Origin of the sequence: Pseudomonas sp. BN417, from assembly GCF_029871205.1 — a bacterium.
Classification (GTDB): Bacteria; Pseudomonadota; Gammaproteobacteria; order Pseudomonadales; family Pseudomonadaceae; genus Metapseudomonas.
In genome coordinates this window covers 1-41,420 of sequence record NZ_SSOJ01000015.1, presented here as the reverse complement: position 1 = coordinate 41,420, position 41,420 = coordinate 1, and the positions used below count along the sequence as shown (strand labels likewise).

General features: G+C 66.9%; 35 protein-coding genes. 29 read left to right on the top strand and 6 right to left on the bottom strand.

The annotated features are described in order from the left end of the window. The 3 genes from tssI to E8F11_RS00485 all read right to left on the bottom strand — a co-directional run. A partial coding sequence (tssI, locus tag E8F11_RS00495) for a type VI secretion system tip protein TssI/VgrG (RefSeq protein WP_280286842.1) occupies positions 1-1,850 on the bottom strand: 1,850 nt, incomplete at its 3' end. Between the two features lie 95 nt (positions 1,851-1,945). Further along, on the bottom strand, positions 1,946-2,464 hold the full coding sequence (locus E8F11_RS00490; protein ID WP_280286841.1) for an Hcp family type VI secretion system effector: 519 nt from the start codon (positions 2,462-2,464) through the stop codon (positions 1,946-1,948). Between the two features lie 366 nt (positions 2,465-2,830). Continuing rightward, a complete protein-coding gene (locus E8F11_RS00485) occupies positions 2,831-3,718 on the bottom strand; it encodes a LysR family transcriptional regulator (RefSeq protein WP_280286840.1) in 888 nt (295 codons plus the stop codon). A gap of 175 nt (positions 3,719-3,893) precedes the next feature. Here E8F11_RS00485 and E8F11_RS00480 point away from each other — a divergent pair, with 175 nt between their 5' ends. The 18 genes from E8F11_RS00480 to E8F11_RS00395 all read left to right on the top strand — a co-directional run bounded on the left by E8F11_RS00480 (position 3,894) and on the right by E8F11_RS00395 (position 24,437). Next, on the top strand, positions 3,894-5,567 hold the full coding sequence (locus E8F11_RS00480; RefSeq protein WP_280286839.1) for a GMC family oxidoreductase: 1,674 nt from the start codon (positions 3,894-3,896) through the stop codon (positions 5,565-5,567). A gap of 109 nt (positions 5,568-5,676) precedes the next feature. Next, positions 5,677-7,296: an MFS transporter gene (locus tag E8F11_RS00475; RefSeq protein ID WP_280286838.1), complete on the top strand. Its 1,620-nt coding sequence runs from the start codon at positions 5,677-5,679 to the stop codon at positions 7,294-7,296. Between the two features lie 268 nt (positions 7,297-7,564). Then, positions 7,565-8,251 (top strand): tellurite resistance TerB family protein, encoded by a 687-nt coding sequence (locus E8F11_RS00470; RefSeq protein WP_280286837.1) that lies wholly within the window; start codon positions 7,565-7,567, stop codon positions 8,249-8,251. 263 nt (positions 8,252-8,514) lie between these two features. Further along, complete coding sequence (locus E8F11_RS00465) at positions 8,515-10,155, top strand: methyl-accepting chemotaxis protein (RefSeq protein WP_280286836.1); 1,641 nt, start codon at positions 8,515-8,517, stop codon at positions 10,153-10,155. 9 nt (positions 10,156-10,164) lie between these two features. Further along, on the top strand, positions 10,165-10,671 hold the full coding sequence (locus tag E8F11_RS00460) for a chemotaxis protein CheW (RefSeq protein ID WP_280286835.1): 507 nt from the start codon (positions 10,165-10,167) through the stop codon (positions 10,669-10,671). Continuing rightward, a complete protein-coding gene (locus E8F11_RS00455) occupies positions 10,668-11,918 on the top strand; it encodes a CheR family methyltransferase (RefSeq protein WP_280286834.1) in 1,251 nt (416 codons plus the stop codon). The genes E8F11_RS00460 and E8F11_RS00455 overlap by 4 nt, the downstream gene beginning before the upstream one ends. Continuing rightward, positions 11,908-12,597: a chemotaxis protein CheW gene (locus E8F11_RS00450; protein WP_280286833.1), complete on the top strand. Its 690-nt coding sequence runs from the start codon at positions 11,908-11,910 to the stop codon at positions 12,595-12,597. Before E8F11_RS00455 ends, E8F11_RS00450 begins: the two co-directional genes overlap by 11 nt. Beyond that, positions 12,594-14,870, top strand: coding sequence for a hybrid sensor histidine kinase/response regulator (locus E8F11_RS00445; RefSeq protein ID WP_280286832.1), 2,277 nt, complete (start codon positions 12,594-12,596; stop codon positions 14,868-14,870). Before E8F11_RS00450 ends, E8F11_RS00445 begins: the two co-directional genes overlap by 4 nt. After that, on the top strand, positions 14,867-15,871 hold the full coding sequence (locus E8F11_RS00440) for a chemotaxis response regulator protein-glutamate methylesterase (RefSeq protein ID WP_280286831.1): 1,005 nt from the start codon (positions 14,867-14,869) through the stop codon (positions 15,869-15,871). The genes E8F11_RS00445 and E8F11_RS00440 overlap by 4 nt, the downstream gene beginning before the upstream one ends. A gap of 34 nt (positions 15,872-15,905) precedes the next feature. Further along, positions 15,906-16,931 carry a PleD family two-component system response regulator gene (locus E8F11_RS00435; protein WP_280286830.1) on the top strand — a complete coding sequence of 342 codons (1,026 nt, stop codon included), beginning with the start codon at positions 15,906-15,908 and terminating at the stop codon, positions 16,929-16,931. Between the two features lie 133 nt (positions 16,932-17,064). After that, positions 17,065-18,160, top strand: a protein-coding gene (gene prfB, locus E8F11_RS00430; protein WP_280286829.1) for a peptide chain release factor 2 whose coding sequence is annotated in 2 segments (ribosomal slippage) — positions 17,065-17,136 and positions 17,138-18,160 — 1,095 coding nt in all. Because the reading frame shifts where the segments join, the coding sequence is not laid out codon by codon here. A 53-nt stretch (positions 18,161-18,213) separates the two neighbouring features. Continuing rightward, positions 18,214-19,716 carry a lysine--tRNA ligase gene (gene lysS, locus E8F11_RS00425; protein WP_280286828.1) on the top strand — a complete coding sequence of 501 codons (1,503 nt, stop codon included), beginning with the start codon at positions 18,214-18,216 and terminating at the stop codon, positions 19,714-19,716. A gap of 194 nt (positions 19,717-19,910) precedes the next feature. Further along, complete coding sequence (locus E8F11_RS00420; protein WP_280286827.1) at positions 19,911-20,624, top strand: TetR family transcriptional regulator; 714 nt, start codon at positions 19,911-19,913, stop codon at positions 20,622-20,624. Positions 20,625-20,708: 84 nt separating this feature from the next. Then, positions 20,709-21,263, top strand: a complete 555-nt coding sequence (locus E8F11_RS00415; protein WP_280286826.1) for a hypothetical protein — start codon at positions 20,709-20,711, stop codon at positions 21,261-21,263. 4 nt (positions 21,264-21,267) lie between these two features. Next, the gene (locus E8F11_RS00410; protein ID WP_280286825.1) at positions 21,268-22,563 is read left to right on the top strand and encodes a flavohemoglobin expression-modulating QEGLA motif protein; all 1,296 of its coding nucleotides are present in this window, start codon (positions 21,268-21,270) and stop codon (positions 22,561-22,563) included. A gap of 121 nt (positions 22,564-22,684) precedes the next feature. Then, positions 22,685-23,578 (top strand): alpha/beta hydrolase, encoded by an 894-nt coding sequence (locus E8F11_RS00405; RefSeq protein WP_280286823.1) that lies wholly within the window; start codon positions 22,685-22,687, stop codon positions 23,576-23,578. Next, entirely contained in the window at positions 23,575-23,898 is a 324-nt protein-coding gene (locus E8F11_RS00400) for a hypothetical protein (protein ID WP_280286822.1), read from the top strand. The genes E8F11_RS00405 and E8F11_RS00400 overlap by 4 nt, the downstream gene beginning before the upstream one ends. A gap of 32 nt (positions 23,899-23,930) precedes the next feature. Beyond that, positions 23,931-24,437, top strand: coding sequence for an O-acetyl-ADP-ribose deacetylase (locus tag E8F11_RS00395; protein WP_280286821.1), 507 nt, complete (start codon positions 23,931-23,933; stop codon positions 24,435-24,437). A gap of 163 nt (positions 24,438-24,600) precedes the next feature. Here the strand turns inward: E8F11_RS00395 and E8F11_RS00390 are convergent, their stop codons facing one another. Continuing rightward, positions 24,601-26,787, bottom strand: coding sequence for a heavy metal translocating P-type ATPase (locus tag E8F11_RS00390; RefSeq protein ID WP_280286820.1), 2,187 nt, complete (start codon positions 26,785-26,787; stop codon positions 24,601-24,603). 75 nt (positions 26,788-26,862) lie between these two features. Here E8F11_RS00390 and cadR point away from each other — a divergent pair, with 75 nt between their 5' ends. Next, a complete protein-coding gene (gene cadR, locus E8F11_RS00385; protein WP_280286819.1) occupies positions 26,863-27,330 on the top strand; it encodes a Cd(II)/Pb(II)-responsive transcriptional regulator in 468 nt (155 codons plus the stop codon). A gap of 26 nt (positions 27,331-27,356) precedes the next feature. On the opposite strand, the gene E8F11_RS00380 is transcribed toward cadR, so the two are convergent. After that, positions 27,357-27,701, bottom strand: a complete 345-nt coding sequence (locus tag E8F11_RS00380; RefSeq protein ID WP_280286818.1) for a pilin assembly protein — start codon at positions 27,699-27,701, stop codon at positions 27,357-27,359. Between the two features lie 203 nt (positions 27,702-27,904). On the opposite strand from E8F11_RS00380, the gene ppc reads away from it, so the two are divergent. The 8 genes from ppc to E8F11_RS00340 all read left to right on the top strand — a co-directional run bounded on the left by ppc (position 27,905) and on the right by E8F11_RS00340 (position 35,952). Then, entirely contained in the window at positions 27,905-30,541 is a 2,637-nt protein-coding gene (gene ppc / locus E8F11_RS00375; RefSeq protein ID WP_280286817.1) for a phosphoenolpyruvate carboxylase, read from the top strand. A gap of 161 nt (positions 30,542-30,702) precedes the next feature. Further along, positions 30,703-31,350, top strand: a complete 648-nt coding sequence (gene adk, locus E8F11_RS00370; protein ID WP_280286816.1) for an adenylate kinase — start codon at positions 30,703-30,705, stop codon at positions 31,348-31,350. A gap of 85 nt (positions 31,351-31,435) precedes the next feature. Continuing rightward, positions 31,436-32,116: a tRNA (adenosine(37)-N6)-threonylcarbamoyltransferase complex dimerization subunit type 1 TsaB gene (gene tsaB, locus E8F11_RS00365; RefSeq protein WP_280286815.1), complete on the top strand. Its 681-nt coding sequence runs from the start codon at positions 31,436-31,438 to the stop codon at positions 32,114-32,116. Positions 32,117-32,219: 103 nt separating this feature from the next. Then, positions 32,220-32,561 carry a hypothetical protein gene (locus tag E8F11_RS00360; protein ID WP_280286814.1) on the top strand — a complete coding sequence of 114 codons (342 nt, stop codon included), beginning with the start codon at positions 32,220-32,222 and terminating at the stop codon, positions 32,559-32,561. Further along, on the top strand, positions 32,561-33,415 hold the full coding sequence (locus E8F11_RS00355; protein ID WP_280286812.1) for a DUF72 domain-containing protein: 855 nt from the start codon (positions 32,561-32,563) through the stop codon (positions 33,413-33,415). The genes E8F11_RS00360 and E8F11_RS00355 overlap by 1 nt, the downstream gene beginning before the upstream one ends. A gap of 48 nt (positions 33,416-33,463) precedes the next feature. Next, positions 33,464-34,291, top strand: a complete 828-nt coding sequence (locus E8F11_RS00350) for an isocitrate lyase/phosphoenolpyruvate mutase family protein (protein ID WP_280286811.1) — start codon at positions 33,464-33,466, stop codon at positions 34,289-34,291. 22 nt (positions 34,292-34,313) lie between these two features. Then, positions 34,314-34,988 carry an extensin family protein gene (locus E8F11_RS00345; protein WP_280286843.1) on the top strand — a complete coding sequence of 225 codons (675 nt, stop codon included), beginning with the start codon at positions 34,314-34,316 and terminating at the stop codon, positions 34,986-34,988. A gap of 184 nt (positions 34,989-35,172) precedes the next feature. Next, positions 35,173-35,952 carry a class I SAM-dependent methyltransferase gene (locus tag E8F11_RS00340; RefSeq protein ID WP_280286810.1) on the top strand — a complete coding sequence of 260 codons (780 nt, stop codon included), beginning with the start codon at positions 35,173-35,175 and terminating at the stop codon, positions 35,950-35,952. Positions 35,953-36,094: 142 nt separating this feature from the next. Here E8F11_RS00340 and E8F11_RS00335 read toward each other — a convergent pair whose 3' ends face one another. Beyond that, the gene (locus tag E8F11_RS00335) at positions 36,095-36,730 is read right to left on the bottom strand and encodes a TetR/AcrR family transcriptional regulator (RefSeq protein ID WP_280286809.1); all 636 of its coding nucleotides are present in this window, start codon (positions 36,728-36,730) and stop codon (positions 36,095-36,097) included. A gap of 92 nt (positions 36,731-36,822) precedes the next feature. Between E8F11_RS00335 and E8F11_RS00330 the strand changes: the two genes are divergently transcribed. Both E8F11_RS00330 and E8F11_RS00325 read left to right on the top strand, forming a co-directional pair. Further along, on the top strand, positions 36,823-37,926 hold the full coding sequence (locus E8F11_RS00330) for an efflux RND transporter periplasmic adaptor subunit (RefSeq protein WP_280286808.1): 1,104 nt from the start codon (positions 36,823-36,825) through the stop codon (positions 37,924-37,926). 6 nt (positions 37,927-37,932) lie between these two features. Continuing rightward, positions 37,933-41,049 carry an efflux RND transporter permease subunit gene (locus tag E8F11_RS00325; protein WP_280286807.1) on the top strand — a complete coding sequence of 1,039 codons (3,117 nt, stop codon included), beginning with the start codon at positions 37,933-37,935 and terminating at the stop codon, positions 41,047-41,049. Positions 41,050-41,420: the final 371 nt, after the last annotated feature.

Genomic DNA, 41,420 nt, shown 5'->3' with positions numbered 1-41,420 from the left:
TCGGACTGGCTCAGGCCCACGGAGGTGTTCATGGCTGCGCCGACGCTGGTCTGGTAGGCCGCGCCGATGCTGAGGAACTTGGCCATGCCGATGGTTTCGATCTTGGTCTTGGCGACGGTTTCGGTCTTGTGGCCGCCGATGGTGACGCGGCGGTTGCGGCCGATCTCGATGGTCTCGTTCTTGCCCACGTCTTCCTTGCGGTGCCGGCCGATGGAGATGGTTTCGTCGTTGCCGACATCCTCCTTGCGGTCGTGGCCGATGGAGACGGTCTCGTCGTTGTCCACGCGCTCGCTACGGTCATGGCCGACGAAGGTGGTCTCGTCGTTGTTGACGATGTTGTTCTGGTCCTTCTGGGCGTGGATGAAGACCTCTTCCTGCCCGGCCTCGTCCTCGTAGCGGATTTCATTGAAGCCATCGCCCTTGTGGGTCTGGCTCTTGATGCTCATGCGCGTCTTGTTGGCCGGCAGCTCGTAGGGCGGCAACTGCAGGGCGTTGTAGGTCCGGCCCGTGATGACGGGCTGGTCCGGGTCCCCATCGAAGTTGCTGACGATGACCTCCTGGCCGATGCGCGGGATGGCCATGTGGCCCCAGAGCGCGCCCGCCCAGTTCTGCGACACCCGTATCCAGCAGGAGCTGTGCTCGTCGTTCCTGCCTTCGCGGTCCCACGGGAACTGCACCTTCACCCGGCCGTACTCGTCGCAGTAGATTTCCTCGCCCGGTGGGCCGACCACGGTGGCCTGCTGCGGGCCGTCGATGCGCGGCTTGGACAGCGGCTCGGCGCGCCACTCGGCATCGTCCGGCACCAGGGTGGCGGTGCTGCTGTAGTGCGTGCCCTGGGCGGCGTCGGCGCTTTCCTCGGCCTGGCTGGTGTACTGCCTGCCATGGTGCTCGATGCGCACCGGGCGCCAGCCGCGGTTCATGTCCGCACGTGGGTGGCCGATGAGGTCGAAGGCGATGCCCGGCACCAGGCGCGCGTCGTCGCCCTCGACGGTGGCTTGGCGCACATCGCCGCGGTGGCCGCGCAGGCGGTCCTGGGTGAAGCCCTCGCCCGCCGCGCTCTTGTAGCGCCCGGGGTAGTCGTAGCGCTCATAGCCGCGCGCCTGGTGCACCAGGTAGTCGCCATCGCGCTTGGTCTGCTGGTGGTAGCGCGGGTTCTTGAAGTCGTAGTCGCGTTGGGTCTGGCGCGCGGTGCGCACGTTCTCGCTGTAGGCGAAGCTGCGCAGCGCCGGGCGTGGGCGGTCGCCGCCGGCCATGGGGTTGTACTCCACCGGCAGGCCCGCCTGCTTGCCGAATATCCACAGGCGGTCGCAGTGGATGAGGCGGTGGCCCTCGGCGCTGTGCTGGAAGCCGTAGAAGAACCCTTCCTCGCGCATGATGCGTTCGACGAAGTGGTAGTCGGTGTCGCCGGCCTGCACGCAGTACTCGCGCGGTTCGTGGGGGTTGGTGACCTTCTGCTCGTAGTCCAGGGTGATGCTGTGCTTCTTGAGCACGGCCTGGGCGATGTCGGGCACAGAGAGGGTCTGGAAGATGCGCCAGTCCGAGGCCAGCTGCAGGCGGGTCAGACGCGGCTCCACGGTGGCGCGGTAGCGGGTGCGGCGAAAGCCGGTATCACCTTGGACGAAGGCCGAGACGGTGCCGTGGACGAAGCGCACCGGCTGGCCGCCCTGCCAGATGGTGAGCAGCCCGGGGCCGTCGAGCACCTGGCCGAAGTCGACGGCCGGGTTGGCGCAGCTCAGGTCGACGTCCAGCTTGAAGGTCTCGGACAGGCCTTCGTTGAGGTGGAACTCGACCACCTCGAAGTCGTCGCTGCCGGCGAGGAAGGTGAAGCGCAAATCGGATTGAACGGCCATGGGAAATCCTTGCCGGACCGCTGCCGGCCCAGTGCTCCTTGTGCAAGAGGGAGCAACCGGCGCGCGTAGCGCCGGTTGCCGGATATGCCTGGGGGTTAGGCTTCCTGGGGCTTGCGCCAGTCGTCAGAGGCTTCGGTGCCGGCGATGGCATGGGTCCAGGTGATCTTGCGGTAGGCCATGGCGACCTTGACCAGTTGGGTATACGCAGCCTTGCTCGGGTCCTGCGCGTGCGGCAGGACGGTGTTGATGTTGACGACGGTGGCGTCTTCGAGCTTGGTGGTGAAGAAGTGCTCCTGCTTGCCCTCGGTGGAGGTGCGGTACCACTTCACTTCCACTTCCGGAAGCATTTCGCCAGAGGCCAGGGCTTGATACAGCAGCGGGGTGGCCTTGTTCAGCGGCGCGGTGAAGATAAAGGGCTTGTGCACGCGCTGGCCGGAAGGCTGGCCGCTCTGCGGGTCGGTCGGGGTGGCGATCAGGTGCTCGATTTCCTGGACCAGGATCTGGTCCTCATGGCCTTCCTGGTAGACGTTGCCCACGGAGTCGGCAGTGAAGGCGCCCTGGGTGATGTTGCCCTGGGTCTTGCCCTGGATGCTGATATAGGCGGGAGTTGGCATTGGCTGCTTCCTTGTATCGTTGAGGTGAAGGCCCTGAGGGCCGCGCGCCATCGGTGATGACAAGGGGGGTATCGCAATCGCCGTGCCAAGTGTTTCCTTTTCTGTTTTTTCTTCTTCTATAACAATGAGTTAGCTGGAGTATTTGGCTATTCGGAAGCAGGCTCCCCGAGGCCGATTCGCTGAAAAACGCTTTTTTTCAAGGGTTTTCGAGCCACTGTTGGCCAGATTAATCATAAGTGATTGATTTTTATATAGAAAAAATCGGGCCATTCATGGCTCGTCGGGCCAAAAATGGCTCGATGCATTGTCCCGGCTGCCGCGTTTCAGCCGCCCTCGTGAGCGCCCACACACTGGCTATCCGCTGAATCATCCACCCAGCAAAAGGTCCTGCTCCCGCTCACACAACCCCAGCAGAAAATCCCACACCACCCGCAGGCGCACCGAGCGGTGCAGTTCGCGGCGGGTGCTCATCCAGTATTCGCGTTCGATGTACTCCTCCGGCAGGACCGGCACCAGCAGGGGATCGCGGCTGCCCATGAAGTGCGGGAGGATCGCCAGGCCGATGCCGGCCTGGGCCGCCTGCTGCTGGGCGACCACGCTGGTGCTGCGGAACACCACATGGGGGTGGCGGCAGAAGCTGTGGTGGAACATCAGCTCCTGGCTGAACAGCAGGTCGTCGACGTAGCCGATCCACTGGTGTTTGCCCAGGTCGTCGCGCTTGTTCAGCGGCGGCGCCTGTTCCAGGTAGGCCGGGCTGGCGAACAGGCTGAGGCGGTAGCGGGTCAGCGAGCGGGTGATCACCAGGTCGGCGTTGGGCCGGTCGAGGGAGATGGCGATGTCCGCCTCGCGGTTGGTAATGCTGACGAAGCGGGGCACCGAGACCAGCTCCACTTCCAGCCCCGGATATTGGCGCATCAGCTCGGCCAGGCGCGGGGCGAGGAACACGCTGCCCAGGCCTTCGGTGACGCCGATGCGGATCTGGCCCAGGGGCGCGATGCCCTGGCTCATTTCCTCCTGGGCCAGCAACGCGGTGTTTTCCATGGCTTCGGCATGCTTGAGCAGGGCCTGGCCGGCGGGCGTCAGCTGGTAGCCGCCGGTGTGCTGGGCGAAGAGCTGGGTGCCGAGGTCGCGCTCGATGTTCTCGATGTGCCGCGCCACCGTCGCATGGGTGGTGTTAAGGCGCTTGGCGGTAGTGAGCAGGCGGCCGCTGCGGTGTAGTTCGAGGAAGAAGCGCAGGTCGTTCCAGTCGAACATGGCACCGGTCCTTGGCAGGGAAAGGGGAGGGCGTTGTTAGAAAACTAACAGCAGCTGCCCCGAAACGTTCGTTTTTTTATCGTGAATGAGCGACTAGCCTCAAGCCGTTCGTGACCTGGCGGTCAGTCGCCGCCAGCCGACGGCCTTCGACAACAACGACAACACGAGGCTCGCCATGTCCGAGGTACTGGATACCTACGACTACCTCATCGTCGGCGCCGGTCCCGCCGGCTGCCTGCTGGCCAACCGGCTTTCCGCCGACCCGGCCATCCGCGTCCTGCTGCTGGAAGCCGGTGGCGCGGACAACTATCCCTGGATTCACATCCCCGTCGGCTACCTCTATTGCATCGGCAACCCGCGTACCGACTGGTGCTTCAACACCGATGAAGTCCCCGGTCTCAATGGTCGTGCGCTGAAGTACCCGCGCGGCAAGGTGCTCGGCGGCTGCTCGTCGATCAACGGGATGATCTACATGCGCGGCCAGGCTCGCGACTACGACGGCTGGGCCGCCCAGGGCAATGCCGGCTGGAGCTGGAAAGAGCTGTGGCCGCTGTTCCTCAGGATGGAGGACCACTTCGGCGGGGCCAGCGACCTGCATGGCGCTGGTGGCGAATGGCGGGTGGAACGCCAGCGCTTGTCCTGGCAGTTGCTCGATGCCTTCCAGCAGGCGGCCGCGGAGACCGGCATCGCCAGCGTCGAGGATTTCAACGGCGGCGACAACGAAGGCTGCGGCTACTTCCAGGTGAACCAGCGCGGCGGCGTGCGCTGGAATGCGTCCAAGGGTTTCCTGCGCGGCATCCGCCAGCGCCCGAACCTGACGGTCCTGACCCAGGCTGAGGTGGCCCGGGTAATCCTCGAAGAGGGCCGCGCCAAGGCCCTGCTGGTGAACTGGCGGGGCCGCCAGCGGCGCATCGAAGCGCGCCGCGAGATCGTCCTCAGCGCCGGCGCAATCGGCACGCCCTGCTTGTTGCAGCGTTCCGGCATCGGCCCGCGCCCGCTGCTGGAAAGCCTCGGTATCGGTGTGGTGCACGAGCTGTCGGGCGTCGGCGAGAACCTCCAGGACCACCTGCAGCTGCGCATGATCTACAAGGTCGATGGCGTGCCGACCCTGAACCAGATCGCCGGCAGCCTGTGGGGCAAACTGGGAATGGGCCTGCGCTACCTGCTGGACCGCAGCGGCCCGCTGTCCATGGCGCCGAGCCAGTTGGGGGCCTTTGCCCGCTCCGACCCGCAGCAGCTGTCGGCCAACCTCGAATACCACGTGCAGCCTCTGTCGCTGGATCGCTTCGGCGAGCCGCTGCACGACTTCCCGGCCTTCACCGCCTCGGTCTGCGACCTGCGCCCCCATAGCCGTGGCACGGTGCGGATCCGCTCGGCGAAGCTGGGCGACGCCCCTTCTATCCAGCCCAACTACCTGAGCGACCCGCGTGACCTGGTGGTGGCCGCCGACGCCATCCGCCTGACCCGGCGCATCGCCGCCGCACCGGCGCTGGCAGCTTATCGCCCCGAGGAATACAGGCCCGGCCCGGACTACCGCAGCGAGGAAGACCTGCATCGCGCCGCCGCCGAGATCGGCACCACCATTTTCCACCCGGCCGGCACGTGCCGCATGGGCCAGGGCCGCGACGCGGTGGTGGACGAGCAGTTGCGCGTGCATGGGATTCCCGGCCTGCGCATCGCCGACGCCTCGATCATGCCCAGCCTGACCTCTGGAAATACCTGCTCGCCGGTGCTGGTGATCGCCGAGAAGGCGGCGCAGATGATGCTTGCCGAGCGCCAGCGCGAGTCTCTGGCAAACCTGACGGACGCCGCCACGGCGAGCCGGGAGGTGGAACGCATCGGGGCCTGATCGGCCCGTGATACCCAGCGTCGCGCGGTGCCTGCGCCGTGGTGGTCGAAGCTGACAACGGAAGTGCCGGACAACAATAAGAGCCCTCACGAGGGGCAGGAGAACCGCAATGACCGAGTACGCAACGTCCGTTTCCCAGGAACTGCCCGCGACCACCGCCCGGGATGAGCGCAAGGTGATCTTCGCTTCGTCCCTGGGCACGGTCTTCGAGTGGTACGACTTCTTTCTCTACGGCGCCCTGGCCGCCGTAATCAGCAAGCAGTTCTTCGCCGGGGTGAATGACACCACGGCCTTCATCTTCGCCCTGATGGCGTTTGCCGCCGGCTTCCTGGTGCGCCCGTTCGGCGCGCTGGTGTTCGGCCGCCTCGGCGACATGATCGGGCGCAAGTACACCTTCCTCGTCACCATCCTGCTGATGGGCCTGTCCACCTTTGCGGTAGGCCTGCTGCCCACCTATGCCTCCATCGGCGTGGCGGCGCCCATCATCCTGGTCTGCCTGCGCATGCTCCAGGGCCTGGCCCTGGGCGGCGAGTACGGCGGCGCGGCGATCTATGTCGCCGAGCATGCGCCGGCCAACAAGCGCGGCAGCTACACCAGCTGGATCCAGTCCACCGCGACGCTCGGCCTGCTGCTTTCTCTGCTGGTGATCCTGGCCTGCCGCGAGCTGACCGGCGACGAGTTCGAGACCTGGGGCTGGCGCCTGCCGTTCCTGCTGTCCATCGTGCTGCTGGGTATTTCCACCTGGATTCGCCTGGCCATGCACGAGTCGCCGGCCTTCCTGAAGATGAAGGCCGAAGGCAAGTGCAGCAAGGCGCCGCTGCGTGAGTCCTTCACCCAGTGGAGCAACCTGAAGGTGGTACTGACGGCGTTGTTCAGCATCAATGCCGGGCAGGCGGTGACCTTCTACACCGCGCAGTTCTACGTGCTGTTCTTCCTTACCCAGGTGCTCAAGGTGGATGGCGGCACGGCCAACAGCCTGCTGATCGTGGCACTGGTGCTCGGCGCGCCGTTCTTCATCATCGCCGGCAGACTGTCCGACCGCATCGGCCGCAAACCGGTGCTGCTGGCCGGCCTGCTGCTGGCCACCCTGTGCTACTTCCCGCTGTTCAAGGCGCTGACCCACTACGCCAACCCGGCCATCCACCAGGCCAGCCAGCAGGCGCCGATCAGTGTGATCGCAGACCCGGCCACCTGTACCTTCCAGTTCGATCCGGTGGGCAAGGCGAAATTCGACAGTCCGTGCGACAAGGTGAAGACCTTCCTGGTGAAGAGCGGGCTGCCCTATTCCAGCGTGGCCGCGTCAGCAGGTAGCGGGGTAATGGTGAAGGTCGGCGACACCGAAATCGCTGGTTTCGACGCAGAGGCCATGGCGGCGGCGGTGAAGGCGGCGGGATATCCCCAGCAGGCCGACAGCGGGCAGATCGACAAGCCGATGGTGATTGCCATCCTCTTCGCCCTGATCCTGATTTCCACCCTCTGCTACGGCCCGCTGGCGGCGCTGATGGTGGAGCTGTTCCCCACCCGCATCCGCTACACCTCGCTGTCCTTGCCGTACCACATCGGCAATGGCTGGTTCGGCGGCTTCCTGCCCACCGTGTCCTTCGCCCTGGTGGTGTACACCGGCGATATCTTCTACGGCCTCTGGTACCCGGTGCTGATTACCGGCGGCAGCCTGGTCTGCGCGCTGTTCTTCCTGCGCGAGACACGGCATGTGGATATCCACAGGTAGTCGGGTCTTACTGTAGGAGCGAATTCATTCGCGAAGCGGTCCGCTTCGCGAGTGAGTCGCCACATTCGTGCGAGGTCGACCGTAGGGTGCGCCGTGCGCACCAACTCCCCGCGCCGGCCCCACACCTGAGCCAGCCTTCAGCCACGACCGGTGCGCACGGCGCACCCTACCGGCAATATCTCGAAGCACTCTGCTTCCTGCCACCATGAATCCCTCCGGCTAGAGTCGGTCGATCACTTGAATCCGACTCATCGCCCTGGAGGCTGCCATGAACACCCGTGGACTGCTCGACCAACTCCTCAAATCCGGCCAGGACCTGCTGCAGCAGAAATCGGCCGGAAAATCCGCAGGCTCCTCCGGCAACGGCAACCTCGGCAGCCTGCTCACCGGCGCCGGTGGCGGCGCCCTGGCCGCCGGGGCCCTGGGCCTGCTGCTGGGCAACAAGAGCGCGCGCAAGATGGGCGGCAAGGCGCTGACCTACGGCGGCCTGGCCGCCCTCGGCGTGCTGGCCTACAAGGCCTACGGCAACTGGCAGGCCCAGCAAGCGGCGGCGCCCCAGGGCGAACCCCAGACCCTCGACCGCCTGCCGGCGCCCCAGGCCGAGCTGCACAGCCAGGCCATCCTCAAGGCCCTGGTGGCGGCGGCCAAGGCCGATGGCCATGTCGATGCCCGCGAGCGGCAGCTGATCGAGGAAGAACTGGCCAAGCTGACCCAGGACGCCGAACTGCGCCGCTGGCTGGACGCCGAACTGAACAAACCCCTCGACCCGGCCGAGGTAGCCCGCGCCGCGACCACCCGGGAAATGGCCGCCGAGATGTACCTCGCCAGCGTGCTGATGGTGGATGAAGAGCACTTCATGGAACGGGCCTATCTCGAAGAGCTGGCGCGCCAGCTGCAGCTGGACCCGGGCCTCAAGGCCGAACTGGAGCGGCAGGTGCGGCAGGAGCTGGTCTGACACCCTGTGGATACCTGCGGGTGATTCTGATCGCCAGTGATTCCACTTCCAGGACGATTCCGAATCCATTCTCGTTTCTCTGAACCCTTTCTCCTGCAAACCGCAAACTTTCTGCCAAACTCCCCAGAAGCCGGTGATCCGCCGGCTTTCTGGCGGCATAAAAGTACCGTTTGCCGAGCTTGCGGGCGCCTGGACTAGTCACTAGAGTCGCCGCCACGGCTTCGGGCCGCCATGAATCCGGGCACAGGTAACTGGGGAAGAATGTGAAGAACTGGACAGTTCGCTTGCGTATCCAGGCAAGTTTCGCGGTGATCATCGCCATCATGCTGCTGATGGCCGTCAGCTCCTACCTGCGGATGCTCGCCATCGAGAAGAGTGCCGACGAGGTGCTCAAGGACGCGGTACCGGGCATGTATGCCGTCAGCAAGTTGCGCGGTGCCTGGACCGATCACATGCTCCTGACCCACGAGCTGTTCAGCGTCCATGGGGACGATGAGGAGCACGCCGGCCAGTTGGTGTCGAAGGAAGAACTGGACGCGTTGCACAGCGGTGACGAGCGCATCGAAGCCCTGCTGGCGGCGTACAGGACCACCGTATTCCTGGACAACGACCGTGCCGTCACCGGTGAGTTCGAAGCCTTGCGCAAGGAGTACATCGATGTGCACAGCAGGGTCATGGAATTGCTGCAGCAGAAACAGGAAGAGCCGGCTGCGGAGCTGTTCCGGACGCAGGTGCTGGACCGCTGGGAGGCAGGCCGCCGTAAGCTCAACGAGCTGGTCGACCTGAACAAGGCAACCGCCGACCGGGAGGCGACCGACATCGTCTCCGAGGTGCGCTCGACGGAAGTGAGCATGCTGCTGTCCTTGCTGCTCGCCGTGGCAGCCGCGGCCGTCTGCGGCCTGCTGCTGCTGCGCGCCATTACCCGCCCGGTGGGCGGCATAGTCGACAGCCTGAAGGTCATGGGCGGCGGCGACCTGTCGACCCGGCTGGACCTCCAGCGCCGGGACGAATTCAACGCCATCGAGACCGGCTTCAACAACATGGCCGAGGAGCTCAAGACGCTGGTGGCCCAGGCCCAGCGCTCGGCGGTGCAGATGACCACCTCCGTCACCGAGATCGCCGCCACCTCCAAGCAGCAGCAGGCCACCGCCACCGAAACCGCTGCCACCACTACCGAGATAGGCGCCACTTCGCGGGAGATCGCCGCCACTTCGCGGGATCTGGTGCGGACCATGGCCGAGGTGTCCGGCACCGCCGAGCAGACTTCCGTCCTCGCCGGCTCGGGCCAGCTCGGCCTGGCACGCATGGAAGACACCATGCACCAGGTGATGGGCGCCGCCGACCTGGTGAATGCCAAGCTGGCGATCCTCAACGAGAAGGCCGGCAACATCAACCAGGTGGTCACCACCATCGTCAAGGTGGCCGACCAGACCAACCTGCTGTCCCTCAACGCCGCCATCGAGGCCGAAAAGGCCGGCGAGTACGGCCGCGGTTTCGCCGTGGTGGCCACCGAGGTACGCCGCCTGGCCGACCAGACCGCGGTGGCCACCTACGACATCGAGCAGATGGTGCGCGAGATCCAGTCGGCGGTTTCGGCCGGGGTCATGGGCATGGACAAGTTCTCCGAGGAAGTGCGCCGCGGCATCGCCGAAGTGGGGCAGGTGGGCGAACAGCTGTCGCAGATCATCCAGCAAGTGCAGGCGCTGGCGCCGCGGGTGCAGATGGTCAACGAAGGCATGCAAGCCCAGGCCACCGGCGCCGAACAGATCAACCAGGCCCTGGTGCAACTGGGCGAGGCCACCGGGCAGACGGTGGAGTCCCTGCGCCAGGCCAGCTCCGCCATCGACGAACTGAACCTGGTGGCCAACGGCCTGCGAACCGGCGTCAGCCGCTTCAAGGTCTGAGCCGGCGCCATGGGCTCGAGTCGAACCCGCGCGCCGGCGCGCACCGTCCGCGGCAGGCTGTACCTGCAGTTCCGCATGGGCGGCGACCGCTATGCGCTGGATGTCCATGAAGTCGTGGAGGTGCTGCCCCTGCAGCGCCTCAAGCAGTTGCCCGAGGCGCCGGCCTGGGTCGCCGGGGTGTTCGCCCATCGCGGCGCGCTGGTGCCGGTACTGGACCTCGGCGTGCTCGCCTACGGGCAACCGGCGCAGGCGCGTACCAGTACCCGCCTGGTGCTGGTGGACTATCCGCTGGCGGGCGAGTCGCGCTGGCTGGGGCTGATCCTGGAACAGGCCACCGACACCCTGCGTTGCCGCCCGGAGGAATTCCGCGACTACGGCCTGGAGCAGGGCGAGGCGCGCTACCTGGGGCCGGTGTACCAGAGTGCCGGCGGCCTGGTGCAGCGCATCCGCGTCGCCGACCTGTTGCCGGACGAGGTTCGCGCGCTGCTGTTCCCGGCCACGGAGGGCGCCGCATGATCGAGCGCTTCGAGGTGCTGCTGAAGACCCGCATCGGCCTGGAAGCCGAGTCCGTCGGCCGCCTGGTGATAGAGCGCGCGGTGCGCCAGCGCATGAACGCCTGCGGCAGCGGCGACGAAGACGCCTACTGGAATACCCTCAGTGCCTCGCCGGCCGAGCAGCAGGCCCTGGTCGAGGCGGTGGTGGTTCCCGAGACCTGGTTCTTCCGCTATCCCGAATCCTTCGCTGCCCTGGGCCGCCTGGCTTTCGAACGCCTGCCGGCGCTTGTCGCCGGGCGTCCGTTGCGCATCCTCAGCCTGCCCTGTTCCACCGGGGAAGAACCCTTCTCCATCGTCATGGCGCTGCTGGACGCCGGCCTGGCGCCGGGCCTGTTCCAGGTGGACGCGGTGGACATCAGCGAGCGGGTGCTGGAGCTGGCGCGCCAGGGGCACTATGGGCGCAACTCCTTCCGTGGCCAGGAGCTGGGCTTTCGCGAGCGCTATTTCATTCCCAGCGGCGACGGCTATGCCCTGGCCCAGCAGGTGGCGTCTAAGGTGCGCTTCCTGCGCGGCAACCTGCTGGACCCCGGCCTGCTGGCGGAGGAGCCGCCCTACGATTTCGTCTTCTGCCGCAACCTGCTGATCTATTTCGATCGGCCCACCCAGGCCGCTGTACTGCAGGTGCTCAAGCGCCTTATGCAGCGCGACGGCGCCATGTTCATCGGCCCGGCCGAGGCGAGCCTGCTCAGCCAGCAGGGCATGCGGCCGCTGGGTTATCCACAAGCCTTCGTCTTCCGCCACGCGCAGGCCACGCCCGCCGCCAAGGCAGCCTGGCCGCGTGAGCAGGTGCCCGCGCCGCTCATGGCCGGCCCCACACCTGCGCGCATCCCGGTACGACCGCGCCAGCCGCTGCCGAAGCCGGAGCGCCCGGCGGCGGTGGCCGACAGCTCGAACCGCGACGCAGCCCTGGCCAACATCGCCAGCCTGGCCAACAGCGGCCGCAGCGAGCAGGCGCGCGCCGCCTGCCAGGAACATCTCGCCGCACACGGCCCCTCGGCCGATGCCTTCTACTGGCTCGGCCTGCTCAGCGATGTCGCCGGCAGGGCCGACGACGCCCAGGACTACTACCGCAAGGCCCTCTATCTGCAGCCGCAGCATGCCGAGGCGCTGGCCCACCTGGCGGCGCTGCTCGGCGCCCGTGGCGACCAGGCCGGGGCGAAGCGCTTGCTCGAGCGCGCCAGCCGGGGAGTGAACAGCCATGGCCGTTAACCGCCTGCCGCTGATCGCCAGCGACCAACTGCCGGCGGTGGACGACTGCTGGAACCGCATCGGCGTACATGGCGACCAGTCCTGCGAACGCCTGGCCGCCCACGTCCATTGCCGCAACTGCGAGGTGCACGCGGCGGCCGCCACCCTCCTGCTCGACCGCTACGCCCTGAGCCGCGAGGACGAAGCGGTCGAGCTTGCCGACACCCAGGAGGAGGACAGCCGCGAGCGCCGCTCCACCCTGGTATTCCGCCTGGGCGAGGAGTGGTTGGGCCTGGCCACGCGCAGCCTGGTGGAGGTGGCCGCCATGGGCCTGATCCATTCCCTGCCGCACCAGCGTTCGCTGACCTTGCTCGGGGTGACCAACGTGCGTGGCGCGCTGGTGGCCTGCCTGTCCCTGACCGAGCTGCTGGGGCTGGAGAAGGGCGGGGCGGCGCCCACTGACCGCCGGGTAGTGCCGCGCATGCTGATTTTCGCCAGCCAGGGCGGGCCCCTGGTGGCACCGGTGGAGGAGGTCGACGGCATCCACGGCATCCCCCTGGACGCGGTGGTGGAGCCCGGCCGCGCAGCGGACCTGGCCGCGCGCCAGTTCGCCTCGGGCGTGGTGCAGTGGCGCGGACGCAGCATCACCTTGCTGGATGAAGACCTGCTGTTGCAGGCCATGGCAAGGAGCCTGGCATGACCCCTGACCAGATGCGCGACGCCTCCCTGCTGGAGCTGTTCCGCCTGGAGGCCGAGGCCCAGACCCAGGTGCTCAACACCGGCCTGCTGGTGCTGGAGCGCAACCCGGCCCAGTCCGACCAGCTGGAAGCCTGCATGCGTGCGGCCCACTCCCTGAAAGGCGCGGCGCGCATAGTCGGGCTGGATGCCGGAGTACGGGTCGCCCATGTGATGGAGGACCTGCTGGAGGGCGCCCGCCAGGGACACGCGCACCTGCAACCGGAAAACATCGATGCCCTGCTGCAGGGCTCGGACCTGCTGCTGCGTATCGGCAGCGACGCCGACTGGGCGGACGGCGCCGGGCGCGAAGCCATCGAAGCGCTGATCGCCCGGCTGCAGGGCCTGCCCGCTGAGGAAGCGCCGCCGCCAGCCCAGGAGCTGGTCGAACCGGTGCTGCCCGTTCCACTTGTGGTGGAACCGCCCATTGCCGAGCCCGCGCCCCGCGAACCGGAGCCCCCGGCCGCCGCCGACAGCACTGGCGAGGCCCGCGACCGGGTCTTGCGGGTCAGTGCCGAGCGCCTGGACCACCTGCTGGATATCTCCAGCAAATCGCTGGTGGAATTCCAGCGCATCAAGCCCCTGAACGACACCCTGCATCGCCTCAAGCGTCTCCAGGCCAGCGCCAGCCGTGCCCTGGACGTAACCCGCGAGTCGGTGCTGGACGGCGCCCTGGACGCCCAGGGCCAGACCATGCTCGGCGAGGCCCGGCAGTTGCTCGGTGAATGTCAGCAGATGCTGGCCGGCTACATGGCCGATTTCGACGAGTTCGGCTGGCAGGGCGGCCAGCGCGCCCAGCTCCTTTATGACGCCGCCCTGGCGTCTCGCATGCGGCCCTTCGCCGATGTGCTGGCCGGCCAGGCGCGGATGGTCCGCGACCTCGGCCGCTCCCTGGGCAAGCCGGTGCGGCTGGAGGTGAGCGGCGAGACCACCCAGGTCGATCGCGACGTGCTGGAGCGCCTGGAAGCCCCCCTGACCCACCTGCTGCGCAATGCGGTCGATCATGGCATCGAGAGCCCGCAGCTACGGATGCGCCTGGGCAAGCCGGAGGAGGGGGTGATCCGCCTGCATGCCCGCCACCACGCCGGGATGCTGCTGCTGGAGCTGGCCGACGACGGCGCCGGGGTGGACCTGGAACGCCTGCGCGATACGGTGGTCGCGCGCGAGTTCGCCAGCCCCGACACCGGTGCACGGATGACCGAGGAAGAGCTGCTGGCCTTCCTCTTCCTGCCCGGCTTCAGCATGCGCGACCAGGTCACCGAGGTTTCCGGGCGCGGCGTCGGCCTGGATGCGGTGCAGCACATGGTGCGCCAGCTGCGCGGTGGCGTGCGCATGGAGCAGCGCAGCGGCCAGGGCGCCAATTTCCATATCGAAGTGCCGCTGACCCTGTCGGTGGTGCGCAGCCTGGTGGTGGAGGTCGGCGGCGAGGCCTACGCCTTCCCCCTGGCGCATATCGAGCGCATGACCCGCCTGCAGCACGAGGACATCGTCCAGCTCGAAGGCCGCCAGCACTTCTGGCACGACGGCCGCCATGTCGGCCTGGTCTCGGCCAGCCAGATACTCCAGTGCGCCGAGGGCAAGCGCGACGAGACCGGCATCCCGGTGGTGCTGATCAGCGAGCGCGATACCTGCTACGGCATCGCCGTCGAGCGCTTCATCGGCGAGCGCACCCTGGTGGTGATGCCGCTCGACCCGCGCCTGGGCAAGGTCCAGGACCTGTCGGCCGGGGCCTTGCTGGATGATGGCAGGCCAGTGCTGATCCTCGACGTCGAGGACCTGTTGACGTCGGTCGGGAAGCTGCTCGGCAGCGGCCGCCTGGAGAGGGTCGACCGCAGCGGCCGGCAGGGCGCCGGCGCCCAGCGCAAACGGGTGCTGGTGGTGGACGACTCGCTCACTGTGCGCGAACTGGAGCGCAAGCTGCTGCAGGGGCGCGGTTACGACGTGGCGGTGGCGGTGGACGGCATGGACGGCTGGAACGCGCTGCGTTCGGAGCATTTCGACCTGCTGGTCACCGACATCGACATGCCGCGCATGGACGGCATCGAGCTGGTCACCCTGGTGCGCCGCGACAATCGCCTGCAGTCCCTGCCGGTGATGGTGGTGTCCTACAAGGATCGTGAAGAGGACCGTCGTCGCGGCCTGGATGCCGGCGCCGACTATTATCTGGCCAAGGCCAGCTTCCACGACGAGGCGTTGCTGGATGTGGTGGTCATGCTGATCGGGGAGGCGCAAGGGTGAGGATAGGGATAGTCAACGATATGCCCCTGGCGGTGGAGGCGCTGCGCCGGGCCCTGGCCCTGGAGCCGGCGCACCAGATCGCCTGGGTGGCCGGCAATGGCGCGGAAGCGGTCGAGCTCTGCGGCCGGGATGTGCCGGACGTGGTGCTGATGGACCTCCTGATGCCGGTGATGGACGGCGTCGAGGCGACCCGCCAGATCATGGCCCGCAGCCCCTGCGCCATCCTTATCGTCACCGTGGATATCGAGCAGAACGTGCACCGGGTCTTCGAGGCCATGGGACACGGCGCGCTGGATGCGGTGAACACCCCGGCGCTCGGCAGCGGCCAGGCCCAGGAGGCGGCGGCGCTGCTGCGCAAGATCCAGAACATCGGCTGGCTCATGGGCCAGCCCGACAGCCGAGTCCGCGGCGCCGGCGAACCGGCTCGGCCGCGCGGCGGTGGCCAGCGCCTGGTGGCCATAGGCGCCTCGGCCGGCGGGCCGGCGTCCCTGGCGCAACTGCTCAAGCAATTGCCGGAAAACTTCCCGGCATCGGTGGTGCTTGTGCAGCACGTCGACCAAGTATTCGCCGCTGGCATGGCAGACTGGCTGGCCAGCGAATCCAGACTGCCGGTGCGCCTGGCGCGCGATGGCGAGCCGCCGCAGCCGGGAACCATCCTCCTGGCCGGCACCAACAATCACCTGCGGCTGATGCGCAACGGCGAGCTGGCCTACACGGTCGAGCCCACCAGCCATGTCTACCGGCCGTCGATCGACGTGTTCTTCGACAGCCTGGTGGAGCACTGGAAGGGCGAAGCCATCGGCGCCCTGCTCACCGGCATGGGCCGGGACGGCGCCGAAGGCCTCAAGCGCATGCGCGGCCGGGGCTTCCTGACCATTGCCCAGGACCAGGCAAGCTGCGCTGTCTATGGCATGCCAAAAGCCGCCGCCGCTATTGGCGCGGCGGTGGAAATCCTCGCCCTGGAGCGGATCGCGCCCCGGTTGGTCGAGGCATTCGGATGACTTTCACCTCAGGCCCGAGGGCCCGGAGAGCGTTATGCAATACCCCTATCGCAGCCACACGGACATGACCACGGGCGAAGCCGCGGCGATGGTCCTGCTGGTCGATGACCAGGCCATGATCGGTGAGGCGGTGCGCCGCGCGCTGGTCACGGTGCCGGGCATCGACTTCCATTTCTGCGCCGACCCGCTGCAGGCCGTCGCCGTGGCGCTGCAAGTCAAGCCGACGGTCATCCTCCAGGACCTGGTGATGCCCGGCGTCGATGGCCTCAGCCTGCTGGCCGAGTACCGCGCCGTGCCCGCGTTGCGCGACGTGCCGATCATCGTCCTGTCGACCAAGGAAGAGCCCGCGGTGAAGAGCGCCGCCTTCGCCGCCGGGGCCAACGACTACCTGGTCAAGCTGCCCGATGCCATCGAACTGGTGGCGCGTATCCGCTACCACTCGCGTTCCTTCGTTGCGCTGCAGCAGCGTGACGAGGCCTATCGCGCCCTGCGCGAAAGCCAGCAGCAGCTGCTGGAAACCAACCTGGTGCTGCAGCGCCTGATGAACTCCGACGGCCTCACCGGCCTGTCCAACCGCCGCCATTTCGACGAGTACATGGACATGGAATGGCGCCGTGCCCTGCGCGAGCAGAGCGAGCTGTCTCTGCTGATGATCGACGTCGATCATTTCAAGAGCTTCAACGACAGTTTCGGCCATGTGGCGGGCGATGACGCCCTGCGCCGGGTGGCCGAGGGCATACGCGCCGCCTGCAGCCGTTCCACCGACCTGGCCGCGCGCTACGGCGGCGAGGAGTTCGCCATGGTGCTGCCGGGAACCTCGGCCGGCGGCGCGCGCCTCTTGGCCGAGAAGGTGCGACGCAGCATCGAGGCACTGGCCATTCCCCACGACATGCCGGCGCCCGGTTCGGCGCTGAGCGTCAGCATTGGCGTCGCGACACTCACGCCCAGGGCCGGCCAGGCCTCCCTGGTGCTGGTGGACATGGCGGACCAGGGGCTCTACCAGGCGAAGAACAATGGCCGCAACCAGGTGGCCATGGTGGCGCCCGATCCCGCACCTTGAGGCACCGCGCGGCGCCGGCCCGTCCGTGCGTCGCCCTGTCCGGGCAATTCTTGGCTGGCATGCTGCCGGCATCCGGTGACTCGGGTATACTCGCCGGCTTTTCCGAAAGTTTTGCCAGCGAGAGCTTCCCGCCATGGAAATCAACCCGATCCTGAACAGCATCAAGGACCTCTCCGACCGCACCCTGTCTATTCGGGGGTATCTTTGACTACGATCAAAAGCATGATCGTCTCGTCGAAGTAAACCGCGAACTCGAAGACCCGAACGTCTGGAACAACCCAGAATACGCCCAGAACCTGGGCCGCGAGCGCTCCCAGCTGGCGCAGATCGTCGAGACCCTGGACGACCTGAACGGCGGCCTCGCCGACTCCCGTGACCTGCTGGACATGGCGGTCGAGGAGAACGACGAAGGCGCGGTGAACGACGTCGCCACCGAAGTCGAGCGCCTGCGCGAGATCCTCGAGAAGCTGGAATTCCGTCGCATGTTCAGCGGCGAGATGGACATGAACAACGCCTACCTGGACATCCAGGCCGGCTCCGGCGGCACCGAGGCCCAGGATTGGGCCAACATGCTGCTGCGCATGTACCTGCGCTGGGCCGACAAGCGCGGCTTCGACGCCACCATCATCGAACTGTCCGAAGGCGAAGTCGCCGGCATCAAGGGCGCCACTGTCCATGTGAAGGGCGAGTACGCCTTCGGCTGGCTGCGCACCGAGATCGGCGTGCACCGCCTGGTGCGCAAGAGCCCCTTCGACTCCGGCAACCGTCGCCACACCTCCTTCACCGCGGTGTTCGTCTCCCCCGAGATCGACGACAACATCGAGATCGAGATCAACCCGGCGGACCTGCGCATCGACACCTACCGCTCCTCCGGCGCGGGCGGTCAGCACGTGAACACCACCGACTCCGCGGTGCGTATCACCCACGTGCCGACCAACACCGTGGTGGCGTGCCAGAACGAACGCTCTCAGCACGCCAACAAGGACACCGCCATGAAGATGCTGCGGGCCAAGTTGTACGAGCAGGAGATGCAGAAACGCACTGCCGCGTCCCAGGCCCTGGAAGACACCAAGTCCGATATCGGCTGGGGCCATCAGATTCGCTCCTACGTACTCGACCAGTCGCGGATCAAGGACCTGCGCACCGGCGTCGAGCGCAGCGACTGCGACAAGGTGCTGGACGGCGACCTGGACGAATACCTGGAAGCCAGCCTCAAGCAGGGGCTGTAAACCGCACCCGCACGTAACCCATTTGATTTAGACGCCAGGCAGATAGAAAGACCATGAGCGACCAAGAACTCGACCTTCACGAACTGCAACAGGAAGAAAACAAGCTGATCGCCCAGCGCAAGGAAAAGCTTGCCGCCGTGCGTGAGCAGGGCAATGCCTTCCCGAATGACTTCCGCCGCGAGAACTACTGCGCGGACCTGCAGAAACAGTACGTCGACAAGACCAAGGAAGAGCTGGAAGCCGCGGCCATCCCGGTCAAGGTCGCCGGTCGCATCATGCTCAACCGTGGCGCCTTCATGGTGATCCAGGACATGACCGGACGCATCCAGGTCTACGTCAACCGCAAGACCCTGCCGGCCGAGACCCTGGAAGCGGTCAAGCACTGGGACCTGGGCGACATCATCGCCGCCGAGGGCACCCTGGCCCGTTCCGGCAAGGGCGACCTGTACGTCGAGATGACCAACGTCCGCCTGCTGACCAAGTCGCTGCGCCCGCTGCCGGACAAGCACCACGGCCTGACCGACACCGAACAGCGCTACCGCCAGCGCTACGTCGACCTGATCGTCAACGAGGAAGTGCGCGACACCTTCCGCGTGCGCACCCGGATCATCAGCCACATCCGCAAGTTCCTCGCCGAGCGCGACTTCCTCGAAGTGGAAACGCCGATGCTGCAGACCATCCCCGGTGGCGCCGCGGCCAAGCCCTTCCAGACCCACCACAACGCCCTGGACATGGCCATGTTCCTGCGCATCGCGCCGGAGCTGTACCTCAAGCGCCTGGTGGTCGGTGGCTTCGAGAAGGTCTTCGAGATCAACCGCAACTTCCGTAACGAAGGCGTTTCGACCCGGCACAACCCCGAGTTCACCATGCTCGAGTTCTACCAGGCCTACGCCGACTACGAAGACAACATGGACCTGACCGAGGAGCTGTTCCGCGAACTGGCGCAGATGGTCCTGGGGACTACCGACGTGCCGTACGGCGACAAGGTGTTCCACTTCGGCGAGCCCTTCGCACGCCTCTCGGTGTTCGACTCGATCCTCAAGTTCAATCCGGACATCCTTGAGGCCGACCTCAAGGACCTCGACAAGGCCCGCGAAATCGCCAAGAAAGCCGGTGCCAAGGTGCTCGGCTTCGAAGGCCTGGGCAAGCTGCAGGTGATGATTTTCGAGGAGCTGGTGGAGCACAAGCTGGAGCAGCCGACCTTCATCACCAAGTACCCCTTCGAAGTCTCGCCGCTGGCTCGCCGCAACGACGAGGACCCGAGCGTCACCGACCGCTTCGAGCTGTTCATCGGCGGCCGCGAGATCGCCAACGCCTACTCCGAGCTGAATGACGCCGAGGACCAGGCCGAACGCTTCATGCAGCAGGTCAAGGACAAGGACGCCGGCGACGACGAGGCCATGCACTTCGACGCCGACTTCGTCCGCGCCCTGGAGTACGGCATGCCGCCGACCGCCGGCGAAGGCATCGGTATCGACCGACTTGTGATGCTGCTCACCAATTCGCCGTCTATTCGTGATGTCATCCTCTTCCCGCACATGCGGCCCGAGGCTTGACGCAGGAGTGAGAAAACCGCCTTCGGGCGGTTTTTTCTTGGGCGGCGCGCGGCGATCGAACCTTTCGCCGGCGACGATGCTCCTAGAAGGCGCTCTTCAAGGTCGATAGAGCCTTTTCCTGCCTGCTCCGGCATTGATTAGCCGGATATATGGTCAACACTTTTACCTTGAGTGAGTTCGGAGGGTTTCCTGACTTGAGCCAGACGTCCCGTAGTGACAGCGCCGCCCGCGTGGCCAGTGCGGTAGCCGAAAGCGTGAAGTACCAGGGCCGCAAGGCCAGCCGCCAGGGCAGCGAGCAGCGCCGCCAGGCGATCCTCGACGCTGCCATGCGCATCATCGTCCGCGATGGCGTGCGCGCCGTGCGCCACCGCGCGGTGGCCGCCGAGGCCCAGGTGCCGCTATCGGCCACCACCTATTACTTCAAGGACATCAACGACCTCATCACCGACACTTTCGCCCAGTTCGTCGAGCGTAGCTCGGCGGTCATGGCGGCCTTCTGGGCCAGCGTGGAGGACGACCTCCAGGCCATGGCCGTGGCCCTCAGCCGCGACGGCGACTCGCGCCGGGCGATGACCGACCAGATCGTCGAACTGGCGATCCAGTACGTGCGCAGCCAGCTGCAGGAGAACCGCGACCAGCTGATGGCCGAGCAGGCCTTCCGCCAGGAAGCGCTGCTCAACGCCGGGCTGCGTAACCTGGCTGACGCACACAGGCGGATACTCTCTCAGGGCGCGGAGCATTTCTTCCAGGTCCTGGGGTCGGCCGAGCCGGGCGAGGATGCCAAGGTGTTGACGGCTGTCATTCTGCGGATGGAATATCAGGGCCTTCTCGACGGGGTGGAAAACCTCGACATCGACGAGATGCGAGCCGTCCTGAAACGCTACCTTTACCTGGTGATGGGACTCTAGGCGCGTAGATCGAACCCCGCCGTGCCGGCGGCTGCTTCACGTGGCCGGCCAGGCGGGGTTTTTCGTTATCACAAGGAGAGCGAGATGAAAGTCTGGCGTGCGGTGGTTGCCCTGTCCTTCCTGCTGTTGGGCGGCTGCCTGGTCACCTTCAAGGATCCGATCCCGGCCAACGAGCCGGCTCCCATGCCCCTTCTCGGAGACTGGACCCGCAAGGACGAGTGGGGCGAGCGGCAGTACCTGGAGGTCAGCCGCGCAGGCTCCAACCTGTACAAGGCGCGCAGCTTCGAGGGCAGCAAGGACAACCTGGAGGACATGCAGGAGTTCGGTTTCACCGTCGCCCACCATGGCCGCCGCTGGTACCTGTCCGCCGGCGTTCCGAAGAGGCTCGGCAACAACTTCGCCATCGCCGGTTTCGAGCTGACCACCGACAACGAGCTGGTGGTCTACAACCTGGATATCGAGCGTATCGAGCAGGAGCTGGAGCAGGGCAACCTGCAGGGCGAGGTGGTGGAGATGGCCGAAGGCGACGGCGTGCTCATCACCAGTCCGCTGGACACCGTGTTCACCTGGCTCGACGATCCGGCCAACTCCGATGTCTTCGTCGAAGTGGCGCGTTACCAGCGCGCTGCCGAGGAGTGATCCTTTGACCCGCCGCAAGCTGCCCGACGATTACCAGAAGACCATCCGCGCGCTGTCCGACCGCATCGTCCAAGCGCAGACGCCGATCCGCGTGCTGGATGCGGTGAAATGGGACGACAGCGTCCGCCAGGCCTTTCTCAAGCACAAGGGCAAGGCCATGCCCGAGGTGGATCGCGCCTATTACGAAAGCCGGCCGCTGGCCTTCGATTCCGCGGAGAAGAAGCTCGAGTTCCAGAACATCGAGCGCGACATCACCCGCCACCTGGGCCAGTTCAACCCGGTGGGGCAGATCATGCGGCGCATGTGCAAGGAATACCGCATGGTGATCCGCATGCTGGAAGCGCGCGGCACCTCGGACTTCGGGCTGATTTCCCAGGAGCTCTACGGCGCGGCTTCCGACGCCTTCCACGCCGGCGACCCGACCCTGGCCGACCTCGGCCTGATGCTCTTCGACTACCTGAACAACATCGCCCACCGCGGCGACCTCAAGGACGAACCGAAGACCCTGACCGCCAAGGACGCGGTGGACATGCTGCAGAGCCGCCTGAGCGCGGTGTTCGGTGAGGGCGACGACACCATCCGGGTGTTCGAGTCCGACGGCATAGTCGCCGACGCCGCCGCCGGTGCCGATTACATCAAGATCCGCGCCGACGCCATGTTCAACGAGCGCGACGTGCGCGCCCTGGAAGTCCACGAAGGTCTGGTGCACGTGGGCACCACCCTGAACGGCCAGAACCAGCCGATCTGCACCTTCCTCTCCAAGGGGCCGCCGTCCTCCACCGTGACCCAGGAAGGCCTGGCTATCCTGATGGAGGTGATCGCCTTCGCCTCCTACCCGACCCGCCTGCGCAAGCTGACCAATCGCACCCGCGCCATCCACATGGCGGAGGAGGGCGCCGACTTCCTCGAGGTCTACCACTTCTACCGGGAGCAGGGTTACAGCATGGAAGAGAGCTACGGCAGCGCCAGCCGCGCCTTCCGTGGCTCGGTCCCAGCCGGGTTGCCCTTCACCAAGGACCTGTCCTACCTCAAGGGTTTCATCCTGATCTACAACTACATCCAGCTCGCCGTGCGCAAGGGCAAGCTGGAACAGATCCCCCTGTTGTTCTGCGGCAAGACCACCCTGGAAGACACCCGCACCCTGCGCCAGCTGGTGGACGAAGGCCTGGTGGTGCCGCCCAAGTACCTGCCTCCGCAGTTCCGCGACCTCAACGCCCTGTCGGCCTGGATGTGCTTCTCCAACTTCCTCAACCACCTGAGCCTGGAGCGCATCGAGGCGGATTACGCAAATATCCTCTGACGGCCCCCTTCGGGGCGCTTGGCGAATGAATTCGCCCCTACAAGCCAGCACGAAACCTGTAGGGGCGAATTCATTCGCCAACCAGCCCGCAGGGCTGGCCTGTGATGTTTTCAGGAAGGAAATGCACATGCCCGGTTCCCGCCTCCTGCTGTTCCTCTTTGCGCTTCTGCTGCAAGGCTGCAGCGCACTGCTCTTCTACCCCGACCGCCATGTGCCCTTCACCCCGGAACAGGTCAAGCTCGAATACCGCGACATCGACCTGACCGCCGCCGACGGCACCCGCCTGCACGCCTGGTGGCTGCCGGCCAAACCGGGCGTCGAGGTGAAGGGCACGGTGCTGCACCTGCACGGCAACGGCGGGAATGTCGCCACCCATCTGGGCGGCAGCTGGTGGCTGCCCGCCCAGGGCTATCAGGTGCTGCTGCTGGATTACCGTGGCTATGGCCGCTCCCAGGGCTCGCCCAGCCTGCCGGCGCTGTACCAGGACATCGACGCCGCCTTCGCCTGGCTCGACCAGGCGCCCGAAGTGCAGGGCAAGCCGCGGATAGTGCTTGGCCAGAGCATCGGCGGCGCCCTGGCGGTGCACTATCTGGCCGAGCACCCGGAGCGCCGCGCCCAGCTCCGGGCCCTGGTACTGGACGGCGTGCCGGCCAGCTACCGCGAGGTGGCCCAATACAGCCTGTCCAACGCCTGGGTGACCTGGCCGCTGCAAGTGCCGCTGTCCTGGCTGGTGCCCGACGGTGACAGCGCCATCCGCGCCATTGGCAAGCTGAAAGGGTTGCCCATGCTGATCTACCACAGCGTCGACGATCCGGTGGTGCCCCTTTCCAATGGCGTGCGCTTGTATCAAGCTGCGCCCCCGCCGCGGGTGTTCCAGCCGGTCCGCGGTGGCCATGTGCAGACCTTCGCTGACCCTACCTGGCGGAAAGTGATGCTGCTCTACCTCGAAGACCCGACCGGCTTCGTCGGGCTGCGTCGGCTGGCCGAAGTCCCGAATACAGAGAGTCCCCAATGAGCGAACGCAACCCCATTCCGCTGATCCTCACCGGCATCGGCAGCATCGTCGGCACCGTGATGGTGCTCTGGTACTACGGCTACCTGCACTTCGCCAAACCCGAGGACGCCCTGCTGCTGTCCGACTTCACCATGTTGAAGACCATGCCGGGCGAGGACTACAAGGTTTCCCTGGAACCCGCTGCCCAGGTCGCCCAGTGCATCGACGGTGTGCTGGTGCTGTTCGACACCCAACAGAAGGGCCTGACCGGCGTGCTGGTGGACAACAGAAAGAAGGCCGTGCGCTGCATTGGTCAGGAGACCCCGCAAGAAGTGAAATAACGGACTAGTTTCCTGGGGTGGAGGTACCTGGCATGGACATTCGAATCTGGCAGGGCGACATCACCACTCTGGAGGTGGACGCCATCGTCAATGCCGCCAACTCCTCGCTGCTCGGCGGCGGTGGAGTGGACGGCGCCATCCACCGCGCCGCCGGCCCCGAACTGCTGGCCCACTGCCGCACCCTGGGCGGCTGCCCCACGGGCGAGGCGCGCATCACTCCCGGCTTCCGCCTGCCGGTGCGCTTCGTGATCCACACCGTGGGTCCGGTCTGGCACGGCGGCAGCCACCGCGAACCCGAGCTGCTCGCCGGCTGCTATCGCAACAGCCTGGCCCTGGCCGAGGCCGAGGGGTTGGCGAGCATCGCCTTTCCCGCCATCAGCTGCGGGGTCTATGGCTATCCGCTGGAAGAGGCGGCGCGAATCGCTGTGGAAGAGCTCAGGCGGCCAAGACCGGCGGGTAGCAGCCTGCGCGAGGCGCTGTTGGTGGCCTTTGGGGAGGAGATGGTGAGGGTTTATCAGAAGGTGGTGGCGGAGGGTTGAGCGCAAGCCGACCTTCCCTCACCCCCGGCCTCTCTCCCTGAAGGGAGAGGGGTGACGCGCGTCTGGCGCAATGTGCCAAACCTGCACGGACTGCCCCCTCTCCCTCTGGGAGAGGGTTGGGGTGAGGGAAGCGTCCGCCGCTCGGTCTCTCCCCGGGGCCGGGTTATCGCAACGACTTCGGCGACAACAGCCGCATACCGTTGAACACCACCAGCAGGCTCGCCCCCATATCGGCGAACACTGCCATCCACAGGGTGCCTTCGCCCATCAGGGTCAGCGCCAGGAACACCGCCTTGATGCCCAGCGCCAGGCTGATGTTCTGCATCAGCACGGCGTGGGTGCGGCGGGACAGGCGGATGAATTGCGGCAGCTTGCGCAGGTCGTCGTCCATCAGCGCCACGCCGGCGGTTTCAATGGCGGTGTCGGTACCGGCGGCGCCCATGGCGAAGCCGATATCGGCGCGGGCCAGGGCCGGGGCGTCGTTGATGCCGTCGCCGACCATGCCCACGGCAGCGTCGCCGGCCTGGCGCCGGACGATATCCGCCAGCTTGTCCTCGGGGAGCAGGTTGCCGCGGGCCTCGTCGATGCCCACCTGGGCGGCGATGGCCTGCACCGTGTGGGGATTGTCGCCGCTCAGCATCAGGGTCTTCACCCCCAGGTCGTGGAGCTGGAGGACTGCTTCACGGCTGCTGTCGCGCACCGTATCGGCTACGGCGAACAGGGCCAGCACCGCGCTTTCCCCGCACAGGGCCACCACTGTCTTGCCCTGGGCTTCCAGGGTGTCCAGGCGGGCTTCCAGCGCCGGTGAGCAGAGTCCCAGCTCCTCGATCAGCCGGTGATTGCCCAGGTGGTAATTACGGCCCTCGATCAGGCCGGTGACACCTCGGCCGGGCAGGGCGGCCAGGCGATCCACGGCGTAGAGGGCGATGCCGTCGGCTTCGGCGGCGCGGGCCACGGCCTGGGACACCGGATGGTCCGAGCGGGCCGCCAGGCTGGCGGCCAGGGCACGGGCATCGCGCTCATCCACCTGCAGCAGCTCGACGTCGGTCTGCTGCGGGCGGCCCTCGGTCAGTGTGCCGGTCTTGTCCAGCGCCACCCAGGCCAGCTTGCGGCCGAGTTCGAGGAAGACCCCGCCCTTGATCAGGATGCCGCCGCGGGCCGCCGCCGCCAGGCCGCTGACGATGGTCACCGGGGTGGAGATCACCAGGGCGCAGGGGCAGGCGATCACCAGCAGCACCAGGGCACGGTACAGCCAGTCCAGCCAGGCGCCATCGAACAGCAGGGGCGGCAGCAGGGCGGTGAACACGGCGATCAGGATCACCACCGGCGTGTAGATGCGCGAGAACTGGTCGACGAAGCGCTGTGTAGGCGCCCGCGAGCCCTGGGCCGCCTCCACCGCGTGGATGATGCGCGCCAGGGTGCTGTCGCCGGCCGCGCGGGTGGCGCGGTATTCCAGCTCGCCCTCGCCATTGATGGTGCCGGCGAAGAGCGGGTCGCCCAGGTCCTTCTCCACCGGCAGGCTTTCGCCGGTGATGGGCGCCTGGTTGACGCTGGAGCTGCCGTTCAGTACCTCGCCATCCAGTGCGATGCGCTCGCCGGGGCGCACCCGTACGCGGGTGCCGGGTTGCACCTGGCGGGCCGGACGCTCGCGCCACTGGCCGTCCTCGAATACCGTCGCCTGTTCGGGGGCGAGCTGCAGCAGGCCGCGTATGGCGTCCCGCGCCCGTTCCAGGGAGCGCGCCTCGATCAGCTCGGCAATGGCGAAAAGCACGCTGACCATGGCCGCTTCCGGCCACTGGCCGATCAGCAGGGCGCCGGTAACGGCGATGCTCATCAGCGCGTTGATGTTCAGGTTGCGGTTCTTCAGGGCGATCCAGCCCTTGCGATAGGTGGGCAGTCCGGCGCCGAGGATGGCCAGTATCGCCAGGCCGGCGACCATCCACTCGGGCACGAGCCCGAACCATTCGCAGGCTTCCGCCGCCAGGGCGGCGAGGCCGGCCAGGGCCAGCGGCCACCAGGGTTTCTTCACGTCGGCCGGCGCGCTCGCCGGGGCGCCTTCGGCCAGGGGCACGGCCTGCATGCCCAGGCCCTCGATCAGGCGTTGCAGCGGCTCCAGGTCGTCGAAACGGTGGCGCACCCGCAGCAGGCGCTGCATGAGGTTGAACTCCAGCGCCTCGATGGCCGGGACCTTGCCCAGCGCATCGCGGATCAGGCGCTCCTCGGTAGGGCAGTCCATGGCGTCGATGCGCAGGCTGCTCCAGCGGGGCTCGGCGGTGGCGGCGACACCCGCAAGGTCCGGCGTGGCGGACCGGGGCGCGTGGTCATGGTCGTGGCAGCAATGGTTGCTCATGGGTCAATTCCTGTTTGACGCTTCGAGCTGCATTGCACACCCTGTAGCAACTACAGAGTCAAGGGGAGTCTGGCAATGAAGATCGGCGAACTGGCCACACTCACCGGTTGCCCGGTGGAAACCATCCGCTACTACGAACGCGAAGGCCTGCTGCCCGAGCCCTCGCGCAGCGCGGGCAACTACCGGCAATACGATGAGGCCCATGTGGAGCGGCTGTCCTTCATCCGCCACTGCCGCTCGCTGGACATGACCCAGGAAGAAATCCGCGCCCTGCTGGCCCTGCGCGATCGGCCCGAGGCCGATTGCGGCTCCGCCAACCGGTTGATCGAGGAGCACCTGCACCACGTGGAGGTGCGCATCGCCGAGCTGCAGTCCCTGCGCAGCCAGCTCCAGGACCTGCGCGCGCAGTGCAGCGGCGAGGGCGCCAGCGAGGCCTGCGGTATCCTCCGCGAGCTGCAGCAGCCGGGGTCGCCGCCGGTGGCCAGCGAAGCGTGCGCGCACGCAGGCCACCTTCACGTACCGGGTGTGCATCGGCGGGGGTGAGCTGGCAAGCGCTCGCAGAACCCGTTTCAGTGGTTGGTGTTGTCGCGCTGATCGCTCAGTTGCTGCAGGTAACGGCGCGAAAGGGCGAGGAAACGCGGCGTCGGGCCTATGTCCTCATAGAGCGGGTCTCCCTGCTCATCGGTGGCGACCACCTGGCTGCCCTTTACGTAGGGGAAGCTGGCTTCCAGCTCTTCCAGGGCGGAGCCCACCAGTTCGCCGATCAGTTCCTCGACGCTGCGCTTGGGATACATCTCGGCAAGCGCGGCGAGGCGGGCGGCGGACTCCAGGTCCAGGTGAATGCTGTATTGGCTGCGGGTCAGGCGACCCTTGGCGTTCTGCTCCCAATGGCGAACCAGATCTCGGATCTTCATAGACACCTCATCCTCTTCCCACGTGGTGGTGGGTGACTGCGAAGCACCGGGCGGTCTCTGCCGCCCGGGAGTCGTCATTCGTGATGGCGGCTAATCTTCAGACTAGCTTGCGGCTGGGCATGGATACGCCGTTCGTCGCGCCCTTGTAACTGGATGGCGCTCTCGGCAATCTGGAAGCCGCATACAGCTATGGAGGCACGGAAATGGCTGAAATCGACGCGCGCCTGCGCGAGGATGTCCACCTGCTCGGCGAGTTGCTCGGCGACACCATCCGCACCCAGCTGGGCGAGGCCTTCCTCGACAAGATCGAGCGCATCCGCAAGGGCGCCAAGGCCGCGCGCCAGGGTTCGGCCCAGGGCGAGCGCCAGCTCAACGAGACCCTCGACGGCCTCAGCGATGACGAACTGCTGCCGGTGGCCCGCGCCTTCAACCAGTTCCTCAACCTGGCCAATATCGCCGAGCAGTACCACCGCATCCGCCGGCGCGGCGCCGAGGAGCCCAAGCCCTTCGAAGACCGCGTACTCGGTGACTTGCTGCAGCGCCTGCTGGCCGCCGGCCACGGCCCGGAGCAATTGGCCCGGCAGTTGGGACGCCTGGATATCGAACTGGTGCTGACCGCCCACCCCACCGAAGTGGCGCGCCGCACCCTGATCCAGAAATACGATGCCATCGCCGCGCAGTTGGCCGCCCAGGATCACAGCGACCTGAGTGATGCCGAACGCGAGCGGGTACGCCAGTGCCTGCTGCGGCTGATCGCCGAGGCCTGGCACACCGAGGAGATCCGCCGCAGCCGGCCAAGCCCGGTGGACGAAGCCAAATGGGGCTTCGCGGTGATCGAGCACTCCCTCTGGCAGGCCCTGCCCAATGTGCTGCGCCACGTCGACCAGGTCCTGCACGCGGCTACCGGCCTGCGCCTGCCCTTGACCGCAGCGCCCCTACGCTTCGCCTCCTGGATGGGCGGCGACCGCGACGGCAACCCCAATGTCACCGCAACCGTCAGCCGCCAGGTGCTGCTACTGGCGCGCTGGATGGCCGCCGATCTTTATCTGCGCGATGTCGACCACCTGGCCGCCGAGCTGTCCATGCAACAGGCCAGCAGCGAGCTGCGGGTGCGCGTGGGCGTCCATCCTGAGCCCTATCGCGCCGTGCTCAAGCAACTGCGCGAGCGCCTGCGCGCCACCCGTGCCTGGGCCGAGGCGGCGCTGGACGGCGAAGTGGTTCCGGGCCCCGAGGTGCTTCACGACAATGCCCAGCTGCTGGAACCCCTGGAGCTCTGCTTCCACTCGCTGCACGCCTGCGGCATGGGCGTGATCGCCGACGGCGCGCTGCTCGACTGCCTGCGCCGTGCGGCCTGCTTCGGCCTGTTTCTGGTGCGCCTGGACATCCGTCAGGATGCCGGTCGTCACGCCGCCGCCCTGGACGAGATCACCGACTACCTGGGCCTGGGCCATTACTCCGAGTGGGACGAGGACGACCGCCTGGCCTTTCTCCAGCGCGAACTGGACAACCGCCGGCCGTTGCTGCCACCGCATCACCGGCCCTCGGCCGATACCGCCGAAGTGCTCGCCACCTGCCGGGTGGTGGCCAACGCCCCGGCGGCCTCCCTCGGCTCCTATGTGATTTCCATGGCCGGTGCGCCTTCGGATGTGCTGGCGGTGCAACTGCTGCTCAAGGAGGCCGGGTTGCAACGGCCGATCCGCGTGGTGCCACTTTTTGAAACCCTGGCTGACCTGGACAACGCCGCGCCGGCTATCGACCGCCTGCTCGGCCTGCCCGGCTACCGCGCGCGTTTGCATGGTCCGCAGGAAGTGATGATCGGCTATTCCGACTCGGCCAAGGACGCCGGAACCGTGGCCGCCGCCTGGGCCCAGTACCGCGCCCAGGAGCGGCTGGTGGAGGTGTGTCGCCAGCACCAGGTGGAGTTGCTGCTGTTCCACGGCCGCGGTGGCACCGTCGGTCGCGGCGGCGGTCCGGCCCATGCGGCGATCCTGTCGCAACCGCCGGGATCGGTGGCAGGACGTTTCCGCACCACCGAGCAGGGCGAGATGATCCGTTTCAAGTTCGGTCTGCCCGGCATCGCCGAACAGAACCTCAACACCTACCTGTCCGCCGTGCTCGAAGCCACCCTGCAGCCGCCGCCTGAACCGGAACCGGCCTGGCGCGCGGCCATGGACCGGCTCGCCGCCGATGGCGTGACCGCCTATCGCGCCGTGGTGCGCGAACACCCGCAGTTCGTCGACTATTTCCGCCAGGCCACCCCCGAGCAGGAACTGGGCCGCCTGCCCCTGGGCAGCCGTCCGGCCAAGCGCCGCGCGGGCGGGGTGGAAAGCCTGCGGGCGATCCCCTGGATCTTCGCCTGGACCCAGACCCGGCTGATGCTGCCGGCCTGGCTGGGCTGGGAAGCGGCCCTGGCCAACGCCCAGCAGCGTGGCGAAGGCCAACTGCTGGCGCGGATGCGCGAGCGCTGGCCGTTCTTCGCCACCCGCATCGACATGCTGGAGATGGTGCTGGCAAAGGCCGACGTCGCCATTGCCGAGCTGTACGACGAAAGACTGGTGGCCGCGGAGCTGAAATCACTGGGTGCGCAGTTGCGCGACCTATTGTCGCAGGCCTGTACTTCCGTGCTGGCTTTGACCGGCCAGTCGGAGCTGCTGGCACAGAGCCCGGAGACCCGTGAAGCCATCAGCGTGCGCAACACCTACCTGGACCCGCTGCACCTGCTCCAGGCCGAGCTCCTGGCGCGTTCCAGACGCTGCGAACAGCATGTCGAAGGCCCTCTGGAACAGGCGCTTCTGGTCAGCGTCGCAGGCATCGCGGCGGGCCTGCGGAACACCGGTTGAGGCCCGTTTTCCTCCGACTTCCGGCGTCTTGTGCGCTATAGGGGCGCTGTGTATCTTGAACGTCCTTTTGGCCCGACAGCGACGCCGAAACCCTATTCTGAGATTGGCCCCATGAGGCGAATCCGATCGAATCGAAAACAAAATCTTTGAGGAGCACATCGATGCGCGTGATTCTGCTGGGGGCCCCTGGTGCCGGCAAAGGTACCCAAGCCGGTTTCATCACCAAGAAATTCGGCATTCCGCAAATTTCCACCGGCGACATGCTGCGCGCAGCGGTCAAGGCCGGCACCGAGCTGGGCCTGAAGGCCAAGAGCGTGATGGACGCCGGTGGCCTGGTCTCCGATGACCTGATCATCAACCTGGTCAAGGAGCGCATCGCCCAGCCCGATTGCGCCAATGGCTTCCTCTTCGACGGTTTCCCGCGCACCATCCCCCAGGCTGAAGCCCTGAAGGACGCTGGCGTGACCATCGATCACGTGGTCGAAATCGCCGTGGACGACGAGGAAATCGTCAGCCGCATCGCCGGCCGTCGCGTGCACCCGGCTTCCGGCCGTGTCTACCACACCGAGCACAACCCGCCGAAGGTCGCCGGCAAGGACGACGAAACCGGCGAAGACCTGATTCAGCGCGACGACGACAAAGAAGAGACCGTGCGTCATCGCCTGTCCGTGTACCACTCGCAGACCAAGCCGCTGGTGGACTTCTACCAGAAGCTCTCGGCCGCCGAGGGCACCCCGAAGTACAGCGCCATCGCCGGCGTTGGCTCGGTGGACGAGATCACCGGCAAGGTACTGGCCGCCCTCAGCTGAGTCGCAGCCCGAACCTGACCAACGGCCCGCTTGCGGGCCGTTGGCGTTTATAATGCCCGCCTTTTTTCCGCGCCTGGACTTCTCGATGACCACTCTGCTGGCCCTGGATACCGCCACCGAAGCCTGCTCCGTTGCCCTGCTGCATGACGGCAAGGTGCTCAGCCACTACGAGGTGATCCCGCGGCTGCACGCCCAGCGGCTGCTGCCGATGATCCAGGCGTTGCTGGCCGAGGCCGGGGTGCCGCTGGCGGCGGTCGACGCCATCGCCTTCGGCCGTGGCCCGGGCGCCTTCACCGGGGTGCGCATCGCCATTGGCGTGGTCCAGGGCCTGGCCTTCGCCCTGGATTGCCCGGTTCTGCCGGTCTCGGACCTGGCCGTGCTGGCCCAGCGCGCCCACCGCGAGCAGGGCGTCAGCCAGGTGGCCGCGGCCATCGACGCGCGCATGGACGAGGTCTACTGGGGCTGTTATCGCCTGGAAGCCGGCGAAATGCGTCTGGCCGGGGCGGAAGCCGTGCTGCCGCCGGAACGGGCAGCGCTGCCGCGCGATGCCAGCGGTGACTGGTACGGCGCCGGCACCGGTTGGGGTACCTTCGCGGCGCGGATTCCGGTCGAGCCCAGTGGCCAGTCGCCGGCCTTGCTGCCCCACGCCGAAGACCTGCTGACCCTGGCCCGGTTCGCTTGGGAGCGGGGAGAAGGCGTGCCCGCCGATCAGGCGCAGCCGGTCTACCTGCGCGACAACGTCGCCACCCCGAAGGCGCTGAAGTAGAATGGCCCGAGCGGCCCCGTGCCCCGGATTGCCAAGGCGGGGCACGGCGGCTAGAGTCCATCTGCACTAGTTTCGAAACGCCAGCATTGCCGAGCAGTAACTGATGCGCATCGATGGTTTCACCTCTTCCTCTCCGCTTGAGCGCAGCCCCCGCCAGGGTAGTGCGGTCACGCCTTTCCGCGAGGTGCAGCGCGAAGAGGAGGCACGCCGCGAGCCACCGGCTACGCCCGCCTCGAGCCAGGGTTACGAACAGGCCGCCCAGCCGCGCCGCGTACAGGCCGGCAATGCACCAGCAGAGAGCCTGCCGGCACGTCCCCAAGACCTGATCCAGCAGCACAACATCAGCAATCGTGCGGCCCAGGCCATCGCCAGCTACACCAGCACCGCCCGCTTCGCCGTCGAACCCGACGCCCCCGAAGTTCTCGGCCTCGACCTCTACGCCTGATGCTGCCTTACCACCTGGGCTGCCCGTCCTGGAACGAGCCGGCCTGGCGCGGGACTTTCTACCCCGCCGACGTTCGTCCCGCCGATACCCTGGGGCACTACTGCCAGGTGTTCAACGCCGTGAAAGGCAACACCACCTTCTATGCGCGGCCCTCCACCGAGACCCTGCAGCGCTGGGCCCAGACCATGCCGGAGCGCTTCCGCTTCTGCGCCAAGCTGCCCCGGGATATCAGCCATGAAGGCGACCTGCGCGACCAGTTCGCCGCCACCGAAGAATTCCTCCGTTTGCTGGCGCCCCTGGGGCAACGCCTGGCGCCGCTCTGGCTGCAGCTGCCGGCGGCCTTCGGGCCTGCCCGGCTAGTCGAACTGGCGGCCTGGCTGGACGAGTTCAGCCAGCAGAGCGTGGCGGTGGAAGTGCGCAACCCGGCCTTTTTCGACAAGGGCGATGCCGAGCGGCTGCTGAACCGGCTGCTGCATGAGCGCGGCGTGGAACGTATCTGCCTGGACTCGCGGGCGCTGTTCAGTTGCCGCTCCCGGGACCCGGCCGTGCTCCACGCGCAGTCGAAGAAACCGCGGGTGCCGGTGCGGCCCACCGCGTTCAGCGCCAGTCCGCAGCTGCGCTTCATCGGCGGGCCGGACCTGGACGCGAACCAGCACTTCCTCGAACCCTGGCTGGGCAAGGTGGCCGGCTGGATCGAGGCAGGCCTCAGGCCGAACATCTTCCTGCACACGCCGGACAACCACCTGGCCGCCGCCCAGGCCCTGCGCTTCCACGCCTGCCTGCGCGAGCGCCTGCCGGGGCTGCCGGAACTGGCTGTACCGCAGCCGCCAGTCGAGCAGCTCGGCCTGCTCTGAGCCTTGGGCTAGGCTATTCGTTCTGTCCTGATTCTCCGGAGCTTGCCCATGACCACCCAAGCGCAACGTGGCGAAGCTTTCGCCGCCCTGCACCGCGCCCCCGGCCTGTTCGTCCTGCCCAACCCCTGGGATGCCGGTTCGGCGAAGATGCTCGCCCACCTGGGCTTCCATGCGCTGGCCACCACCAGCGCCGGCCTGGCGTTCGCCCTTGGCCGCCGCGATGCCGAAGGCAATGTCAGCCGTGAGGAGGCCCTGGCCAATGCCCGCGCCATTGTCGAGGCGACACCCCTGCCGGTGGTGGCGGACCTGGAGAACGGCTATGGCGATCGCCCCGAGGACTGCGCGGCGACCATCCTGGCGGCGGCCGAGGCCGGGCTGGTGGGTGGTTCGATCGAAGACGCCAGCGGCCGGGAGCAGGAGCCCATCTACCCGCTGGAATTGGCGGTGGAGCGCATCCGCGCGGCGGTGGAGGCTGCTCGCGGCCTCGGCTTCCCTTTCACCCTGGCGGCGCGGGCGGAGAACTTCCTCCATGGTCGTCCCGATCTGGACGACACCCTGCGCCGCCTGGTCGCCTACGCCGAGGCGGGGGCGAATGTGCTCTACGCGCCGGGCCTTACCACTCGCGCACAGATCAGCGAAGTGGTGCGAGCCGTGGCCCCGCGGCCGGTGAACGTGCTGGTCGGCTCGCCGAGCCTGAAGCTTGGCCTGGAGGAACTGGCCGAACTCGGGGTCAAGCGCGTCAGCGTCGGCTCCAACCTGGCGCGGGTGGCCTTTGGCGCCTTCTTCCGAGCAGCGGAGGAGCTGCGCCAGGGCAATCTGGCAGCCATGGGACAGGCGATGCCCTTCGACCGCATCAACGATCTGTTCAAGCCCTGAGCCGACAGTGCGCCGCCTGTCGATGTCCATCGCGGCGCTATCGGTACTGGTGGCACCGCCCCTGGAGCAGGGCTGGTCACTGACGCCACCGCCACGCTGGAATCCCTGGGCGCCCCTGGACGTACGGGAGACGCCTAACCTGGTCACCTCCATCAAACTGTGGCGTCTGCAGGACGACCCCGAACTCTGTCGCCTGGCCCTGTCCAGCTCTCCATTGAAGTACACGAGAGTGCCGGACAGTGCGTCGGCCGCCGGCTGCCCCCTGGAGAACCCGGTGCGTATCAGCGCCTCCGATCTCGCCTTCAGCAGCAGCTTCATCGCCAGCTGCGAACTGGCGGTGGCCTTCGCACTGTTCGAGCAGCATGGCCTGCAGCCCGCCGCACACCAGGTGTTCGGCCAGCGGGTGGTGCACATCGAGCACCTGGGCAGCTTCGCCTGCCGCAATATCGGCGGCAGCCAGCGCCGCAGCCAGCACGCCTCGGCCAACGCCCTGGACATCGCCGGCTTCCGCCTGGCCGATGGCCGGCGCATCACGCTGGCGCGGGACTGGAAGGGCGACGGCGAGGAGGCGCGCTTCCTGCGGCAGGTGCGGGATGCCGCCTGCGAGCATTTCAATGCCACCCTCGGGCCCGACTACAACGTGGCCCACCGCGACCATTTCCACCTGGACATGGGGTTGTTCCGCATGTGCCGCTGATTTACCTATGGCACTGTCCGTAGGTTGGTGCAGAGCCGAAGGCGAAGCCCAACAACGAATCCGTGCCGGGAATCGTTGGGCTTCGCTGCGCTCAGCACCAACCTACCAGTCGGGGCGACGGCGGGACGCTGGACGCCGGCTCTGGCAGAATGCGCGGGTTTTTTCCGGTCAGGCGTGTGTGTCCATGAGTGAAGAATCTGTCAGGGTGAGGGCCGAGGCCCTGGAGCCGGCCTTTGCCGAGGCGCTGGGGGACTGGGCCGCGCGCCTGGGGCTGGCGCGCGAAGGCGAGGCGGATTTCGCCCTGCAGTTGGGCAGCGAAGGCCTGCAGCTGTTGCAACTGGGCCCCGACTCCCCTGGGCCCGTGCGGGTGGATTTCGTCGAGGGCGCAGCCGCGCACCGGCGCAAATTCGGCGGCGGCAGCGGGCAGATGATCGCCAAGGCGGTGGGCGTGCAGCCCGGCATTCGCCCCCGGGTTCTGGACGCCACCGCGGGTCTGGGGCGTGACGCTTACGTGTTGGCCACCCTGGGTTGCGAGATGACCCTGATCGAGCGCCAGCCCCTGATCGCCGCGCTGCTGGAGGATGGCCTGGCCCGTGCCGCCCGGGACCTGGAAACCGCCGCCATCGCCGCGCGCATGCACCTGCTGCAGGGCAATGCCATCGAGCTGATGCGCAGTTGGCAGGGCGACGCGCCCCAGGTGATCTACCTCGACCCGATGTTCCCGCACCGCGACAAGAGCGCCCTGGTGAAGAAGGAAATGCGCCTGTTCCGTCCCTTGGTGGGCGACGACCAGGACGCTCCGGCACTGCTGGAGGCCGCCCTGGCCCTGGCCAGCCACCGGGTTGTGGTCAAGCGCCCGCGCAAGGCGCCGATCATCGAAGGCGCCAAGCCGGGTTATGCGCTGGAAGGCAAGTCAAGCCGCTATGACATCTATCCGAAGAAGAAGCTGGAAGCTGGAAGCTAGAAGCTGGAAGAGCTGGCGATTGCTGCGACTTCCGGCTTCCGGCTTCCGGCGCCGTAGGATGGGTTGAGGCACGAAACCCATGCGGACCGCGGTTGATGGGTTTCGCAAGCTCTACCTTCAGGCTTCAGGCTTCCAGCTGCTTTCAAGGCGCATAGGCCCTGACGAACAGCTCCACCACCTCCCGCACATGCCGCTCGGCTTCCTCACCATCCAGGGGTGGGGTGTAGCCGATCAGCAGGCGGAAGTTGTGTCCACCCTTGATCAGGCAGAAGAAGTGCTCGGCGGCATTCACCGGCTCCTCGATGCGTAGCTTGCCGGCCTGTTTGGCCTGGGTCAGCAGCCCGGTCATTTCCCGTAGCACCTGCAGGGGACCCGCCTCGTAGAACATCCGCGCCAGCTTCGGATTCTGGCTGGCCGCCGCCACCATCACGCGGTGGAGCTCCACCGACTCGCGGCTGTTGATCAACTCATGGAAGCTGCGGCCGATGTTCAGCAGCACGCTCTCGATGCTGGCATCCGCCGGCAGTTCGAACAGCAGTTCCGGGAGCTGCTCCTCGCACTTGGCCTTCACCGCGGCGGAGAAGAGCGTCTCCTTGTCGGTGAAGTGGCTGTACACCGTGAGTTTGGACACTCCGGCTTCGGCGGCGATGGCGTCCATGCTGCTGCCGTCGTAGCCGTTTCTCAGGAAGAGATTCTTGGCGGCTTCGAGAATCGCCTTTCGCTTCGCTGGGTCTTTTGGGCGGCCTGGGCCGCTGGTCGGAAATGAATTGTCAGACATTTGTTTTTAAATACTGGACTGGTGAGTTTGCTATTTTTACTATACCCAGCAGTATAAATATTCCAACCGCTCTTCGCGAAAGGTCATTCATCATGTTTCGCCATGCCTTGCCCCTCGCTCTGCCTCTGTCCCTCTCCCTGCTGATCACGGCCTGCGGCAATGGCGAATCCGTGCAACAGGCGGTGCGGCCGGCGATGGTAGTGCAGCCGCAGCCGGCCGCCGACGCGGTGGATACCTTCCCGGGCGAGGTGCGGGCGCGCTACGAGCCGGAACTGGCATTCCGCATCGGCGGCAAGGTGACCAGGCGTCTGGTGGAAATAGGTGCGCGGGTGAAGAAGGACCAGCCCCTGGCTGAGCTGGACCCGCAGGACGTGCGCCTGCAGCTTGAGGCCAGCCGCGCCCAGGTGGCGGCGGCCGAGGCCAATCTCAAGCTGGTGCGCGCCGAGCGTGATCGCTACCGCACGCTGCTGGATCGCCAGATGATCAGCCGCTCCCAGTACGACAACGTGGAAAACCAGTACCGCGCCGGGGAGGCGCGGGTGAAACAGATCCAGGCCGAATTCAACGTCGCCAGTAACCAGGCCGCCTATTCGGTGGTGCGCGCGCCCCAGGACGGCGTGGTCGCCAGCCGCCGTGTCGAGGTGGGGCAGGTGGTGGCCGCCGGCCAGACTGTCTTCACCCTGGCTGCCGACGGCGAGCGCGAGGTGCTGATCAGCCTGCCCGAGCACGGTTTCGATCGCATCAAGGTTGGGCAGGAGGTGGCGGTGGAGCTCTGGTCGCTGCCGGGACGGCGCTTCCCCGCGCGCATCCGCGAACTGGCGCCGGCCGCCGATGCGCAATCGCGTACCTTCGCCGCGCGGGTTGCCTTCGCCGCCGGCAAGGTGCCGGCGGAACTGGGCCAGAGCGCCCGCGTATTCATCCGCAGCAACGGCGCGGTGCCGCTGTCGGTGCCGCTCTCGGCGCTGACCGCCGAGGCCGGCCAGCCCTATGTCTGGGTGGTGGATCCCAAGGACTCCACACTCAAGCGCCGCCCCGTGCGGGTCGGCCCCTACGGCGAGGACCGGGTGCCGGTGCTCGAAGGCCTGAAACCCGAGGACTGGGTGGTGGCCGCCGGCGTGCAGGTGCTGCGCGAGGGCCAGCAGGTACGGCCCGTGGACCGCGCCAACCGCTCGGTGAAGCTGGTGGCCAAGGAGTAAGCTGCCGTGAACTTCAACCTCTCCGCCTGGGCGCTGCAGAACCGCCAGATCGTCCTCTACATCATGCTGCTGCTGGGCATTGTCGGGGCCATTTCCTATACCAAGCTGGGGCAGAGCGAAGATCCGCCCTTCACCTTCAAGGCCATGGTGGTGCGCACCAACTGGCCGGGGGCGAGCGCCGAGGAAGTGGCCCGCCAGGTCACCGAACGCATCGAGAAGAAGCTGATGGAGACCGGCGAGTACGACCGGATCGTCTCCTTCTCGCGTCCCGGCGAGTCCCAGGTGACCTTCATCGCCCGCGATTCCATGCACTCCAATGAGATTCCCGAGCTCTGGTACCAGGTGCGCAAGAAGATCGGCGACATCCGCCATACCTTGCCGCCAGGCATCCAGGGCCCGTTCTTCAACGACGAGTTCGGCACCACCTTCGGCAACATCTACGCGCTGACCGGCGAAGGCTTCGACTACGCCGTGCTCAAGGACTACGCCGACCGCATCCAGCTGCAGCTGCAGCGGGTCAAGGACGTGGGCAAGGTGGAACTGCTCGGCCTTCAGGACGAGAAGATCTGGATCGAGCTGTCCAACGTCAAGCTGGCCACCCTGGGCCTGCCCCTGGCCGCCGTGCAGCAGGCCCTGGAAGAGCAGAACGCGGTGGCGGCCGCGGGTTTCTTCGAGACCACCAGTGACCGCGTGCAGCTGCGGGTGTCCGGCCGTTTCGACTCGGTGAAGGAGATCCGCGACTTTCCCATTCGCGTGGGTGACCGCACCTTCCGTATCGGCGACGTGGCCGAGGTGCGCCGTGGCTTCAACGACCCGCCGGCGCCGCGCATGCGATTCATGGGCGAGGACGCCATCGGCCTGGCGGTATCCATGAAGGCTGGTGGTGACATCCTCATCCTCGGCCAGGCACTGGAGACCGAGTTCGCCCGCCTGCAGCAGAACCTGCCGGCCGGCATGCAGCTGCGCAAGGTGTCCGACCAGCCGGCGGCGGTGAAGACCGGGGTAGGGGAGTTCGTTCGCGTGCTCACCGAGGCCCTGGTCATCGTGCTGCTGGTGAGCTTCTTCTCCCTGGGCCTGCGCACCGGCCTGGTGGTGGCGCTGTCCATCCCGCTGGTGCTGGCCATGACTTTCGCGGTGATGTACTACCTCGGCATCGGCCTGCACAAGATTTCCCTCGGCGCCCTGGTGCTGGCGCTAGGTCTCCTGGTGGACGACGCGATCATTGCGGTGGAGATGATGGCGATCAAGATGGAGCAGGGCTACGACCGCCTCAAGGCGGCCAGTTACGCCTGGAGCAGCACGGCCTTTCCCATGCTTACCGGTACCCTGATCACCGCTGCCGGCTTCCTGCCCATCGCCACCGCGCAATCGGGTACCGGCGAATACACCCGCTCGATCTTCCAGGTGGTCACCATCGCCCTGGTGGTGTCCTGGATCGCCGCCGTGGTGTTCGTCCCCTACCTGGGCGACCGCCTGCTACCGGACCTGGCCAAACTGCACGCGAAAAAGCACGGCGGCAGCGACAAGGGCCACGACCCCTACTCGACGCCTTTCTACCAGCGCGTCCGGCGCGTGGTGGAGTGGTGCGTGCGGCGGCGCAAGACGGTGATCCTGCTGACCCTGGTGGCCTTCGTCGGCTCCATCGCCCTGTTCCGCTTCGTGCCCCAGCAGTTCTTCCCGGCCTCCGGGCGCCTGGAGCTGATGGTGGACCTCAAGCTCAACGAGGGCGCTTCCCTCAGCAACACCGAGGCCGAGGTCAAGCGCCTGGAGGCGATGCTGCGCGACCATCCGGCTGTGGATAACTACGTGGCCTATGTCGGCACCGGTTCGCCGCGCTTCTACCTGCCGCTGGACCAGCAGTTGCCGGCGGCCAGCTTTGCCCAATTCGTGGTGCTGGCTAGATCCATCGAGGCCCGCGAGGAAATCCGCAGCTGGCTGATCCAGACGCTGAACGACGATTTCCCGACCCTGCGCAGCCGCATCTCGCGCCTGGAGAACGGCCCGCCGGTCGGCTACCCGGTGCAGTTCCGGGTCTCTGGCGAGCATATCGACGAAGTCCGCGCCCTGGCCCGCCAAGTGGCCGACAAGGTCCGCGAGAACCCCCATGTGGTGAACGTGCACCTGGACTGGGAAGAGCCGAGCAAGGTGGTGCGGCTGAACGTCGACCAGGACCGCGCCCGCGCCATGGGTGTGAGCACCGCCGACCTGTCGCGTTTCCTGCAGAGCTCGCTGACCGGTGCGCCGGTGAGCCAGTACCGCGAGGACAACGAACTGATCGAGATCCTCCTGCGCGGCACCGTGCGCGAGCGCCAGGAACTGGCCCTGCTGCCGAGCCTGGCGGTGCCCACCGACAATGGTCGCAGCGTGCCGCTGTCGCAGATCGCCACCCTGGAGTACGGCTTCGAGGAAGGCGTCATCTGGCATCGCAACCGCCTGCCGACGGTCACCGTGCGCGCCGATATCTACGACAAATCGCTGCCGGCCAGCCTGGTCAAGGACATCTCGCCGACCCTGGACCCGATCCGCGCCGAGCTGCCCGATGGCTACCTGCTGGAAGTGGGTGGCACGGTGGAGGATTCGGCCCGCGGGCAGAAGTCGGTGAACGCTGGCATGCCGCTGTTCATCGTCGTCGTGCTGACCCTGCTGATGCTGCAGCTGAAGAGCTTCTCGCGTTCGGCCATGGTGTTCATCACCGCGCCCCTGGGGCTGATCGGCGTGACCCTGTTCCTCCTGGTGTTCCGCCAGCCGTTCGGTTTCGTCGCCATGCTCGGCACCATCGCCCTGGCGGGCATGATCATGCGCAACTCGGTGATCCTGGTCGACCAGATCGAGCAGGACATCGCCGCCGGCCTGGACCGCTGGCACGCCATCATCGAAGCCACGGTGCGGCGCTTCCGACCGATAGTGCTCACCGCCCTGGCGGCGGTACTGGCGATGATTCCGCTATCGCGCAGCGTGTTCTTCGGCCCCATGGCCGTGGCCATCATGGGCGGCCTGATAGTCGCCACCGCCCTGACCCTGCTGTTCCTGCCGGCGCTCTATGCGGCCTGGTTCCGGGTCAAGCCGGTGGACGCGCGGCAGGCCCAGGCTGCCATCCCGCCCGAGGCGCAGCCCAGCCACTGACGACAAGGGCCCCTTCGGGGGCCTTTTGTTTGGTTCTTCACGGATTACCGGGGAATGGGGCTCACGCCGGATTGGTAATCCGGTGTGAGGGGGCTTGGAGTCTTTTCGTTCGGCTCATTGCCGAGTGGGCTTCGAGTCTCGGTTTCGCCCTCCCGGGCGAGTCCCTTTTCCAATCGCCGGATGGCCGGCCCCGTGAAAACAAACCAAAAAACTTGCCCCAGCATCCGGCCCGGCTGCGCCGGGTGACCAGCCTTCGGCTGTTACTGCGTTTCCCTCGCTCCAGCGTCGCGCCGGGGCCCGGCGCGAGAGGCCATCCCTGGCCCCACACGCCTCTCGCGGCATCCATGCCGCTCGTCCCCCTCTGCAACGCT

Coding starts and splice junctions, on each gene's coding strand:
- E8F11_RS00455 (WP_280286834.1), top strand. CDS start 10,668: ATGATCGAGCGCTTCGAGGTGCTGCTGAAGACCCGCATCGGCCTGGAA.
- lysS (WP_280286828.1), top strand. CDS start 18,214: ATGAGCGACCAAGAACTCGACCTTCACGAACTGCAACAGGAAGAAAAC.
- E8F11_RS00470 (WP_280286837.1), top strand. CDS start 7,565: ATGAACACCCGTGGACTGCTCGACCAACTCCTCAAATCCGGCCAGGAC.
- tsaB (WP_280286815.1), top strand. CDS start 31,436: ATGACCACTCTGCTGGCCCTGGATACCGCCACCGAAGCCTGCTCCGTT.
- E8F11_RS00475 (WP_280286838.1), top strand. CDS start 5,677: ATGACCGAGTACGCAACGTCCGTTTCCCAGGAACTGCCCGCGACCACC.
- E8F11_RS00490 (WP_280286841.1), bottom strand. CDS start 2,464: ATGCCAACTCCCGCCTATATCAGCATCCAGGGCAAGACCCAGGGCAAC.
- ppc (WP_280286817.1), top strand. CDS start 27,905: ATGGCTGAAATCGACGCGCGCCTGCGCGAGGATGTCCACCTGCTCGGC.
- adk (WP_280286816.1), top strand. CDS start 30,703: ATGCGCGTGATTCTGCTGGGGGCCCCTGGTGCCGGCAAAGGTACCCAA.
- E8F11_RS00340 (WP_280286810.1), top strand. CDS start 35,173: ATGAGTGAAGAATCTGTCAGGGTGAGGGCCGAGGCCCTGGAGCCGGCC.
- E8F11_RS00335 (WP_280286809.1), bottom strand. CDS start 36,730: ATGTCTGACAATTCATTTCCGACCAGCGGCCCAGGCCGCCCAAAAGAC.
- E8F11_RS00395 (WP_280286821.1), top strand. CDS start 23,931: ATGGACATTCGAATCTGGCAGGGCGACATCACCACTCTGGAGGTGGAC.
- E8F11_RS00485 (WP_280286840.1), bottom strand. CDS start 3,718: ATGTTCGACTGGAACGACCTGCGCTTCTTCCTCGAACTACACCGCAGC.
- E8F11_RS00445 (WP_280286832.1), top strand. CDS start 12,594: ATGACCCCTGACCAGATGCGCGACGCCTCCCTGCTGGAGCTGTTCCGC.
- E8F11_RS00450 (WP_280286833.1), top strand. CDS start 11,908: ATGGCCGTTAACCGCCTGCCGCTGATCGCCAGCGACCAACTGCCGGCG.
- E8F11_RS00350 (WP_280286811.1), top strand. CDS start 33,464: ATGACCACCCAAGCGCAACGTGGCGAAGCTTTCGCCGCCCTGCACCGC.
- E8F11_RS00415 (WP_280286826.1), top strand. CDS start 20,709: ATGAAAGTCTGGCGTGCGGTGGTTGCCCTGTCCTTCCTGCTGTTGGGC.
- E8F11_RS00380 (WP_280286818.1), bottom strand. CDS start 27,701: ATGAAGATCCGAGATCTGGTTCGCCATTGGGAGCAGAACGCCAAGGGT.
- E8F11_RS00400 (WP_280286822.1), top strand. CDS start 23,575: ATGAGCGAACGCAACCCCATTCCGCTGATCCTCACCGGCATCGGCAGC.
- E8F11_RS00360 (WP_280286814.1), top strand. CDS start 32,220: ATGCGCATCGATGGTTTCACCTCTTCCTCTCCGCTTGAGCGCAGCCCC.
- cadR (WP_280286819.1), top strand. CDS start 26,863: ATGAAGATCGGCGAACTGGCCACACTCACCGGTTGCCCGGTGGAAACC.
- E8F11_RS00345 (WP_280286843.1), top strand. CDS start 34,314: ATGTCCATCGCGGCGCTATCGGTACTGGTGGCACCGCCCCTGGAGCAG.
- E8F11_RS00435 (WP_280286830.1), top strand. CDS start 15,906: ATGCAATACCCCTATCGCAGCCACACGGACATGACCACGGGCGAAGCC.
- E8F11_RS00460 (WP_280286835.1), top strand. CDS start 10,165: ATGGGCTCGAGTCGAACCCGCGCGCCGGCGCGCACCGTCCGCGGCAGG.
- E8F11_RS00405 (WP_280286823.1), top strand. CDS start 22,685: ATGCACATGCCCGGTTCCCGCCTCCTGCTGTTCCTCTTTGCGCTTCTG.
- E8F11_RS00330 (WP_280286808.1), top strand. CDS start 36,823: ATGTTTCGCCATGCCTTGCCCCTCGCTCTGCCTCTGTCCCTCTCCCTG.
- E8F11_RS00390 (WP_280286820.1), bottom strand. CDS start 26,787: ATGAGCAACCATTGCTGCCACGACCATGACCACGCGCCCCGGTCCGCC.
- E8F11_RS00355 (WP_280286812.1), top strand. CDS start 32,561: ATGCTGCCTTACCACCTGGGCTGCCCGTCCTGGAACGAGCCGGCCTGG.
- E8F11_RS00480 (WP_280286839.1), top strand. CDS start 3,894: ATGTCCGAGGTACTGGATACCTACGACTACCTCATCGTCGGCGCCGGT.